Origin of the sequence: Rhodococcus sp. NPDC057297 (genome assembly GCF_042667435.1) — a bacterium.
In the GTDB taxonomy this organism is placed as follows: domain Bacteria; phylum Actinomycetota; class Actinomycetes; order Mycobacteriales; family Mycobacteriaceae; genus Rhodococcoides.
In genome coordinates this window covers 1-57,671 of sequence record NZ_JBHUZE010000007.1, presented here as the reverse complement: position 1 = coordinate 57,671, position 57,671 = coordinate 1, and the positions used below count along the sequence as shown (strand labels likewise).

Here is a 57,671-nt window from a genome sequence, read left to right as displayed (position 1 = left end):
GACCCCAACGCACAGTCGTTCAACGCCGAGGTCGACGACGTGAACAACTTCGCGCCCGACGCCGTCGCAATCGTGGGCTTCGAGGAGTCCGCGAAGATCATCACGCGTATGCACGAGGTCGGCATCGGACCGTCGGACGGCACCCTCGTCTACGGCGTCGACGGCAACATGGGTAACGCCCTCGGCGAATCCGTCGCACCGGGCCTGCTCGACACGATGCGCGGAACCACCCCGCTCACCGACGTGGGCACCGCCTTCCAGGATCGACTCAAGACCGTCGACCCCGCGTTGGTGGACTTCAACTACGCCGGAGAGTCCTACGACGCAGTCATCATCTCGGCCCTCGCGGCAGAGCAGGCCAAGTCGACGGCGGGCACGGACATCGCTGCCAACATCAACAGCGTCACCAAGGACGGCGAGAAGTGCACCACGTACGCACAGTGCCTTCCCCTCGTCCAGGCCGGAACCGACATCGACTACGACGGTGTCACCGGTGCGCTGAACTTCAGCGACGCAGGTGAGCCCGCCACCGGTTCCTACGGCAACCTGGTCTTCGGCCCGGACAACACCCTGAAGACGGACGGATACATCGTCGTCGGGGAGTGATCGGTCCTCGGTACTGACTCAGAACACACGGAACCCCGGTCCACCTGGACCGGGGTTCCGTGCTGTCGTGGGCCATGCCGCTTGGATTCCGTGCTGTCCGCTTCCCCGTTCGGAGCGAATGAACGTTTTGGTCAGTCTGACTGACCGAACGTCACGTTCGCTCCGCTTTGGGCATCCGCCGTTCGGAGCGAATGAACGTTTTGGTCAGTCTGACTGACCGAACGCCACGTTCGCTCCGCCTTGGACATCCGCCCCGGCTCTACTCCCGAGCCCGACTGCACTGGGGGAGCACCCGGGCAGCCCCTCAAGATGCAGCAAGACCCGGGCTCGAGGGGTGAGCCCGGGTCCTGTGGGAGCGCGGAAGGTTATTTCTTTTCTTTGCTTCCCGCCAGGGTGCCGAGGTAGAGCTCGATGACCTTGGGGTCGTTCATGAGGTTGGTGCCGGTGTCGGTGTAGGCGTTGCGTCCCTGGTCGAGGACGTATCCGCGGTCGCAGATCTGGAGGCAGCGGCGTGCGTTCTGTTCCACCATGATGATGGAGACGCCTGTTGCATTGATCTTCTTGCAGCGGATGAACACTTCGTCCTGGAACATGGGGGAGAGGCCTGCGGATGGTTCGTCGAGCAGCAGGACCGATGGTTCCATCATCAGGGCGCGGCCCATGGCGACCATTTGTCGTTCGCCACCGGAGAGTGCGCCTGCTTTGACTTTCTTGCGTTCGCCGAGGAGCGGGAAGAGTTCGCTGACGAAGTCGAAGCGTTCCGCGAATTTCTTCGGACGCAAGTAGATTCCCATTTCGAGGTTTTCCTCGATGGTGAGTGACGGGAAGACGTTCTGCGTCTGTGGCACGTATCCGACGCCTTTGGTGACGAGGACGTGGGCTTCGGCGGACGTGATGTTGTCTCCGCGGAGTTTGACCGAGCCCTTGCGCACGGGAATGAGCCCGAACAGTGTTTTCAACAGGGTCGATTTTCCGGCACCGTTAGGGCCGATGATGCCGACGATCTCGCCGTCCTTCAGGAAGAAGTTGCACTCTTCCAGAATGTTGACGCCCGGTATGTATCCGGCGACGAGGTTGTCGGCGCGGACCAGTGCCCCCTCCGCGAGGCGGGCGTGTTCCTCTGGTGTGGCGGCGAATTCGGCGGGTGTCAGTTTGTCGGTGTTCGGTTCGCTCATTTGCCGTCTTCTTCCTTGGCGTGCTTGCCGGTTGCGACGTCGGCAGACGCGACGAACTCGGGCTCGGACAGGTCGCCGCCTGCTTCGAGCTCTTCTGCTTCGGCCTGTTCGAGAGCTTCGGCCAGTTCGGCTGTGGCGCCGACGGGATTGCCGTTCTCGTCGAATTCGAGGGCCTGGTCGTGATGGCTTCCGAGGTAGGCGTCGACGACGGCGCCGTTGTTGGACAGGTCTTCCGGGGTGGATTCGGCGATGACGCTGCCCTGTGCCATCACGACGACCCAGTCACTGATGTCGCGGATGACGTCCATGTCGTGTTCGACGAACACGACCGTCATCCCGTCGTCGCGCAGCGACTTGATGTGGCCCAGGAGGCTTTGTGTCAGTGCGGGATTGACGCCTGCCATGGGCTCGTCGAGCATGACCACGGCCGGATCGGTCATGAGAGCGCGCGCCATTTCCAGTAGCTTGCGCTGACCGCCGGACATGGAGCCGGCGAGGTCGTCGGCCTTCGCGTCGAGCTTGAATCGCTCGAGCAGTTGGTAGGCCCGGTCCGTGATCTCCTTCTCCTGCTTCTTCCACGTCCAGGGCATCAGCGTGTTGACGATCCGTTCGCCGCGCTGGCCGGTGGCGCCGAGTCGGACGTTGTCGAGCACGGTCAGTTTGGACAGTGCCTTCGTCAACTGGAACGTACGCACGACGCCCTTGCGCGCGACTTGGTGTGGGTGCATTCGGCCGAGCGACTGTCCGTCCATCGACCAGGTGCCCGTGTCGGGGCGGTCGAATCCGGTGAGCAAGTTGAACAACGTGGTCTTACCAGCACCGTTGGGTCCGATGAGGCCGGTGATGCAGCCTCGCTGGATCTCGAGATGTGCGACGTCGACGGCTTTCAGGCCGCCGAAGGTTCGGGACACTCCGTCGACGACGAGCGTCGGATCCGGTTTTGCCGCACCGGGAGTCTGGGGGACTCCGGCGAACAGTGCTGACCTCTCCTGAGCGCTGAGTGGCCGCCGTGCGTCCGCTGTTGTCTTGTCAGGCATTGAGCTGTACCTCTCGCTTGTTGCCGAGAATGCCTTGCGGCCTGAACACCATCATCACGGCGATCAGAATGCCGAGGAGTACGAATCGGGTTGCGCCGACCTGCTGTTCGGTCAGGTTCAGCAGGGGATCGGGGCCCGAGATGGCTTGCCGCAGGATGGCGTCGGGGATGGAGAGAAGGAACCAGAACAGCATGGCTCCGAGGACCGGGCCGAATACTGTTGCGGCACCGCCGAGGATCAACGCGCCGAAGGCGAAGAACGTCTGTGCGGTGGAGTAGAAGTCCGGGTTGATGGACTTGGTCTGCAGGGCGTTGAACACGCCGCCCATGCCTCCGATGACGCCACCGAGAACAAGAGCCTGCATCTTGTAGACGAAGACGTTCTTGCCGAGCGATCGTGCTGCATCCTCGTCCTCGCGGACGGCCTTGAGGACGCGACCCCATGGGCTGTGCGTGAGCAGGTAGATGAATCCGCAGAGGATCAGTACGAGTGACCACCCGACCACCATGGCCCATAGGTCGTCACCGTAGAACTTCACACCGAGGAAGGCGTACTGCTTGCCGGAGTCGAACGGGCTGAGGGAGGTGAACGGGTCGGCGAAGCCGAAGATGCCGTTGGTGGACTTGGTGATCGGATCGGACGCCGTCGATCTGAAGACGAGTCTGAGTATCTCCGATGCTGCGATCGTGACGATCGCGAGATAGTCCGCGCGGAGCCGTAGCGTCGGGATGCCGAGGACCAGGGCCAGCAAGCCTGCGGCGCCGAGGCCGACGAGTATGCCCAGCCACAGGGGCTGCTGGTAGGTGATCGTCATGATGCCGACGCCGTAGCCACCGAGCAGCGCGAAACCGATCTGACCGAAGTTGAGCAGTCCGGCGTAGCCGAAGTGCAGATTCAAGCCGATTGCGAGTAGTGCGTAGAAAATTGCCGACGGCCCGACAAGTTGGGCGAGCGAGACCTGGAGTGCTCCGAGAATATCCACGTTGTCACCCGATCCTTTGTCGCGAGCCGAGTATGCCCTGGGGTCTGACGACGAGGATGAGAATCAAGACGAGCAGTCCTCCGATGTATTTGAGATCGGGATTGATGATCATCGTCGACCACTGGACCAGCAGTCCGACGATGACGCAGCCGAGGAGGGCTCCGTACGCAGTTCCCAAACCGCCCAGCGTGATTCCCGCGAACATCAGGAGTAGCAGCTTGAAGCCCATTTCCCACTGAACGCGGCCACCGAGCTCGGAGAGCCCGAACAGGACGCCGCCCAGGGCGGCGAGGCCACCGCCCATGCACCAGACGAAGGTGACGACGCGCTCCACGTTGATTCCCGACGAGGCGGCGAGGTCCCGGTTGTCGGCAACGGCGCGCATGGCCTTGCCGATTCGGGTGCGCTGAAGCATCACCGCGACGCCGACGAGGACGACGATGCTGATGACGATGCAGGCGAGGTTGACATTGGTGATCGCCAGCGGTCCCCATTCGTTCTGGGTCTGAGCCTGGTAGTCGGCGAACGGTTCGGCGCGATCGGAGAAGAAGATCAGGATGAGGTAGCGCAGTGCGATGGCCAGGCCGATCGACACCACGAGTTGAGCGATCAAGCCGGTCTTCCGTTTTCGCAGCGGGCGCCAGATCACTGTGTTGTTCAGCCAGCCGATCGCGATGCCGACGATGATCGCCAGTATCGTCGCCCAGATCAGCTGGATGCCCATGCTGACGTTGAAGACCCACGCGGCCACGGCACCGAGCGTCACCAGCTCTCCGTGCGCGAAGTTGGTCAGGCCCGTGGTGCCGAAGATCAGGCTGAGGCCTACGGCTGCCAATGCGATGACCAGACCGAAGCGAAGGCCGTCGACGGTGGTCCTGATGAACTTCTCGTAGAACGGCACCTCCGTGGCGGTTCTGGCTTCACCGAAGGAGAAGATGACGGTGTTGGCGCGTCCGGCCTGCACGTCGCGTTCCACCGAGCCCTGGACGCTGACTCCGTCCGGAAGGGTTTCGGAGTCCACTTCGAATGTGTATGTGCCAGGCGACAACTGGAGTGTCCAACGGCCTCCGTCCTGAGAGGTGGTGCGAACCACCTCGTCACCGGAGGAGTCGAGTGCCTTCACATCGACGTCGGCGAGGCGTTCACCGCCGTTGTTGAGGCTTCCGCTCACGGCGACCGCGTCGGCGGGCGGTGCGTCCGAGATCGCGGTGGGCGGGGGAGTAGGGGTCGGTTCTTGAGCTGCGGCAGTGCCACCGAACGTCACTGCTGCTATGGATCCGAGTATCGCCAACATGAGGATCTGTCTCAGAAGGCGGAACGAACTTCGGTCTGTGTACCGAATTCGGATCTTCCTTCGGGTCCATCGAACATTTGGAGCCACGCACGTCCTCCGGACGGTTGTCGGGGTGAGCCCAGGATCGGGCTCGGCTGCTTGCAATTGTCGGACTCTAACCGTTGGAACCGCACGAAATCGGCGTCTCGAATTTCCGATAAGTATCATTTGTGTTTCGAACTACGTGAACAGGCGAAATCGCAGCAGATTCCCATCCGCGCCCGCCGCTGTCGGACCCTCTACCTAGACTGGGCAACCGTGAGCCCCGTAACCGACGCCAGTGCCGCATCCGCACCTTCGACCGGCAAATCAGCCGACGGTCAGCAACCGACGCTGTTGCTCATCGACGGTCACTCGATCGCGTTTCGCGCGTTCTTCGCCCTGCCCGTGGAGAACTTCAAGACCACGAGCGGCCAGTCGACCAATGCGGTGTACGGGTTCACCTCCATGCTGATCAACCTCCTCCGGGACGAGAAGCCGACGCATATCGCCGCAGCTTTCGACGTCTCTCGGCAGACGTTTCGCGCCGAGCGATTCCCGGACTACAAGGCCAACCGCAGCAAGACACCCGACGAGTTCGCCGGCCAGGTGGACATCACGAAAGACGTCCTGGGCGCAATGGGTATCCCTGTCATGGCCGAGCCGGGTTTCGAGGCCGACGACATCATCGCCACGTTGGTCACTCAGGCCGAAGCGCTCGGCTACCGCGTCCTCGTCGTGACCGGTGACCGCGACTCGCTGCAACTCGTCACCGACAACGTGACCGTGCTCTACCCCAAGAAGGGGGTTTCGGAGCTCACCCGGTTCACCCCGGAAGAAGTGACCACCAAGTACGGGTTGTCGCCGTCTCAGTATCCCGACTTCGCGGCGCTACGAGGCGACCCGAGCGACAACCTGCCCGGAATCCCCGGCGTCGGCGAGAAGACGGCGACCAAGTGGATCGTGCAGTACGGCTCCCTGGAGGAACTGGTCAACAACGTCGACAAGGTGAAGGGCAAGGTCGGTGACGCACTGCGTGCCAATCTGTCCTCGGTCGTCCTCAACCGCGAGCTCACCGAAATGGTGCGTGACGTGCCGTTGCCGTACACCCCGGACCAGCTCGAACTCGCACCGTGGGACCGGGAGAAGATCCACGGGTTGTTCGACGACCTCGAGTTCAGGGTCCTCCGTGACCGCCTGTTCGACACGTTGTCCTCGGCCGAACCGGAGGCGGAGGAGGGCTTCGACGTCAAGGGTGGCGCCGTCCCCGTCGGAGAGCTCGCAGCATGGCTGGCCGCTCACGCGTCGACAGGTGAGCGTCATGGACTGTCGGTCGTCGGTCCTCGTCGCCCGTTCGACAGTGATGCCGTGTCCATCGCGATCGCTGCGTCCGACGGTGAGGGCGGATTCGTCACGACGAGCTCACTCGATCCGTCCGACGAGTCAGCACTCGCGGCATGGCTGGCCGACGAAACGCAGCCCAAAGCCCTACACGAGGCCAAGTGGGCCATCCACGCGCTTCGCGGTCGGGGATGGACCCTGGGCGGATCGACGAGCGACACCGCACTCGCTGCGTACCTCGTCCGTCCGGGCCAGCGGAGCTTCAATCTCGACGACCTGTGCCTGCGCTATCTCAAGCGTGAGCTTCGGGCGGAGGACTCCGTCGAAGGTCAGATGTCGCTACTGGACACCGAGGACGTCGCCGAAGCCGCGGTGGCCGAGGGCGAAATCTTGCGAGCGCAGGCCATTCTCGATCTGGCGGCCGCACTGGACTCGGAACTGACCGACATCGAATCGACGTCGTTGCTGTCCGAGATGGAGCTACCCCTCCTCGGAGTGCTCGCGGACATCGAGGCGACAGGCATCGCCGTAGATCGCACCCACCTCGAAGCACTTCAGAGCCGCTTCGCCGGGCAGGTGTCCGACGCCGCCAACGCCGCCTACGAGGTGATCGGCAAGCAGATCAACCTGGGTTCGCCGAAGCAGCTGCAGGTCGTGCTGTTCGAAGAACTCGACATGCCGAAGACGAAGAAGACCAAGACCGGTTACACCACCGATGCAGACGCACTGCAGGGCTTGTTCGAGAAGACCGAGCATCCGTTCCTGAAGTTCCTGCTGGACCACCGCGACGCGACCCGCATGAAGGTCACCGTCGACGGGTTGCTCAAGTCCATTTCCGACGACGGGCGTATCCACACGACGTTCAATCAGACGGTCGCAGCGACGGGCCGGCTGTCCTCGACGGAGCCGAACCTGCAGAATATTCCGGTTCGTAACGAGGCCGGTCGCCACATTCGCGACGGGTTCGTGGTCGGAGAAGGCTACGACATGCTGCTGACGGCAGACTACAGCCAGATCGAAATGCGCATCATGGCCCACTTGTCCGGCGACGAAGGGCTGATCGAGGCGTTCAACACAGGCGAGGATCTGCACAGTTTCGTCGGAGCGCGAGCCTTCGGTGTTCCCATCGAAGAGGTCACGCCGGAACTGCGTCGTCGGGTCAAGGCCATGTCGTACGGGCTCGCGTACGGGCTCAGCGCCTTCGGGTTGGCTGCGCAACTCAAGATCTCCACGGACGAAGCCAAGCAGCAGATGGAGGCGTACTTCGCGCGCTTCGGCGGCGTGCGTGATTACCTGCGGAACGCGGTGGAGGAGTCCAGGAAGGTCGGGTACACGTCCACGTTGTACGGCCGTCGCCGCTACCTACCGGACCTCAACAGCGACAATCGTCAGCGGCGCGAGGTCGCCGAGCGTGCCGCGCTGAACGCTCCCATCCAGGGCACGGCTGCGGACATCATCAAGGTTGCGATGATCGATGTGCACAAGTCCTTGAGCGCGTCGAATTTGAAGTCGCGCATGTTGCTTCAGGTTCACGACGAGTTGGTGCTCGAGGTGGTCGAATCCGAGCGCGACGAGGTCGAGGCTCTGGTTCGCGACAAGATGGCGTCGGCGATTTCGCTGTCGGTGCCGCTCGAGGTGTCGGTCGGTACGGGGCGCAGTTGGGACAAAGCCGCGCACTAGGCGTTCGTCGTGTGCACCACCCGGCTACATAAATCAGGGCCGGCCGCAAAGTGCGACCGGCCCTGAATGTTGTGTTGCCGTCTCAATTATTCGCTGTCAGCGGCGGCAGGCTGCTCTGCGATCTGCTTACGTACCTCGTCCATATCGAGTGCCTTGACCTGTCCCACCAGATCCTCGAGTGCTGCTGCGGGGAGTGCGCCCGGCTGCGCGAAGACGAGGACGCCCTCACGGAACGCCATGATGGTGGGGATCGACTGGATGTTGGCGGCCGCCGCGAGTCCCTGCTCTGCCTCGGTGTCCACCTTGGCGTGCACCACGTCGGGGTGCGATTCCGAGGACTTCTCGAACGTGGGCGCGAACTGGCGGCACGGTCCACACCACGACGCCCAGAAGTCCACGAGCACCACGTCGTTGCCGCCGACGATCTCGTCGAAGTTCTGCTGAGTCAAAGTCTGTGTTGCCACGCCTGCCCTTTCGTCGATGTTTGTTTCTCTGGATGCCTCAACGCACCTCGAGCTCGAAATCATCCCGGGTCATGCAGGTTGCGGCGCCGCCCGGAACGTACGTCGGTACGAGTTCGGCGTCGTGCAGCGCAGCCGAACGAAGTGTTGCCGCAGTACAGCGGCGTTTCCGAAGCCCACGCGTTCGGCGATCACATCCATCGACAGGTCGGAGTTCTCCAGTAGCTGTTGTGCCGCCAGTACTCGCTGGTCGTTCAACCAGCGGGCGGGTGTGGTCCCGGTTTCGGCCTGGAACCGGCGCGCGAACGTGCGTGCGGACATGTTGACCCTCGCGGACAGTGTCTGGACCGACAGTTCGGTGTGCAGGTTCTCTGTCATCCAATCCAGCAGAGGTGCAAGGGTATCGACCTCGACGGAGGGAAGGGGCGTGGTCACGAACTGGGCCTGGCCGCCGTCTCGATGCGGCGGCACGACCATCCGTCGCGCGATACCGTTCGCCACGACGCTTCCCTGCTCCTTGCGGACGATGTGAAGGCACAGATCGATGCCGGCGGCAGTTCCCGCGCTGGTCAGGACGTTTCCGTCGTCGACGTAGAGCACGTTGCGGTCGACCTCGGCGAGAGGGTATTCCGCGGCCAGTCGGTCCGAGTGTCGCCAGTGCGTCGTACATCGCCGTCCGTCGAGCAATCCCGCTTTGCCGAGAAGGAAAGCGCCATTGCACAGGCTCGCGACCTTGGCGCCGCGAGCGACGGCGGCGCGCAACTTGTCGAGCAGGGGTTCCAGTGTGTCGTCGAGTTCTGCGTTGCACAGAGCGGAGCCGTCGGGGGCCAGGTGGGTACCTCCCGCCGGAATCACGATGAGATCGGCGTGGTCCAGCTGGGACAGGTCGTACGGGACGTCGATGGTGTAGCCGAACCGGGATCTGATGGGCTCCGCCACGCCTGCGATCAGCGAGAAGTCGTAGGTGGGCAGCCCCTCGTCGGACCTGTCGAAGCCGAACACCTCGCAGGCGACACCCATCTCGAATTGCTCGGTCAGTGGCAGCAATGGAACGACGACGCGTTTCAACATGTCGACGAGTATGGCAGAAAAACGTGGAACTGTGTCATATCTGCCACTGTTGTTGTGGAACGCCTGCTAGCACGCTTGCATTCATGACCATCACAGTGATCTTCCTGGCCACCATCAGCCTGGTGTACCTCGCGACGATGCTCGGTTACGCCCCCGACACCCATGCCGAGGTGACCCAGTTCGGTGACTACAAGTTCTGATGACCGGGCCGCGTCGCGAGCCACTCACGCTTGCCTTCACCGTCCCAGCGCCGCAGTGCCACCGTGTGTCCGACGAGGTCCGGTTGTACCGAGTCCAGGCGCACGAGCGCTTCGGCCAACTCGACCCGCGTCATCCGTCGTGCAAGCGTGACATGTGGTGACCATTTCCCTGGCTGGGTGTGGGATCTGTTGCCGTCGGCGTCGCCCAGAAGCGTTGCCGCACGAGAGTGCAAATCGAGCAGCTTCCTCGAAGGGACGACTGCACGCGCGAGGGTGATGTGCTTGCCCCGGAACAGCACGAATGCCCCGAGCCGAACAGGGAACTCCACAGCGAGATATTCGTCGGCGATCCGCGCGTCCAACTCCTCCATTTCGTCCGCCACCGCCAGGGTCACATGCGGCCTGTTGGACTCGCCGGTGTGCCGCGCCTGGCTGGGCAGGTCGGCGTCGAGCAGGATCTGCCACTCACGCCGGACCGCAGCATCGAGGGATTCGTCGAGAAGCAATTCGAGAGACTGAACCATAGTCAGTCATGATTGCCGATATGGCACACGACGGAGTCACTAAGGTGAGAATCGGCTCGATGCTCGGCGACGGCATCGGGCACGAGATCGTTCCGGCGACCCAGCGCGTCGTCGACGCCGCCGTGGGGGCGGAGCACGCCCTGGCAGTGGAGTGGGTCGAGCTGCCGCTGGGGCACTCGGCGATCGAGTCGCACGGAACGCCGGTTCCAGAATCCACGCTCGCGGGTCTCGATGCGCTCGATGCCTGGATACTCGGCCCGCACGACAGCGCGTCGTATCCGGAGCCTTTCAGATCCCAGTTGACGCCGGGCGGGATGATTCGCAAGCGATTCGATCTGTACGCGAACATCCGCCCTGCCAAGGCTCATCCGGGTGTCCGGGCAGTGTCGAACGGGATGGACCTCGTCGTGGTCCGCGAGAACACGGAAGGGTTCTACGCAGACCGCAACATGTTCGTCGGAAGCGGCGAATTCATGCCGACGCCGGACGTCGCTCTCGCAGTCGGCGTGTTCACCCGGGCCGCGTGCGAACGGATCGGCCGAGAAGCATTCGTGCTGGCACGAATGCGGTCGCGGCACGTCACCATCGTCCACAAGACCAATGTCCTGTCGTTGACCACGGGGTTGTTCCGCGACGTCTGTCGCGGCGTGGCCGAGGACTTCCCCGATGTGAGGGTCGACGAGCACCACATCGACGCACTGACTGCGCACCTCGTTCGGCGGGGTGAGGATTTCGACGTCATCGTCGCGGAGAACATGTTCGGCGACATTCTGTCCGACCTCGCGGGTGAACTGTCCGGATCGCTGGGAATGGCACCGTCGGTGAACACGTCCGAGAACAAGGTGATGGCACAGGCAGCACACGGATCCGCACCGGACATCGCCGGAACGAACAGGGCCAACCCGACGGCGTTGTTCCTTTCTGCCGCAATGCTTCTCGAATGCCTGGCGACCCGACACGGTGATGCTCGGCTGACGCACGCTGCCGGGCGGATCCGGCACGCAGTCGACGGTGCCCTCGAATCCGGAGTGGCCACAGCCGACCTCGGCGGGACCGCGTCGACCGGTGAGTTCACCGAGACCGTTCTCGCGAGAGCGCTGCGGATCTGACTGTGCCCCGCTTGCCGAGGCCGCCGAAGGGGCGAAAATGCCCTGAGGTTCGACGCGCCCGCGTTACTGTTCGATTACCCGGACAGCACGGGCGACGAACGTCGCCTAGGGTTCGTAGGTCCGGCCCCACCGCTCGACGTGGTGCGGCCGCGTAGGACTGTCGCGTTGGATCGTGTTTGGATTTCGGAGGATTTCTCGTGTTTGATCGCTCGTACTCGAAGACCGCTCGGATGCTGTTGGCAGTGGGCGGTGCCGGGGCGCTGTTGCTCGCAGGCTGCGCCCAGAACACCGAGGAAGGTGCTTCGCCCGCAACCGATGAGACGACAGCTGTCGAGGTGACCAAGGTCGACGAGATCGCGGCGACCCTGCCGGAGAAGAACGTGTCGTCCGGAACACTCGTCGTCGGCGTCAACGTGCCTTACTCGCCCAACGAGTTCAAGGATTCCTCGGGCAAGATCGTCGGTTTCGACGTGGATCTGATGAATGCCGTGGCAGGCGTGCTGGGTGTGACGGCACAGTACGAGGAAGCCGATTTCGATCGGATCATCCCGTCGATCCAGGGCGGTACGTACGACGTCGGGATGTCGTCGTTCACCGACACCAAGGAGCGCGAGCAGACCGTCGACTTCGCAACGTACTTCAACGCGGGTACCCAGTGGGCGCAGCAGGCGGGCGGAAGCGTCGACCCGACGGATGCGTGCGGGCTGAAGGTCGCCGTGCAGACCACCACGATCCAGGATCAGGAGGAAGTGCCCGCGAAGAGCGAAGCATGTGTCGCCGCAGGCAAGCCCGCCATCCAGATCGAGAAGTACGACAGCCAGGACGACGCCGTCAACGCGCTGGTTCTCGGACGTGTCGACGCGATGTCCGCCGATTCACCGGTGACCGCGTACGCCATCAAGCAGACCGGCGACAAGTTGGAGGCGGCCGGTGACGTGTTCGACTCCGCTCCGTACGGTTACCCCGTCGCCAAGGGATCGCCGTTGGCGGCAACCCTGCAGCAGGCAGTGCAGCACCTGATCGACAACGGTCAATACCAGACCATTGCAGAGAACTGGGGCGTCGAGGCGGGCGTCATCGAGGAGTCGCAGATCAACGGTGCGGTCAACTGATCCGCGGCCCGCTGCGCTCACTCGTCGAAAGGACTTAGTGTGACCTCCTCGGCTTCGCCCGGATCCGGCCGTTCCGGATCCTCGGACGGTGCAAGCCCGGAACCGGCGCCGATCAAGGCGATACCGCTCCGCCACCCCGGACGCTGGATCGCCGCGGTCATCGTCATCGTGTTGTTCGGGCTCTTCGTGTACGGGGCTGCAACCAATGCCGCCTACGGGTGGGGCACGTACGGGCGTTACCTGTTCGACAGCCGGATCGGCAACGGTGTGTGGATCACCGTGCAGCTGTTGGTCTACTCGATGGTCATCGCGATCGTGTTGGGCGTCGTCGTCGCGGTCATGCGATTGTCTCCCAACCCGGTGCTGCGCAGTGCCGCGTGGATCTACCTCTGGATCTTTCGCGGGACCCCGATCTACGTCCAGCTCACGTTCTGGGGACTGGTTCCGGTCATCTACCGCGAGGTGGCGCTCGGAATCCCGTTCACCGTTCAGTTGGCAACGTTCAATCTGCAGTCGTTGTACTCGGCGTTCTGGTTCGCGGTGATCGGGCTGGCCCTCAACGAGGCCGCCTACATGGCCGAGATCGTCCGCGCCGGCATCAACTCGGTCGGTGAAGGTCAGGTGGAGGCGTCGACGGCGCTCGGCATGTCCTGGTCGCAGACCATGCGTCGGACGGTGTTGCCTCAGGCGATGAGGGTGATCATTCCTCCCACCGGCAACGAAGTGATCAGCATGCTGAAGACCACCTCGCTGGTCATCGCAATACCGTTCACGGGTGAGCTGTACGGGCGCGCCCGTGACATCTCGGGAGTGAACTTCGAGCCCGTGCCGCTACTGCTGGTGGCGTCCACGTGGTATCTGGTGATGACGAGCATCCTGATGGTCGGGCAGTTCTACCTCGAACGCTATTACTCGAAAGGTGTGTCTCGTAAGTTGACCGGTCGCCAGTTGCAGGCCCTCGCCGACGCGCAGGGCGGCAAGCCGTTGCCAGTGCAGCGCTCCAGCGAAGGCGGCCCGTCGTGAGTCCGATGGTGAAAGCGCAGCAGGTGTGCAAGAACTTCGGCGCACTGCAGGTTCTCAAGGGGATCACCCTCGAAGTCGACAAGGGCCAGGTCCTGTGCATGGTCGGACCGTCGGGATCGGGCAAGTCGACGTTCCTGCGGTGCATCAATCACCTCGAGCAGGTCAATGCCGGCCGGTTGTACGTCGACGACGAGCTCGTCGGGTACGAGGAAAAGAACGGCAAGCTCTACGAACTACACCCAAAGAAGGCTGCCAAGCAGCGCCGCGACATCGGAATGGTCTTCCAGCACTTCAACCTGTTCCCGCATCGAACTGCCTTGGACAACATCGTCGAGGCGCCGACCCAGGTCAAGGGCGTCAAGAAAAAGGATGCGACTGTCCGCGCGAAGGAGCTGCTGGACCGGGTGGGTCTCGCGGACAAGGCCGACGCCTACCCGGCCCAGCTGTCCGGTGGTCAACAACAGCGGGTGGCAATAGCGCGAGCGCTGGCGATGGATCCCAAGCTCATGTTGTTCGACGAGCCGACGTCCGCACTCGATCCCGAGCTGGTCGGCGAAGTCCTGGGAGTCATGAAGGAACTCGCGCGGGACGGAATGACCATGGTGGTGGTGACACACGAGATGGGCTTCGCTCGTGAAGTTGCGGACCAATTGGTGTTCATGGACGGTGGCGTCGTCGTCGAATCGGGCGAACCGAGATCCGTTCTGTCGAACCCGCAGCACGAGCGGACGCAAGCGTTCCTCTCGAAGCTGCTCTAGCTCGGTTTCCGAGCGCTGAAGATCGCTGTTCCGGGGAAGAGCTGACCGCGGAGTGGGCTCCACTGACCCCACTCGCGGTCCAGCCATTCCGGCCAGTCCGGTTCGACGATATCGACGACCTCGAGTCCGGCGCCGACGATCTCGCGGACCCGGTCGCCGATCGTGCGGTGGTGCTCGACGTACGTCGGCACGCCGTCGGTATCGAACTCGACGTACGGAGTTCGGTCGAAGTAGGGGATCGTCGCAGTCAGGCCGATGGGTCCCGGATCGTCGGGGAAGATCCACCTCATCGGGTGGTTCACCGCGAACACCCAGATTCCGCCGGGACGAAGTACACGCGCGACTTCCTTCATCACCCCGGCAGAGTTCGCCACGAACGGCACGGCACCGAAGGCCGAGCACGCGATGTCGAAACTCGAATCGAGGAACGGAAGCGCCTCGGCGCTCGCCTGCACCAGCGGAACGTGATCGTCCGCAGCGGTCATGGCGTCGATGCCGGTGCGCAGCATCCCCGCCGAAATATCCAGGCCGACGGCGCGGGCCCCCTGAGCGCCGAGCCACCGAGAGCACGGCGCGGACCCGCAGCCCACTTCGAGGACATCTCGTCCGGACACGTCGCCGAGCAAGTGCACGTCGCCCTCGTGAAGACCTTCGGGGCACCAGACGAACTCACCACGTTCGGAGCCGACACCCAGAAAGTCCCCGTGAGTGCGGTGGTACTCGTCGGCGTCGGAATCCCACCACGAGCGACTCGCTCGGTCGCTTGCCTCGGAGTCGATACGCGCACGGCCCGGGACGACGGGAGACTGCGGGGTGTCGGTCACCGGGAACACGTTAGCTGGGGCGCTCGATCGCGGTGCTGTCGCGTTTGCCCACCTGTGACCTGGTCGAGTACCCTTACGGACGCGAGTGCGTTCACGCTGCCCTTGATCCGACGAGGTTCGAGGGTCGGCGGGAACATTTTCGTTCTAGATCTGTTCTTGCATCACGAGCACGAGGTGTCTTTCGACGCCTACGGTTCTCGTTCTGTTCAGAACTACGTTCTACAGTCCGACCGAACATCCATCAACCGATACCCAACCCGTCCGGAGCAACTCAACACATGCCCTCAACCACAACCTCACCGCAGGTAGCCGTCAACGACATCGGCTCCGCAGAGGATTTTCTCGCCGCTATCGACGCCACGATCAAGTACTTCAACGATGGTGACATCGTCGAAGGCACCATCGTCAAAGTCGACCGCGACGAGGTTCTGCTCGACATCGGTTACAAGACCGAAGGCGTCATCCCTTCCCGCGAGCTCTCCATCAAGCACGACGTCGACCCCAACGAGGTCGTCTCCGTGGGCGATGAGGTCGAAGCTCTCGTCCTCACCAAGGAGGACAAGGAAGGCCGCCTGATCCTGTCCAAGAAGCGTGCGCAGTACGAGCGCGCCTGGGGCACGATCGAAGAGCTCAAGGAGAAGGACGAGGCCGTCAAGGGCACCGTCATCGAGGTCGTCAAGGGTGGACTCATCCTCGACATCGGTCTCCGTGGCTTCCTTCCCGCCTCGCTCGTCGAGATGCGTCGCGTCCGCGACCTCCAGCCGTACGTCGGCAAGGAGATCGAGGCCAAGATCATCGAGCTCGACAAGAACCGCAACAACGTGGTCCTGTCGCGCCGCGCATGGCTCGAGCAGACCCAGTCCGAGGTTCGCAGCGAGTTCCTGCACCAGCTCCAGAAGGGCCAGGTCCGCAAGGGCGTCGTGTCCTCCATCGTCAACTTCGGTGCCTTCGTGGACCTGGGTGGCGTCGACGGACTCGTGCACGTCTCCGAGCTGTCCTGGAAGCACATCGATCACCCCTCCGAGGTTGTCGAGGTCGGCACCGAGGTCACCGTCGAGGTTCTCGACGTCGACCTGGACCGCGAGCGCGTGTCGTTGTCGCTCAAGGCAACGCAGGAAGATCCGTGGCGCCAGTTCGCACGCACCCACGCGATCGGCCAGATCGTGCCCGGCAAGGTCACCAAGCTCGTTCCGTTCGGCGCGTTCGTTCGCGTCGAAGAGGGCATCGAAGGCCTCGTGCACATCTCCGAGCTGGCCGAGCGCCACGTGGAGGTTCCGGACCAGGTCGTCGGCGTCGGCGACGATGCACTCGTCAAGGTCATCGACATCGACCTCGAGCGTCGTCGTATCTCGCTGAGCCTCAAGCAGGCCAACGAGGACTACGCAGAAGAGTTCGACCCGTCCAAGTACGGCATGGCCGACTCGTACGACGAGCAGGGCAACTACATCTTCCCCGAGGGCTTCGACTCCGAGACCAACGAATGGCTCGAAGGCTACGAGAAGCAGCGTGAAGAGTGGGAAGGCCGCTACGCCGAGGCGGAGCGTCGCCACAAGATGCACACCGCTCAGATGGAGAAGACGGCGAAGGACGAAGCTGCCGAAGCCGCCAACACCAACTACTCGTCCGAGTCGGGTCAGGTTGCCGACGCCGAAGGTGATGCTCCCGCAGCATCCGCTCCGGCATCGACCGGCGGATCACTCGCCAGCGACGCACAGCTCGCTGCACTGCGTGAGAAGCTGTCGGGCAACGCCTGATAGACACTGTCCACCCCTAGGGGTGTGACCGTAGCCCCGGCCCTCCCCGCGAGGGCCGGGGCTTTGTCGTTCGTGTACCTCCCTCGGGACCGAATGTGCCGTTCAGTCACTCGAAGTGACCGAATGTGCCGTTCAGTCACTCGAAGTGACCGAATGGGCCGTTCAGTCACCCGAAGTGACCGAACGTGCCGTTCGGTCACCGAAGGGGCGTGCGGCAGTGCACCCGGAAGACAAGAATGGACCCGATTCCGCGTGGGAATACGGGTCCATCGTCGTTTCGACGGGGTGGCTCAGCCTGCGACGGCGGGACTCCACTGAGCGACGGCACCTGTCCGCTTACGCATGGACGCGAAGCTGTGACGAGCCGGGCTGAGCAGGTTGGTGAACCAATTGCGCCGATGGTCGGCCAACGCCAGGGCAACCTCGGGGATCAGAATGACGTGAACTCCCGATTCCATGCCGAGACGGTGCCGACCCGGTTGGATCTGATTGCTTCGCATCGAAAGTCCTTTTCGCTAGCAGTGGGTCGGCAAATACTTATCTCGCACGACGAAGATAACGGACGTGGAGCCGAACCTGGTGCATTTGAGGCTGGTGTGCTTCGGCGTGTTTCGGTGAGAGACTGGGGGCATGTTGAGACTCGGCCTCACCGGAGGCATCGGAGCAGGGAAGTCGACCGTGTCGAAGAGGCTGGCGGAGTTGGGCGGGGTGCTCGTCGACGCGGACGTGATCGCTCGGGAAGTCGTCGAGCCCGGGACGGTCGGTCTGCAGAAGTTGGTGGAGGCGTTCGGCGACGACATTCTCACGGCTGACGGCTCGCTCGATCGGCCGGCGTTGGCGGCCAAGGCATTCGGTGACGACGCCTCTCGCGCGACGTTGAACTCGATTGTCCATCCGCTCGTCGGGAAGCGTACCGCCGAACTCATCGAGGGCGCCGCGGACGATGCCGTCGTGATTCAGGACATCCCACTTCTGGTGGAAGGCAAGATGGGTGCGCTGTTCCAACTCGTCGCCGTCGTCTTCGCCGATGCGGAGGAGCGGGTGGAACGACTTGTCGGCCAGCGGAACATGCCGGAGACGGATGCGCGGGCCAGGATTGCTGCGCAGGCAACGGACGAACAACGCCGTGCGGCGGCGGACATCTGGATCGACAACAGTGGCGCGCCGGATGATCTCGACGACATGGTGCGTGACCTGTGGACCGAGCGCCTGGTGCCGTTCGAGAGGAACATCAGAGACGGCGTGATCGTCAGAACGCATCCTGAACTCGTTCCGGCAGACCCTCGGTGGGCCGCTCAGGCCGAGCGTATCAAGGCTCGCATCGCGGTCGCGGCTGGAAGTTCAGCTGTGAGAATCGATCACATCGGATCGACTGCGGTGCCCGGTTTCGACGCCAAGGACGTCATCGACATCCAGGTCACCGTCGCGAGTCTCGACGACGCCGACGCACTCGCGGAACCGTTGCGTCGGATAGGTTTTCCCCGCAACGCCAACATCACCGCGGACAACCCCAAGCCTGCCTACGGAATCGGCGGTGAGGCAGATCCTGCGTTGTGGACCAAGCGTTTCCACGGTTCGGCGGACCCGGGCCGGACGGCCAATATCCACATTCGCGTCGACGGGTGGCCGGGGCAGCAGTTCGCGCTCGTGTTCCGTGACTGGCTGATCGCCGACGCCGACGCGACCGCCGAGTACCTGGAAATCAAGCGCGCCGCAGATCTCGCTGCCAAGGGTCGGTCCGATTACCAGTCCGCGATCGAGACCTACGTCGGTGTGAAGGAGCCATGGTTCGATCGCGCGTACGTGCGCGCCTGGGAATGGGCGGAGCGCACGGGCTGGAAGGCCTGAGCGCGAGCTCGTTCCCCGTCGTCGCTCGAATGAACACCGAAGCTGACCATTCGTATGGATGGATCGTTCGAGCGGAAGGGGACCGCACCTCGGACACCGCGTGCCCCTAAGCAGTGCGAGGCCGCCAGGTGGTGGGCATGCCGAGGGATTCGAGCCAGGCGTCGAGGTCGTAGCCGTGGGAGGCGAGGCCGGCGACGGCGAGGACGGAGCGGTTGACTGCGAGGTCGGCGGTTGCGGTGTCGAGGTGGCCCTCGACTCTGGCTTCGAGGAGTTCGTCGGCGTCGAGGTAGTCGAATCCTCGTCCGGTGCGGACGCTGAGGTCGAGGTAGTGGTCGACGGAGGTCCAGGCATCGACACCGGGGGTGAACTCGCCGATGTCGATGTAGTAGTCCTGGTCGCGTTCGCTTCCTGGTGTGTAGTGGAAGATCGATGCGCGCAGGCCGAGGCTGGGCAGGAGCCATGACTGCAGGTAGTCGAATTGCGGGTGATCGGACGGCCGCGCCATGTAGAGACCCCATGGTTCGACGCGGTACTCGTCGACTGGGCGCACGAATCCCTTCGGGTCGGTGTTGGTGAGACCGACAACGTCGAAGTATTCGACCTTCGGTGGGTGGACGTGTACGTGTGGTGCCGCGGCGGGTGCGTCCATGGGTCAACAAATTACCTGGACGTGGCTCGAAAGGAACCTGTCGGTGGTCGCGTCTACCCTGGATTCATGGCGTTTGCATCCGAACATCCCGTGGTGGCTCATTCCGAACACCGTCCGGTCGGAGAGATCGAGCGGACGGGTCCGGCGTTCCAAGTTGTCAGCGAGCACAAGCCTGCCGGTGACCAGCCGACGGCCATTGCCGAGCTGGAACGCAGGATCAAGGCCGACGAGAAGGATGTGGTCCTTCTCGGTGCTACCGGAACGGGTAAGTCGGCGACCACGGCGTGGTTGATCGAGAAGCTGCAGCGGCCGACGCTGGTGATGGCGCCCAACAAGACGTTGGCGGCGCAGCTGGCCAACGAGCTTCGCGACATGCTGCCGAACAATGCGGTCGAGTACTTCGTGTCCTACTACGACTACTACCAACCCGAGGCGTACATCGCCCAGACGGACACCTACATCGAGAAGGATTCGTCGATCAACGACGATGTCGAGCGGCTGCGGCATTCCGCGACGGCAAACCTGTTGTCCAGGCGGGACGTCGTCGTGGTCGCGTCCGTGTCGTGCATCTACGGCCTCGGTACCCCGCAGTCGTACGTCGATCGGTCCATCGAATTGCAGGTTGGCGTCGAGGTGCCCCGAGACGCACTGCTGAGACTCCTCGTGGATGTCCAGTACACACGCAACGACATGTCGTTCACGCGAGGATCGTTCCGCGTGCGTGGCGACACCGTCGAGATCATCCCGTCCTACGAGGAACTGGCGGTTCGTATCGAGTTCTTCGGTGACGAGATCGAGGCGCTGTATTACTTGCATCCGTTGACCGGTGACACCGTCCGGCAAGTCGATTCCGTCCGTATTTTCCCGGCGACGCACTACGTCGCCGGTCCGGAGCGGATGGAGAAGGCGGTCGCGAACATCGAACTGGAGTTGGAGGAGCGCCTCGCAGAGCTGGAGAACAAGGGCAAGCTGCTGGAAGCTCAGCGTCTTCGCATGCGCACGCAGTACGACCTCGAGATGATCAAGCAGGTCGGGTTCTGTTCGGGCATCGAAAACTACTCGCGGCACATCGACGGCCGCGGACCGGGTACCGCACCGGCGACGTTGATCGACTACTTCCCGGAGGATTTCCTTCTCGTCATCGACGAGTCCCATGTGACGGTGCCGCAGATCGGCGCTATGTACGAGGGCGACATGTCCAGGAAGCGCAACCTGGTGGAGTTCGGATTCCGGCTCCCGTCGGCAACGGACAATCGACCGCTGACGTGGGAGGAGTTCACGCAGCGCATCGGTCAGACGGTGTACTTGTCCGCAACGCCCGGCAAGTACGAGTTGGGCCAGACCGGCGGAGAATTCGTCGAGCAGGTCATCAGGCCCACCGGCCTCGTCGATCCCAAGGTCGTGGTCAAGCCCACCAAAGGACAGATCGACGACCTGGTTCACGAGATCCGCGAGCGCGCGGAGAAGGACGAGCGCATCCTCGTCACCACGTTGACCAAGAAGATGGCCGAGGACCTGACGGATTATCTGCTCGAGCTCGGTATCCGCGTTCGGTACCTCCACTCGGACATCGACACTCTCAGGCGCGTCGAACTCCTGCGTCAGCTTCGCCTCGGTGAGTACGACGTTCTGATCGGCATCAACTTGCTCCGTGAGGGCCTGGACCTCCCCGAGGTGTCCCTGGTTGCGATTCTCGACGCGGACAAGGAGGGGTTCCTCCGTAGCGGCACCAGCTTGGTCCAGACCATCGGACGTGCAGCACGTAACGTCTCGGGTGAGGTCCACATGTACGCGGACAAGATGACGGACTCGATGACGTATGCCATCGAAGAGACCGAGCGGCGACGTGAGAAGCAGATCGCGTACAACCTCGAGAAGGGCGTCGATCCTCAGCCGCTACGCAAGAAGATTGCCGACATCCTGGATCAGGTGTACGAGGAAGCCGAGGACACCGAGGAGTCGGTCGAAATCGGCGGCTCCGGGCGCAACGCGAGCCGTGGGCGCCGCGCGCAAGGGGAGAAGGGTCGCGCTGTCAGTTCGGGTGTGTACGAAGGGCAGGACGTCAAGTCGATGCCGCGTGCGGAACTTGCAGCCTTGGTTCAGAACCTCACCGATCAGATGATGAACGCCGCCCGTGAGTTGCAGTTCGAACTTGCAGGCCGTCTGCGCGACGAGATCCAGGATCTGAAGAAGGAGCTGCGCGGAATGGATGCGGCTGGGTTGAAGTAGCCGCCTTTCGCTACGGTTCAACCCATGGATGCTTCCACTGCCGGCAGGAGTGCGCGTGCACTCGAACTTCTGCACTCGTTGAGCTACTTCGTTCCGGAGACCCAGGACGCACTGTCGGGGGCAGGTCTGGAGGGGCGGGCGCCGTACTTCGCCGGTCGTGCCGCTCCGCTGGGGGCTGTCGGTGCGGGCGTAGTGGCCGCGACGTTCTACAACTTCAATCGTGAGTTGATCGAGCCCCTCGTACCCGCGGCATGGAAGGCGGTGTCACCGGAACGGGTCGTCGAGATCCGGTACCGCGCGGTCGGCGACGCGTATACCCGGCTGCTGGGGCAGGACGTCGTGGAATCCCCTGCCATGTCCGAAGCCGCCGAACTGGCATCGATTGCGGCAAGCCAGATTCCCGGCGACGACGGACGTCCTCTGTATGCCGCGTACGCCGAGCTCGACTGGCCCGAGGTGCCACACCTCCGGTTCTGGCACGCGTTGACGCTGCTCCGCGAGCATCGAGGCGACGGGCACATCGCGGCGTTGCAGACAGCGGAGTTGAGCGGCATTCAGGCGCTCATCACGCACACCGCAACGGGCAAGGGGTTCGAGAAGGAATTTGCGCAGAAGCGTCGGGGATGGTCGACCGAACAGTGGAACGATGGCCTGGACACGCTTCGCGACCGTGAGATCGTCGACGCGGACGGTGCCCTCACCGAGCACGGCAACGATCTACGCGGGTTGGTGGAGGACATCACCAACGACTTGGCCCTCGCGCCGTGGGCTGCCTTGGGTGAGGAGGGCGCGGCACGCCTGGTGGAACTCGCGACACCGTGGCGGGACACGGTCATCGATCAGGGCGTGTTCCCGAACGGTGTGTTCAACAAGAAGTAGGCCGAGCGTCCGTCAGCTGGTGATGTCCTTCGTCGAGAATCGTTGCCAGGCTGCAATTCCGAAGACTGCGGCGTAGGCGAGGGCGGAGAAGGATCCGACGACCATGTCGTTCCATTCGATCGTGGGCGACAACGCGTCGATCCACGTGTTCGCGTAATGACCCGGCAGGTAGTTGCGTAGCGAGCCGAGGGCGGTGATCTGATCGAGTATCTGCATCAGGATGGAGGTCATCACCGCGCCGCCGACGGCGCCCAGCGGTGCATCGGTCAGCACCGAGAGCAACATCGCCAGGCCAGCGACCCACAACAGGTTGATGCAGATGTAGAGCACTGCGATCAACAAGCGACCGAGCGCCTCGGCGTAGGACAGGCCATCTCCGAACGGTGTCACCAGCGGCTCGGCGCCGTACAGCACAGTTCCGAGCCCCAGAGACACCACAACCAACGTGGCGATCGCTGCGATGGACAGTGTCGCGGACACCAGTGCTTTCTGCATCAACAGACGGGTACGCGGTACCGGGATCGCCAACAGATAGCGGAGCGAGGACCAGGACGCTTCGCTGGCCACCGAGTCGCCGAAGAACAAGGCGACGACCACGATGAGCAGAAATCCGACGGACATGAACAGAGCGAACACGGTGAAGTTGACGCCTCCGCGAGTACCGAGTTCGATGAGCCCGCCTGCATCGGAGTCCGCCGAGTCGCTGCCCACCGCGAATGCAATCGCCAGGATGACCGGGAGCAGGGCAAGGAATCCGATCGAGAGTTGCGTTCGACGACGCCCGAACTGGCGTCGCAGTTCGGTCCGAAAAGGCAGCGTCTTTCCCGACGAGTAACCGTCGACTCGCCCGTCCAGGTGCGCGCTCATGTGGTCTCCTTCGTCGACGCCGCAGGCAGGGCGTCGTTGTGGACGAGGTCGAGGAACACGTCTTCGAGGCGAGTCGACTGCGAGAGGCCGCGAAGCTGCAGACCGTCGTCGAACAGCGCTCGGGTGACCCGCGCAGGGTCGAGTGCTCCGAGGTCGACTCGTAGTGTCGTGTCGTCGACGATCGTCGGTGCCAGGTCGAGCCCTTCGAGGACGCGCGCGCCCCGCTCTGCGTCGTCGACGCGCACTTCGGTCTGGCCTCCGGCCTCGGTCAGTTCCCGAACGGTGCCGGAGCTGATGACCGAGCCTCGGTTCATGACCACGACGTGCGTGCACGTCTGCTCGACCTCGGCCAACAGGTGGCTCGAGACCAACACGGTACGTCCCGTCTTCGCGTAGTTGATCAGGACGTCGCGCATCGTGCGGATCTGCGGTGGGTCGAGACCGTTGGTGGGTTCGTCGAGGACCATCAAGTCCGGAAGTCCCAGCATTGCCTGTGCGATGGCGAGGCGTTGCCGCATGCCTTGGCTGTAGGACTTCACCTTCCGTTCGATGGCGGCGCCGAGATCGGCGATCTCCAGCGCCTCCTCCAGGTGGGCGTCTTCGGGGGGTCTTCCAGTCGCCTGCCAATAGAGGCTCAGATTTTCCCTACCGCTGAGGTGTGGCAGGAAACCGGATCCTTCGACGAAGGATCCGAGGCGGGACAACACAGGCGACCCCGGCGACACCTTGTGACCGAACACGCGGATTTCACCCGCGGTCGGAGTGATGAGGCCCATCAGCATGCGAAGCGTCGTGGTCTTGCCCGCACCGTTCGGTCCGAGCAGACCCAGCACCTGACCCTTCTTCACCTCGAAGCTCACACCGTTCACGGCCTTGAACCCGTTGGCGTAGGTCTTTTCGAGGCCGTCGATGACGAGAGGTGTCTCGAGGAGTGATTCGTCGACCTCCGCGACGATTCTGCGACGTCCCCGCACGATGTTGACACCGATCAACGCAGCCACGGCGAGTGCGATCGCACCGATCCCGACGAGGGGAGCGGTCGGGACGGAACTGGTGCCCGTCGACGCACCTTCCACAGACGGCACCGACAGAGTCGGATCGTCGAGGGATACGACGAATTGCGCGGGCTCCAGCGGAACCGCGTAGGCCTGATCGGTCGTCGACACCGATATCTCGACGTGGTGGCCCTGTGGAACTGCGTAACTGATGCCCGGCAGCGTCACGGTGACGGGGATCGACCCCTCCGTGGCGGTGCTCGGCAGTCTCACGGCTGCGACGCCGCCACCAGGAAGCGTGCGGCGGCCGTCGGGCGCAACGTCGTAGAGCTTGACGAAGACAACTGCTTCCTGGGGCTGAGCGAATGCTCCGATACGAAGATTCACGCGCGACGAGCCCGTGATGTTGAGCGGCTCGGCGAGTGGCTCGCCCTCGAAGGTAGCCGACTGGCCGGGAATGTCGGCCGACAGCGCAGCGCCCGCCGGAGTGGCGGTCAGAGCGGACAGAGCCGAACCCAGACCGGGGACGGACGAGATTGCCGACGGGGATGCACCGGGTGGCCTCACGATGGTCTGCTCGGCGGGAGGAGCGGTTCCTTCTGCTGGATTGTCTGCTGCAGCATCCGTGACAGGCGTGGATTTCGGCGACAGCTCGACATCGACGAACTGTGCCGACGACGGCTCCGGGTCACCGGCGAGACCCGGGTAGTCCGGGGCGGTCAATCGTCGGTTCCGCGCGCGTTCCTGTTCGACGGCGGATCCTTGCACTGCGTAGTTGAACGGTTGTTCGCCGCTGTCGGTGGCGTCCGTGCCGCGGAGCTTCGCATCCAGGAAGTCCTCCATCGCAGCATCGGAGCCTCCGTTGGTTCCGCCCCCGTCGTGCCCACCGCCGAACCACCGGACCTCCACATCACCGCCGGCCTCCGAAATCTGGCGGGCGGTCGTGTCGGCCTGGTCGAGTCCGAACAGTGTGTCCTGCAGACCCTGCACGAGGAGCGTCGGTGCCGTGATGTTCGACGCGACGGCGGCGGGTGAGTGGGCGCTGAGAAGAGCGAGGAGTTCGGGTGTCGGTTGTCCGGTGACTGCAGACTGTGCGTATGCGGCGCAGAACTCGGGCGCGAAACGGCCGCATCCCGTCGAGGACGCGTCGGCACCGTCGCTCGTGTCCGGCGCCGGGGTGCTTCCAGCGCCGAAGAACACTCCCGCCCATCCTCGTTTGAGGACGCCGGGTCCCCCGTAGACGGATCCGGCAGGTGAGTCGATTGCGGCCAGCGAGGCGCGTGCCTCGTCGCCGGTCACGCCGTAGTTGGGGAACAGGGCTTGGCCGAGGTCGTTCCACGTGATCGCTGCGGCGACCGCATCGACGCGCGGATCGGTTCCGGCGACACTGAGGGCAAGTGCCCCACCGTACGACCCTCCCGCGACACCGACGCGTGGATCGCCGGGGGCGTCGAGGAGTGTCTCCGGCCGCTCCGCGAGCCAGTCGATCAGTGCGCGGCCGTCTGCGACCTCACCGTTCGGGTCGTTCAGTGAGATCGTTCCTCCGCTCTCACCGAAGCCGCGTGCACTGTAGGTGAGCACGAGAAAACCGTCCGCGGCCAGCGAGCGAGCTTGACCGTCGACCGACAGTTTGTCGCCCCCGAATCCGTGAGCGAGTAGAACGGCGGGTGCGGGGGTCGTCTCGGGCACATACAGGCGGGAATCGAGGTCGATCGTCTCGGAACTGCCCGGGGCCTCCGGTACGGTGATCCTGGCGTCGAGAGTGGACGCCGCGTCTTCGGACGCAGGGGAGCGGAACGCGTAGAAGATCGAGACCGCTAGAACGAGCGCGACGAGGAGTGCGGCGAACACGGCGGTTCCTGGCGACCGAAGCGGCCGGGGGATGTGCATGTGACCAATGTATGTGAGGCACGAGAGTCGTGTTGTCGCCGAACTCCGCCTCACATCCGGCGGATGCAGATAGGGTCATCGAAATGGGCACGGGGACCGGCGGATCGGCTTGTGATCGACCACGAACGTGCCTGCAGAAGCATCGTCGAATGTGTGACAGAACACCTACAACTGGAGGAATGAATGAGTGCCTATCGCACCGTCGTCGTCGGAACCGATGGGTCCGAATCGTCATTGCGCGCAGTGGAGAAGGCTGCGTCGATCGCCGGTGACGCGGACGCGACGCTGGTGATCGCCTGCGCGTACTACCCGGCGGATCCCAAGGACACCGGTAAGGCAGCCGACGCGTTGCGTGAGGATGCGTACCAGATCACCGGTTCTGCTCCGACACACGACATCCTTCGGACCGCGCGCGAGCACGCTGTCAAAGCGGGCGCGAAGAACATCGACGAACGTGCGATCGTCGGCGCCCCCGTCGAGTCGCTGCTGCAGTTGGTCGACGACGTCAAGGCGGATCTGCTCGTCGTCGGAAACCGCGGACTCAATTCGTTGACCGGCCGGCTGCTGGGCTCCGTGCCGTCCGACGCAGCGAGGAAGTCCACCAGCGACGTCCTCATCGTTCACACCGTCAGGTAGACGAGACCACTGTGGCCCGGCGGAGTGTCCGCCGGGCCACAGTCTTCTGTCACCTACTGCGCGGGTCACCTACTGCGCGGGTCACCTACTGCGCGGTCAGTGAACCAGGGCGTCGAACGGTGCGAGCGAACGCAGTTCGTCGGGCAGTGGGCGGGTGTGCACGACGCCCAGCCGCTGCGTCGCGCGTGTGAGAGCGACGTAGAGATCACTCATTCCCATGGGGGACTCGTCGACGATGTCGGAGGGCTCGACGATGAGAACCGAGTCGAATTCCAGTCCTTTCGCCTCCTTGACCGTCGACACCGTTACGGTTTCCGACCTCAGGTGCGCGAACTCGTCGACCCTGTCGTGGGGTGCCAGCACGACGCTGATGCCTGGGCGCGGGTGCTCGGTCAGACGCTGTTCGACGGTACCCGGTAACGATGTCTCGGTGACTTCCTGTGCCCACGGGACATTGCCCGAATCTCGCACCGATCGTGGTACCGACTGGACTGGATCGATTGCCGTGAGAACGTCACGGGCAACGGTCATTATCTCCGACGGCGTTCGATAGTTGACCGTCAGCTCGGTCTTCTTCCACCGCTGCGCTACATACGGTTCCAGTACCTGAGCCCACGATGTCGTGCCGGCGGGGTCCCCGGTCTGCGCGACGTCCCCGACGAGTGTCATCCACCGATTCGGTATGCGGCGCATGATCATTCGCCACGCCATGTCGGACAGTTCCTGGGCCTCGTCGACGATGACGTGCCCGTACGTCCAGGTGCGGTCCCCGGCGGCGCGTTCGGCCGTGGTGAGACGTGCGCCGGAGTCCTGCCGGCTGGCGAGCTGGCTCGCGTCGATCAGGTCGTACGCCATCAGGATTTCGGGGTCGAGTTCGTCTTCGAGGTCCTGTGGTGCGGACCCGGTGAGGATGTCCAGTGCGCCCTGTGCGTCGGCGATTTGGTTGCGCCACTGGCGATTTGCTTGTTCGCGTTCGGCGTTGTCGTCGATGCCGAGTAGCTCGGCGAGTTCGTCCAACAAAGGTGCGTCGGCCGAGGAGAAACCGCGTCCGCGTCGGACCAGTGCGTCACGCTCCGCGGGGGTGAGGTCCGGTGCAGCCGACGCGATGCGTTCGGGAGAGGCGAACAGATCTCGAAGTACTTGCTGTGGAGTGAGATCCGGCCACAGCTCGTCGATCGCCGCCATCACGTCGGCGTCTTCCTTCATCTCGTCCCGCATGTCGGCGATATCGTCCCGGCTGAGCAGGCTGCCGCCGTCGACCAGGTTCTCGCCCAACTTCGCCGCCAATTGCTGTGCGAGCCCGTCGACGACGGACGCCACGAACAGCGGCCGCGCCAGGTTGTGGGGCCGTCGAGACGACCTGGCTCGCCCCCGAGCGCGGGTGACGATCTTGCGGTCGAGGGTGATGTCGTAAGTGTCGAAACGCAGTCGCTTCGGTTCCGACGGCACCTCTTGGCGATCGCGTACCGCCTTGGTGAGCACCGCGACCATCGACGTGGATCCCTTGACCTGTACGGCGAGGGTGGAGTCGTCGAGCGTCGCCCGCACTCCCGGGTAGAGGTTTCCGATGGTGGACAAAAGCACTCCGGTCTCACCGAGTGAAGGGAGTACCTGGCCGATGTAGTCGAGGAACGTGGCGTTCGGTCCGATGATGAGCACGCCGCTCTTGGCGAGCTGTTGACGATAGGTGTAGAGCAGGTAGGCGGCACGGTGGAGTGCCACGGCAGTCTTTCCGGTACCAGGCCCTCCCTGCACCACGAGCACACTGCGATGCTCGGAGCGAATGATGGCGTCCTGTTCGCTCTGGATCGTCTCGACGATGTCGTTCATCTGACCCGTTCGGGCAGCGTCGAGAGCCGACAGCAGAGCGCTTTCGCCCGCGACACCGGTGGAATCGGAGCTCAAGCCGACTTTCTGCGCGGCAGCGAGATCGAGGTACTCGTCGGCCAGCGACGTGACCCGACGACTCCTCGTGCGGATGTGACGCCGACGAAGCACGTTCTCCGGCGCAGCAGGCGTGGCGAGGTAGAACGGGCGGGCCATGGGCGCGCGCCAGTCGAGCAGCAGCGTTTCGTAATCGTTGGCCTCGTCGAGAATCCCGACGCGGCCGACGTAGCGGACCGGCGAGTCGTCACCGTCGGTGGACAGGTCGATCCGTCCGAAGCACAGGCCGTTCTCGGCGGCGTCGTACTTCGCGATGTCGTCGGTGTAGAGATGCGTGAACGATTCGCGTTCACTTCGCGCCTGCGGTGTGCCCCCGGTCTCGAGCAAGACGGTGCTGAGCCGGTTCTGCGCGTACTTCCGTAGGGCGTCGAGTTGGTCGTAGAGCATTGTGACGTAAGACTGCTCGCGATCCTGGTCGGTCAAGTGCTGATCGCTGGTGACCGAAAGGCCGTCGTCCGGCAAAGGTTCTCCTCGGGAGTTCGGCGAATAGATGCGCGAAAATCGCCCAAGTAGTCTACGACGAACGAGAGCCCCACCGCAGAACTGCTGCTCGCGGGTGGGGCTCTCGGTTCGGTTCGACCTACTTGGAGTACTTCTGCACGCGCTTGTCGAGCTCTTTGCGTGCCTTTTCGACCTTCTTGTCCAGCTTCGCGCGAGCCTTTTCGGTGGCCTTGTCGAACTCACGGCTTTGCTTCTCTGCACGCTTGCGTGCGCGGTTGCTCAGGGTCTCCGTGCGATCCGCGGCCAGCTCCGCCAATTTGCTTCCGCGTTCCTGAGCGACGTCGGCGAACTCGGCCGCACGCGCCGACGCCACGTCGGCCCACTTTCCGCTCCGGTCCTGGGCGGCGTCGACGAGGTCCGCGCCGCGATCGGCGGCGGTTTCGGCCCACTTGGAGCCGCGCTTCTGGGCCAGCTCGGCCAGTTCTGCGCCGCGGTCGGCTGCGTCCTCGGCCAGCTGCGAACCACGCTTCTGCGCCTTCTTTGCGAGTTTCGAGCCACGCTTCTGAGCGAGTTCGGTCAGTTCCTCGCTGCGATCGGCGGCGGTTTCGGCCCACTTGGAACCACGCTTCTGCGCCACCTTCGCCAGATCCTGTCCACGATCGGCTGCTTCCTCGGCGAGCTTCGAGCCGCGCTTCTGCGCGACCTCGGCGAGGTCGTGACCTCGATCTGCGGCCTTGTGTGCCCATCGTGAGATGACCGGCTGGGCGGCGTCGGCGAAGTCGGATCCCTTGTCTGCTGCAACGTCGGCCCAGTGCGAGACAACGGGCTGGGCGGCGTCGGCGAGATCGGAACTCTTCTCGGCAGCGACATCGGCCCACTTAGAGACGACAGGCTGTGCTGCCTCGGCGAGGTCCGCGCTGCGGGTAGCAGCTACCGACGCGATCTCGCGGATGCGTCCAGTGGCGGCACCGAGGTGGTCGGCGGTGTCGTGGGTCCCCGGCAACGCCGAGACGACGGATTCCTGCGCCTTGCGTGCAGCCCGACGTCCACGCCACGCCAGAGACGGCTTGCCCTCGGTGTCGACGGCGGCGATCAGAAGACCGCCGAGCAGGCTGACGTTCTTGAAGAACTGAGTGCGCTGTGCAGCCTTCGCGGCGGGATCGGTCTCGTTCCAGAATGCGTGGCCGGCGACCGTGGTGGGCACGAGGCTGCCTGCCAGAGCGAGCGACGCGATCCGCGGGGCCTTGCCCGTCGCCAGGAGGATTCCACCGCCGACCTGAATTGCGCCGTTGATGCGGACGAGGGTCTCGGGATCGCTCGGCACGTTCGATGTGACGCTGTCAGGAAGTGTGTCCTGCCCCTGCTCGATCAGGGGTGCCGCAACCTTCGCCTTCCCGGCGGGGTTACGCAGTGCGTCGATCCCTCCGGCGATGAAGATGGTCGACATCAGCGGACGAGCGATACGGCGGACCAGCATTGACAGCCTCCTGGATGGGTCGATGAACGTCGATGTTCGGCGCGGACACCCGTCCGAGGACAGGTACCTGCGCCGCTCCACCGTATCCATACCCGGGGTTCGGGCATCTCAAGCGCGCCGAGAAGATCACCAGCCGCGCGAGCGCCACTCGTCCAGGGATCCGCGCTCCGCGCCGATCGTGGTGTCCTTGCCGTGCCCGGGATAGACGACAGTGTCGTCGCCGTACTCGTCGAACAGTTTGGACGAGACGTCGTCGAGCAGCTGCGTGAAATCCTCGGGTGTGGAGGTCTTTCCGACACCTCCGGGGAACAGGGAGTCGCCGGTGAAGAGATGAGTGACACCCGACTTGGCGTCCGTGAGAGCGAGCGCGATGGACCCAGGCGTGTGACCACGCAGGTGAATTGCTTTCAGTGTGAGGCTGCCCACCTCGATGGTGTCTCCGTCGGCCAGCAGACGGTCCGGGGTGACCGGGAGCGGTTCCGCGTCCAAGGTGTGTGCAGCCGTGGGCGACGCCGTTCCGCCCGCGATGTCTTCCAGCGCCTGCCAATGATCCGCATGCTGGTGCGTCGTGACGATCAAGCTGAGGGTCGGCGCGTTCTCGTCGATGAGCTGTGACAGGCGCTCGGCCTCGTTGGCGGCGTCGATGAGAAGCGACTCACCGCTGGTGGAACAAACGACGAGGTAGGAGTTGTTGTCCATCGGGCCGACCGACATCTTGGTGATCGTGCCGCCGGAGATCTGCCGCCGCTGAGGCGTCGATCCTGGGGAAACCGCGCCGGTGTACTGGTCGTCGATGACCATGAGGTGCTCGTCCATTGCGAGGAGGCTACCGTCGGCTCGAGCACGTTGCCTGTTCGACCCTGGGTAAGCCCCGAGTGTTGCGTGGCAACTGACCGCTGCGGCGCCGGGCAAACGTGTCGGTGGGTCGGCCTAGCATTGCTCGTGCGTGAACTGGATCTTCACGTGTGCATCACAACAGCATCGGTTGGATCGGTTCGTTCGGTGGTACGCGAGAGTCGTCGGTACCGGCGTTCGGTGTTCGAACACTTCCGAAAAGAAGGGAAAATTGTGGCGGATCGCCTGGTCGTACGAGGTGCGCGGGAACACAACCTGCGGGGGGTCGATATCGACCTGCCGCGCAACAGCCTCGTGGTCTTCACCGGGCTCTCGGGTTCGGGTAAGTCGTCGCTGGCGTTCGACACCATCTTCGCGGAAGGTCAGCGACGCTACGTCGAATCGCTGTCTGCCTATGCTCGTCAGTTCCTCGGTCAGATGGACAAGCCGGACGTCGATTTCATCGAAGGTCTGTCGCCTGCGGTGTCCATCGATCAGAAGTCGACCAACCGCAATCCGCGCTCGACCGTCGGCACCATCACCGAGGTGTACGACTACCTGCGTCTGCTTTTCGCGCGCGCAGGCACGGCTCACTGCCCGGTGTGTGGGGAGAAGATCGCCAAGCAGACACCCCAGCAGATCGTGGACCAGGTGCTCGCGATGGAAGAGGGCATCAAGTTCCAGGTGCTCGCTCCCGTGGTCCGTACCCGCAAGGGCGAGTTCGTCGACTTGTTCGAGTCGTTGAACACTCAGGGTTACTCGCGAGTCCGCGTCGACGGCGTGGTGCACCAATTGACCGATCCCCCCAAGCTCAAGAAGCAGGAAAAGCACGACATCGAGGTGGTCGTCGACCGCCTCACGGTGAAAGCCAGTTCGAAGCAGCGGTTGACGGACTCGGTCGAAACGGCGCTACGCCTCGCCGACGGGATCGTCGTCCTGGATTTCGTCGACATCGACGAGAACTCGCCCGATCGCGAGCGTCGCTTTTCCGAGAAGCTGGCCTGCCCCAACGCGCATCCGCTGTCCATCGACGATCTCGAGCCCCGGTCGTTCTCGTTCAACTCGCCCTACGGTGCGTGTTCGGAGTGCCTCGGGCTGGGTGTGCGCAAAGAGGTCGATCCGGATCTGGTGGTACCGGACCCGGATCTGTCCCTGGCCGACGGCGCCATCGCGCCGTGGTCGATGGGGCAGACATCGGAGTACTTCGGCCGGCTGCTGTCCGGGTTGTCGGACGCGATGGGGTTCGACCTCGACGCGCCCTGGAGCAAGCTGCCCGCAAAAGTGAAGCGCGCTGTCCTGGAGGGCAGTGAGCATCAGGTTCACGTCAAGTACAAGAATCGGTACGGGCGTACCCGGTCGTACTACGCGGAGTTCGAAGGCGTCATGCCCTTCCTGCATCGCAGGCTGGAGCAGACCGAATCCGAGCAGATGAAGGAACGCTACGACGGGTACATGCGTGACGTCCCATGCCCGGCGTGCGGTGGAGATCGTCTTCGGCCGGAGATCCTCTCCGTCACCATCGAGGCGGGTGGATTCGGCGCGAAGTCCATCGCCGACGTCTGCCGTCTGTCGATCTCGGACACCGCCGACTTCCTGAACAGCCTCACCCTCGGAGCCAAGGAAGAGGCCATTGCAGGTCAGGTTCTCAGGGAGGTCCAGGCCAGGCTCGGGTTCCTGCTCGACGTAGGCCTCGAATACCTGTCGCTGTCCCGCGCAGCAGGTTCCCTCTCCGGCGGAGAGGCTCAGCGCATCAGGCTCGCCACGCAGATCGGATCCGGTCTCGTCGGCGTTCTGTACGTCCTCGACGAACCGTCGATCGGCCTGCATCAACGGGACAACCGTCGACTCATCGACACCCTCACTCGACTGCGAGATCTCGGGAACACCCTGATCGTCGTCGAGCACGACGAGGACACCATCCGTACGTCCGACTGGGTCGTCGACATCGGACCGCAGGCAGGCGAGCACGGCGGACGAGTTGTGCACAGCGGGTCCTACCAGGACCTGCTGAAGAACGAGGAGTCCCTGACGGGTGCCTACCTCGCAGGTCGCCTCGAGATCCCGCTGCCCGACCTCCGACGTGTGGTGGACAAGAAGCGTCAGGTCACCGTCGTCGGTGCTCGCGAGCACAACCTCAAGGGAATCGACGTCAGTTTCCCTCTCGGCGTGCTCACCTCGGTCACCGGTGTGTCGGGATCGGGAAAGTCGACGCTCGTGAACGACATCCTCGCGACGGTCATGGCGAACAAGCTCAACGGTGCTCGCCAGGTCCCGGGACGCCACACGCGAATCAACGGACTCGACCAACTGGACAAGTTGGTTCGCGTCGACCAGTCACCCATCGGACGTACGCCCCGCTCCAACGCAGCCACGTACACCGGTGTGTTCGACAAGATCCGAACGTTGTTCGCAGCCACCACCGAGGCGAAGGTGCGCGGTTACCAACCGGGCCGTTTCTCGTTCAACGTCAAGGGCGGTCGGTGCGAGGCATGCTCGGGAGACGGCACGCTGAAGATCGAGATGAACTTCCTTCCCGACGTGTACGTGCCGTGCGAGGTGTGCAACGGAGCTCGCTACAACCGCGAGACACTCGAAGTGCACTACAAGGGAAAGACCATCTCCGAGGTACTGGACATGCCGATCGAAGAGGCAGCCGAGTTCTTCGAGCCCATCACGTCCATCCACCGCTACCTCAAGACCTTGGTCGAGGTCGGCCTCGGATACGTCCGGCTCGGTCAGCCCGCGACCACCCTGTCCGGTGGTGAAGCGCAGCGAGTGAAGCTGGCGTCGGAACTGCAGAAACGCTCCACCGGTCGGACCGTCTACATTCTCGACGAACCGACAACAGGCCTGCACTTCGAAGACATCCGCAAATTGCTCGGCGTGGTCAACGGACTGGTGGACAAAGGCAACACCGTCATCGTCATCGAGCACAATCTCGACGTCATCAAGGTGTCGGACTGGATCATCGACATGGGTCCGGAAGGCGGTTCCGGCGGAGGCACCGTCGTGGCCCAGGGCAACCCCGAAGAGGTCGCTGCAGTGCCGGAGAGCTACACCGGCAAGTTCCTGCAGGAGGCACTCACCCGCGAGCCCGTGAAGGACACCCAGAAGGCACCGGTCAAGAAGCGGCGTCCCCGCAAAGCCGCAGCCGTCTGACCTCTCCGACCGCCTCTGCACCGAACGTCACATTCGCTCCGGTTCCTCCCGCTCTTTCCGGAGCGAATGTGACGTTCAGTCACTTCAAGTGACCGAATGCCACGTTCGGTCCGACGGGGGAACGGGTGATCAGTACACCGGCCCCGTGTATTTCTCGCCGGGGCCCTTGCCGGGCTCGTCGGGGTAGGCGGAGTTTTCGCGGAAGGCTTTCTGCAGTGCCTGGAGTCCTTCGCGGATGGGGCCTGCGTGGGGTCCGAGGTATTCGACCGAGGAGGTGACGAGGCCTGCGAGGGCGGTGATGACTCGTCGGGCTTCGTCGAGGTCGAGGTGGGGGCTCGAGGAGGGATCGGCTTCGGACAGTCCGAGCTTTTCGGCTGCGGAGCTCATCAGCATCACGGCGGCGCGGCTGATCACCTCGACGGCGGGGACGTCGGCGAGTTCGCGGACGTCCGGCTCGTCGGCATGTTCGGGGTTGCTCATGTCTACGAGGATGTCACGGCGACGGTGAGCAGCGTTCGCCAGCGCCGATTCGGCGAACAGCCTGGTCGGCTGGTACAGTTCTTCAACGACCGTCTTCGACGCGTTCTCCAGCTGGGGATTGTTACTCGAAGGCAGCAAGTGGAGCCCGACTCCCACCGGTTTTCAGCTCAGGTTGATTCCGGTCCGGTCACTCGGACAGGCGCCGTCGCGGCGCAGTTCCGAGCTTCCTCGCAAGAGGGGATGTGCATCGCGTGCGGTGTTCGTCCGACCGGTCGACTTCGGGCCCTGCTTCAGCGGAAATGCTGAGCAGGGTTTTTGCGTTGTACGGGTCAGTGCCGCAAGGCATGGACGTCCCGGCGGCGCCGTCGTCGTAGGACAAGCGGGCAGGCGGGCTGTGCCAGGCGGTCGGCTCGACCCCACATCGCACTACCTAGGAGGCCCCATCAGCACTGAGACTCGCATTAACGACAACATCCGTGTTCGCGAGGTTCGTCTAGTCGGACCGGGCGGTGAACAGGTTGGCATCGTGCGTGTTGAAGATGCACTCCGCTTGGCTCTCGAAGCCGATCTCGATCTCGTAGAAGTGGCTCCCGACGCTCGTCCGCCGGTCTGCAAGATCATGGACTACGGGAAGTTCAAGTACGAGGCAGCACAGAAGGCGCGTGAATCGCGCAAGAACCAGACTCTGACGGTGATCAAGGAGCAGAAGCTCCGCCCGAAGATCGACGCACACGACTACGAGACCAAGAAGCGCAACGTTGTTCGCTTCCTCGAAGCCGGGTCGAAGGTCAAGGTCACCATCATGTTCCGTGGACGTGAGCAGTCGCGTCCCGAGCTCGGCTTCCGACTGCTGCAGCGTCTAGGTGCAGATGTCGCCGATCTCGGTTTCGTGGAAACGTCCGCGAAGCAGGACGGACGCAACATGACGATGGTGCTTGCTCCCCACAAGGGTGCCAAGACTCGCGTCAAGGCGCAGGAGAGCGCGGCAGCTCCGCCGGCTCAGCGTGCAGCAGCTCCGGCTCCGGCCGCCGAGCCCGCACCTGCCGAGCCTGCAGCGGGAGATGCTCCGGCTGCGGCGACGCCGCCGAGCTCCTGAACCAAGCACGACCAGTTAGACGATCCGTGCCGGTTGAAACCGGCACGGATCGTGCCGAGCAAGACCGATAGAGCAACACAGAACTGAGGACTCCATGCCCAAGCAGAAGACCCACAGTGGCGCCAAGAAGCGATTCAAGGTGTCCGGCAGCGGCAAGATCCTGCGTCAGAAGGCCGGCCGTCGCCACCTGCTGGAGCACAAGCCGACCAAGGTGACCCGTCGTCTCGACGGCGTTGCAGTCGTCACGAAGGCCGACGAGCCGCGGATCAAGCGCCTGCTCGGCATCTGATCTGGACTTCGTAGTCGGCGAAGTCGGCCGGCGTCATCCCATACCATTCGGGGTTTTTGTGACAAGCCCCCAGATCGACAGGATTTACCAGTGGCACGCGTAAAAAGGGCGGTCAACGCCCAGAAGAAGCGCCGTTCGATTCTCGAAGCGTCCAAGGGCTACCGCGGACAGCGCTCACGTCTGTACACCAAGGCCAAGGAGCAGCAGCTCCACTCGCTCACCTACGCATACCGCGACCGCAAGGCTCGCAAGGGTGACTTCCGCAAGCTGTGGATCACGCGTATCAACGCTGCAGCTCGCGCCAACGACATCACCTACAACCGCTTCGTCCAGGGCCTGAAGGCTGCAGGCGTCGAGGTCGATCGCAAGATCCTCGCCGAGCTCGCTGTCTCGGATGCTGCTGCATTCGCTTCCTTGGTGGAGATCGCCAAGGCTGCACTGCCTGCCGACGTCAACGCCCCTGCCGGAGAAGCAGCCTGAGCAGGTTGACGCACGACGATCTCGATCCGAAACGACCCGTGGACACGCTCACCGAGCGAACGCCACGGGTCGTTTCGGCTGTGAAGCTCCTCCGCGCCGCCGAAAGAAAGAAGACGGGTCTCTTTCTCGCCGAGGGCACCAACTCCGTTGCGGAGGCGTTACACGCCGGCGTCGCGCGAGAGGTGTTCTTTCGAGAGGACTCGGCAGACCGCAACGGTGTCGTGCTCGATCTCGCGCGTACGACGGGCGTTCCGGTCCACGCGATCACCGAACGCGCCGCCAAGGGCTTGTCGGACACGGTGACTCCGCCTGGGGTGGTCGCTGTGTGCCGCACCGTCGATGTGGATGTCCGAGTGGCTCTCGACGGAAACCCGCAGCTGGTGGCTGTTCCCGTGGAGGTGTCCGAACCGGGCAACGCCGGAACGGTCATACGGGTCGCCGACGCAGTAGGTGCGGACTCGGTGATTCTGCTCGGAGATGCGGTCGATCCGCACAACGGCAAGTGCGTTCGTGCGTCGGCAGGCAGTTTGTTCCATCTCCCGATCGCGCGCGAGCGATCGGTGGACGCCGGGCTCGACGCGTTGCGTGCGGCCGGCGTCACGATTCTCGCGACGGCAGCCGACGGTGATGTGGACCTCGACGATGCGGACGAGATCCTGAGCCGGCCGACGGCCTGGTTGTTCGGCAACGAGGCGCACGGGTTGGCGCCCGCAGTCACGGCTGCCGCTGATCATCGCGTCAGGATTCCGATTCACGGCCGAGCCGAAAGCCTGAACCTGGCGACGGCGGCGGCGATCTGCCTCTACGCCAGCGCGCGAGCTCACCGCAGGTCTGGGCATAAATGACTTTGTCGCTCGCCTAGAATCGTCCTCCAGGGACATCAATCCACACCACCAAGGAGTTGCAGCACTCGTGGCGAAGAAAGAAGCCGACAACGCCCAGCCGGTAGATCCGAGCGTGCTCGAGCCGGCTGCTCTCGATGCCGCCGCCGACGGGGCCGAGAAGGCTTTCACCGCTACTCGTGATCTGGACGAGTTGACGCAGGTGAAGATCGAGCACATCGGCAACCGGGCGCCGCTTGCGTTGGCGCAGCGTGCGCTCGGATCGATTCCGGGTGATCAGAAGGCTGATGCCGGTAAGCGGGTGAAGGTCGCTCGCGATCGCGTGCAGAAGGCGTTCGATGCCCGCCGCCAGGTGCTGCTTGCCGAGCGCGACGCCGCGATTCTCGTCGCCGAGACCATCGACGTGACGCTTCCGTCGACACGGCGCCCGGTGGGCGCTCGTCATCCGATCACGATCATCGCCGACCAGGTTGCCGATGTGTTCGTCGCGATGGGGTGGGAGGTCGAGGAGGGCCCGGAGGTCGAGACCGAGCATTTCAACTTCGACGCGTTGAACTTCTTGCCGGACCATCCGGCTCGGACCATGCAGGACACGTTCCACATCGCACCCGAGGGGTCGCGTCAGGTTCTTCGTACTCACACGTCGCCGGTTCAGGTGCGGTCGATGCTGTCGCGTGAGGTGCCGATCTACATCGTCTGCCCCGGGCGGACGTTCCGGACCGACGAACTGGACACAACGCATACCCCGGTGTTCCACCAGGTCGAGGGTCTTGCAATCGACAAGGGTCTGACGATGGCGAACCTACGCGGCACGCTCGACGCATTCGCTCGGGCGCTGTTCGGTGAGGAAACGCGTACTCGTATGCGGCCCAACTACTTTCCGTTCACCGAGCCGTCCGCCGAGGTCGATGTCTGGTTCCCGAAGAAGAAGGGTGGCCCGGGCTGGGTCGAATGGGGCGGCTGCGGAATGGTCAACCCGAAGGTGCTGCGGGCGAGTGGTATCGATCCAGAGGTGTACTCGGGTTTCGCCTTCGGTATGGGTCTGGAGCGAACGTTGCAGTTCCGCAACGACATTCCCGACATGCGAGACATCGTCGAGGGTGACATCCGTTTCACGATCCCCTTCGGCGTCGACGCCTGATCTCGAGAACTGCCCTTACCGAGTTTCGATCCGTAGAAAGAGCTGAGCAGACGTGCGAGTTCCACAATCCTGGCTGACCGAGGTTCTGCAGCGCACTGCGCCGCAGTGGAAGGTGACCCCCGAAGAACTCGACGAAGGCTTCGTTCGCGTCGGCTTCGAGGTCGAGGAGCTGGAGTCGCTGGACAATGTCACCGGACCGCTCGTGATCGGGCGTGTCTCGTCGATCGAGGAGTTGACGGAGTTCAAGAAGCCGATTCGGTTCTGCCATGTCGACGTCGGCGCCGAGGAATTGCAGGAAATCGTCTGCGGTGCAAGGAACTTCGCCGAAGGCGATCTCATCGTCGCAGCCCTGCCGGGAAGTGTGCTGCCCGGCGGATTCGCGATCGCGGCGCGCAAGACGTACGGCAAGACGTCCAACGGCATGATCTGCTCGACAGCTGAGCTGGGGTTGGGGCGGGACTCGTCGGGAATTCTGGTGTTGCCGGAAGGTACCGCGGTTCCCGGTGACGACGCCAAAGCTGTGCTGGGGCTCGACGACGCAGTGATCGAGTTGAACGTGACACCCGACCGCGGATACGCCTTCTCCGTCCGAGGGCTGGCTCGGGAGCTCGCGAGCAGCTTCGATCTGGAGTTCGCGGACCCCGCGGCAGGGCCGGTGCAGAACAACGAGGCCGACACGTGGCCCACGACGGTCGATGCCGATTCCGGGGCGACCCGATTCGCGCTACGCAAGGTCAGTGGCATCGACCCGAACGCCGCCACCCCGTGGTGGTTGCAGCGCAGGCTGTTACTGGCGGGGATCAGGCCCATCTCGGCGGCGGTGGACGTCACGAACTACGTGCTGCACGAGTTGGGCCAGCCGCTGCATGCGTTCGATGCGAACAAGCTCAGTGGCGACATCGTTGTCCGGCGCGCGAAGGCGGGGGAGAAGCTCACCACACTCGACGGTGTGGAGCGCACTCTCGACGTCGAGGATGTCGTGATCGCAGATGATTCGGGTGCGGTTTCTCTCGCAGGTGTCATGGGCGGCGCGTCGACGGAAGTCGACGACAACACTGTCGACGTGATCCTCGAGGCAGCGACGTTCGATCCTCTCGCGGTGTTTCGCACGGGTCGCAGGCACAAGTTGTCGAGTGAGGCGAGCAAGCGTTTCGAGCGCACCGTCGATTCGGCGTTGCCCGTGGCCGCGTTGGATCGTGCGGCACAGTTGCTCGTCGAGATCGCCGGAGGTCGTGTCGAGTCGGTGCTGACCGATATCGGCAAGCCGCACGTGTTCGATGCCGTCCGGATGGATCTCGATCTGCCGGATCGGGTCGCCGGGGTCGCGTACCCGAACGGGACGGCCGCTCGGCGTCTGACGCAGATCGGGTGTGACGTCGAGGTCGGTGTCAGCGACTCGGGCCACGGAGAACTCGTGGTGACCCCGCCGACGTGGCGGCCGGATCTGCAGCAACCCGCCGACCTCGTCGAGGAGGTCCTCCGTTTGGAGGGCCTGGAACAGATTCCGTCCGTTCTTCCGACAGCGCCGGCTGGGCGCGGGTTGACGGCCACCCAGAAGCGAAGGCGCGCCGTCGGCAAGTCGCTCGCGTTCGCCGGATACGTCGAGGTGCTGCCGACGGTGTTCCTACCGACCGGGGTGTTCGATAGGTGGGGTCTTCCCGCTGACGATGTTCGACGCCGGACCACCTCGGTGCTGAATCCGCTGGAAGCCGACCGTCCCGAGCTCGCGACCACGGTGTTGCCGGGCTTGCTGGAGATTCTGGCGCGCAACGTCAGCCGGGGTCAACGTGATCTGTCGTTGTTCGGGATCGCTCAGGTCGTCCGCCCCGGTGATCACACGGCCCCCGTCGACGCGCTCGCGGTTCACGAGCGTCCGACCGAGGAGGAGATCGCGCGCCTGCGTGGGTCGCTTCCGGACCAGCCGGTGTTCGTCGGTGCTGTGCTGACCGGCCAGCGCGATCCGTCGGGTCCGTGGGGACCGGGGCGCGCAGCCGATGCGTCCGACGCTTTCGCCGCAGCTCGGACAATCGCTGCTGCTGCGGGTGTGGAGTTGGAGTTCCGTGCGGCGCAGTACCTTCCGTGGCATCCCGGTCGATGCGCCGAACTGCTTGTCGACGGCAGCGTCGTCGGGTACGCGGGCGAGCTGCATCCGGCGGTTCTCGAGCGGGCGGAACTGCCGGCGCGCACGTGCGCTGTCGAGTTGAATCTCGATGCGCTCCCGATCGTCGAGTCTCTTCCGGCCCCGATCGTGTCGCCGTTTCCTGCGGTACTTCAGGACGTTGCTGTGGTCGTCGAGCGATCGGTTCCAGCGGCCGATGTCGAAGCTGCGCTGTACACAGGCGCGGGTGAACTTCTCGAGAGCATCAGATTGTTCGACGTGTTCGAAGGTGAGCAGGTCGGTGCGAACAAGAAGTCTCTGGCATTCGCGTTGGTGTTCCGCGGCAGCGACGGAACACTGACCGAGGCGCAGGCCACCGAGGCACGCGATGCGGCGGTGGCGGCTGCGAAGGACGCCGTCGGGGCCGAACTGCGAGGCTGATGGCCGCCGAGTCCGTAGCCTGGTGTCGTACGACTTTCCTACTGCTCAGGAGGAAGTATGACCACGGACGATCGAACCGACGTCGCAGTACTGCGCGAGGTGCTCGCCGCGGTGGGCGGGCGCAGCGCGCTCGCACCCGTCCGCGCGGCGGCGTCGGCACTGCTGGCGGAACTGGATACGGCGAACGTAGATCCGTCGACGGTTCCGCCCGGTGACATTCCCGATGTGGACGTCCCGCACACGACCACGCCTCACATCGATCAGCCGCTGGGAGATCCGCAGGAGTCGCGTCCGCGGAACGACCCGACAAGTCCCGGTCATTCCCCGCTGGGCGGGACGCCGACGGAAATTCCTCGACAGGGCATCCTCGACGCCGAGTTGGTGGACGACAGCGCAATCGACGGCGCAATCGGCGGGGGAGTGAGTTCTGGTTTCTCCAACCATGATTCGCCGACGGGTTTCACCGACCAGGGTGTGCCGACGTGGGACAGCGTTCGGGACAAGGTCGAGGGCCGTGCGACGACGGCGTTGGGTCGTGAGGAGTTGGATCACGGGACGCCTGCGGGTCGCACGCTCGACGAGCAGTGGAACGAGCGTGAGGCCGCGGGTCGGAAGAAGCTCGACGAAATCCGACGGTCGATGAAGGACGGATGATCGACCCGATCGTGAATGAGCTTGCATGGTGATGCATAATCATCGTATGAACGATCGGAATGGTGCGCCCCTGCGGATTGCCGTCGCGGGCGCCAGTGGATACGCAGGCGGCGAGATTCTGCGACTGTTGCTCGGTCATCCGGGCGTGCAGTCGGGACGAATCGTCATCGGATCTCTCACCGCGGGTGGCAATGCGGGCGCCTCGCTGGGCGAGTTCCACCCGCACCTGCTGCCCCTCGCGGACCGCGTTCTCGGTGAGACCACGCTGTCCGAACTGGAAGGACACGAGGTCGTCTTCCTGGGATTGCCGCACGGCAAGTCCGCGGAGATCGCGCAACAACTCCCAGAGTCCGTCGTGATCATCGACTGTGGCGCCGATTTCCGGTTGTCCGACGCCTCCGCGTGGGAGAAGTACTACAAGTCGCCTCACGCGGGTACGTGGCCCTACGGGTTGCCCGAGCTCCCCGGCCATCGAGAGAAGCTGATCGGAGCTACCCGGATCGCAGTTCCCGGGTGCTATCCGACGGTGTCGAGTCTTGCGCTCGCCCCTGCGGTTGCAGCGGGGATCGTGGAGCCGCGGGTGAACGTGGTGGCCGTCAGCGGTTCGTCGGGTGCCGGCCGTGCGCCCAAGGCGGATCTGCTCGGTTCCGAGGTGATGGGGTCGGTGCGGGCGTACGGCATTGCAGGGGCGCATCGGCACAACCCGGAGATCGTGCAGAACCTGTCGGCGCTGTCGCCGGAGCCGGTGTCCGTGTCGTTCACGCCCGTCCTGGCACCGATGCCGCGTGGCATTCTGGCCACGTGCACCGCGCGGACCACAGCGACCGAGGCGCAGGCCGTCGAGGTGTACGAGAAGGCTTATGCAGCAGAACCGTTCGTCCATGTGCTGTCATCGGGACGATTGCCGCAGACGGGTGCGGTGATCGGGTCCAACGCGGTGCAGCTGAGTGTGTCGGTCGACGCCGACGCCGGATTGCTCGTTGTCATCGCTGCCATCGACAACTTGACCAAGGGGACGGCAGGCGCTGCGGTCCAATCCATGAACCTCGCTCTCGGACTGCCCGAGACCGACGGACTTTCGACCGTAGGAGTCGCACCGTGAGCAGTTCGACCGAAGCGACGGCGCTTCAGGGCAAGCTCGTCCGGAACCAGGGTGTCACTGCACCTGCTGGATTCAAGGGTGCAGGTATCGCGGCGGGCATCAAAGCCAGCGGGAAGTCCGACCTGGCGCTGGTGTTCAACGAAGGGCCCGATACGGCTGCGGCGGGTGTCTTCACGCGAAACAAGGTGAAGGCCGCACCGGTGCTGTGGTCTCAGCAGGTGCTGACCGCGGGCAAGCTCCGTGCGGTGATTCTCAACTCCGGTGGGGCCAATGCTTGCACCGGTGCGGGCGGGTTCCAGGACACGCATCGAACGGCGGAAGAGGTCGCCTCGGCGTTGAGCAATTGGGGCACCGAGACGGGTGCCGGCGAAGTTGCTGTGTGTTCGACGGGTCTGATCGGCGATCGGTTGCCGATGGACAAGTTGATTCCCGGTGTCACCGAAGTGGTGCACGAGTTGGCGGGCGGCATTTCGGGCGGAACGGATGCCGCGTACGCGATCATGACCACCGACACGGTTCCGAAGCAGGCTGCCTTCCATCATGTCGACAAGTGGAACGTCGGCGGAATGGCCAAGGGCGCGGGCATGCTTGCTCCTTCGTTGGCGACGATGCTCAGCGTGGTCACCACCGACGCCGTCGCATCGGCCGAGCAGTTGGACACCGCGCTGCGGAACGCGACACGATTGTCCTACGATCGCCTCGATGTCGACGGGGCCACGTCCACCAACGACACGGTTCTGCTGCTTGCGTCGGGAGCCAGCGGTGTCTCTCCGAGCCAGGACGAGCTGAACGCCGCGGTACTGGCGGTGTGTGACGATCTGGCCGATCAGTTGATGGCGGATGCCGAAGGTGTCACGAAGCGGGTGAAGGTCACGGTCTCCGGGGCTGCGTCGGAGGACGATGCTTTGGTCGGTGCGCGCACGGTGGCACGGGACAGCCTGGTCAAGACGGCTCTCTTCGGATCCGATCCCAACTGGGGCCGGGTGCTCGCAGCAGTCGGTATCGCCCCGATCGAGCTGGACCCGAACCGTATTGCAGTGTCGTTCAACGGGAGTCCGGTCTGCGTCGACGGTGTCGGAGCTCCGGGTGCCCGTGAGGTCGACCTGTCCGGAGAGGACATCGAAGTTCGGATCGACCTCGGTGTCGGCGAGTCCGTCGTCACGATTCGCACGACCGATCTTTCCCACGGGTACGTCGAAGAGAACTCGGCGTACTCGTCATGACCGAACTCGATCTGACGGCGTCGCAGAAGGCGCACACGCTGGCCGGTGCCTTGCCGTGGCTGCAGAAGTTCAACGACAAGATCGTCGTCGTCAAATACGGCGGGAACGCGATGATCGACGAGGGACTCAAGCGCGCCTTCGCCGAGGACATGGTCTTTCTCCGAACCGTCGGATTGCATCCTGTGGTGGTGCACGGCGGTGGGCCTCAGATCAACGCGATGCTGGCCAGGCTGGGTATGACCGGAGAATTCCGTGGTGGATTCCGCGTCACGACGCCCGAGGTGATGGACATCGTCCGGATGGTTCTGTTCGGCCAGGTCGGACGCGAGCTCGTCGGGCTGATCAACAGTCACGGGCCGTACGCCGTGGGGATCTCCGGTGAGGATGCCCACCTGTTCACGGCATCCAAGCGTTCGGTGATGGTCGACGGTTCGCCGACCGACATCGGCCTCGTCGGCGACGTCACTTCGGTGAATCCCGACGCGGTCCTCGATCTCATTGCGGCAGGCAGGATTCCGGTGGTGTCGACCATCGCTCCCGACGCCGAGGGCGTGGTGCACAACATCAACGCCGACACCGCTGCCGCTGCGCTTGCCGAGGCGATCGGTGCGGAGAAGCTCGTAGTACTCACCGATGTCGAAGGGCTGTACACGAATTGGCCGGATCGGTCGTCGTTGACGTCGGAGATCGACGTGGATTCTCTGACTGCTCTGCTGCCCTCGCTCGACGCGGGGATGGTGCCGAAGATGGAGGCGTGCCTACGAGCGGTCCAGGGTGGTGTGCCGTCTGCACACGTCATCGACGGTAGGGTTCCGCATTCGGTTCTGGTGGAACTGTTCACAGGCGAAGGGATCGGCACGATGGTGTCGGCGCCGGAACTATCAGGAGAGCATTCATGACCGAGCACACCACGACCGTCGACCTCCAAGCGCGGTGGTCGAATTCGTTGATGGACAATTACGGTGTGCCACGCGTTGCTCTGGTGCGCGGTGAGGGCGCCGTTGTGACCGACGCCGACGGTAAGCAGTACCTCGACCTGCTCGCCGGTATCGCCGTCAACATTCTCGGCCATGCACATCCCGCTGTGATCGACGCGGTCACGACCCAGCTGTCGACGCTCGGGCACACCTCGAACCTGTATGCGACCGAGCCGGGTATCGCGCTCGCCGAGCAGCTGCTGTCCCATCTGGGTGCGAGCGTGCACGGACGCGTGTTCCTGTGCAATTCCGGTACCGAGGCCAACGAAGCAGCGTTCAAGATTGCGCGGTTGACCGGTCGGCCCAAGATCATTGCCGCCGAGAAGGCGTTCCACGGGCGAACGATGGGTGCGCTCGCCTTGACGGGTCAGCCGGACAAGCGCGTGCCGTTCGAGCCGATGCCCGCGGGCGTGGAGCACGTGCCGTACGGAGATGTCGCCGCACTGGAGGCTGCCGTTGATTCGGACACTGCGGCAGTCTTCCTGGAACCGATCATGGGCGAGGGCGGTGTCGTGGTGCCGCCGGAGGGCTATCTGCTCGCCGCACGGGAGATCACGGCGCGGCACGGAGCTCTGCTGATCCTCGACGAGGTGCAGACGGGCATCGGGCGGACCGGATGGTTCTACGCGCATCAGGCCGTCGGTATCGTCCCCGATGTCATCACGTTGGCGAAGGGGCTCGGCGGGGGACTGCCGATCGGTGCGTGCATCGGAATCGGCGAGGCAGCCGCCCTGCTTCATCCGGGCAAGCACGGCACCACGTTCGGTGGAAATCCGGTGTGCGCGTCGGCCGCGCTGGCGGTGCTTCGGACTCTCGCCGAGGACGACCTGGTGTCTCACGCCGACAGGCTGGGCAAGGTCATCACACACTCCATCGAGGAGCTGCACCATCCGCTGATCGACCACGTTCGCGGATCCGGTCTCCTCCTGGGCGTCGTACTGTCGAAGGCCGTCGCAGCCAAAGCCGAATCCGCTGCCCGCGATGCAGGCTTCCTGATCAATGCCGCCCAGCCCGACGTTCTGCGCTTGGCCCCGCCCTTGGTTCTCACAGAGGAACAGGCGGCGTCGTTCGTCGCGGCATTGCCCACAATTCTCGACACTGCCGACGAAACGGATTGACATGGCACTGAAGAACTTCCTCAAGGACGACGATCTCACGCCGCAGGAGCAGGCCGAGGTGTTGGCGCTCGCAGCAGAACTCAAGCGCGCACCGTTCTCCACGCGGCCGTTGGAGGGACCGCAGGGCGTCGGCGTCATCTTCGAGAAGAACTCCACCCGCACCCGCTTCTCCTTCGAGATCGGAATCGCGCAACTCGGCGGGCATGCCGTGGTGGTCGACGGGCAGAGCACTCAGCTCGGACGTGAGGAGACGCTGCAGGACACCGGCCGGGTGCTGTCGCGGTACGTGGAGGCAATCGTGTGGCGCACGTTCGGGCAGAAACGACTCGAACAGATGGCCACCGGAGCGACGGTGCCGATCGTGAATGCTCTGTCCAACGAGTTCCATCCGTGCCAGGTCCTCGCCGATCTGCAGACTCTGGCGGAGCGGAAGGGCGAGCTGAAGGGACTGAAACTCGCGTACTTCGGTGACGGTGCCAACAACATGGCTCATTCGCTGTTGCTCGGTGGTGTCACCGCGGGTATCGACGTGACCATCGCTGCGCCTCGTGAATTCGCGCCGCTGCCCGCTGTGGTCGAGGCGTCTCGTGCGCGCGCCGAGATCACCGGTGCACGTATCACTCTCACCGAGGACCCGTACGAAGCCGCGGAGGGCGCCGACGCCCTCGTCACCGACACGTGGACGTCGATGGGTCAGGAGAACGACGGTCTCGACCGCGTCGCACCGTTCAGGCCGTACCGGATCGACGCCGAGCTGCTGTCCAAAGCCAAGTCCGATGCCGTTGTGTTGCACTGTCTTCCCGCGCATCGCGGCGAGGAGATCACCGACGAGGTGCTCGACGGCCCGCAGAGCGTGGTGTGGGACGAGGCCGAGAACCGTTTGCACGCACAGAAGGCGCTGCTGGTCTGGCTGCTCGAGCAGGCACGACGACCGTGAGCGAGGAAGCGTCGTCGGTTCCGTTGACTGCCTCGACGCGGGCGGGGAGGCAGGCGCGCATCGTTGCGCTGCTGTCGAACCATCAGGTCCGCAGTCAGCCGGAACTCGCGACGCTGTTGGCGTCGGAAGGCATCGACGTCACTCAGGCGACGTTGTCGCGGGACCTCGACGAGTTGGGCGCGGTGAAGCTGCGTGCCGCGGACGGTGGCGTCGGCGTGTACGTGGTGCCCGAGGACGGTAACCCGGTCCGAGGCGTGTCCGGGGGTACCGACAGGCTGACCAGGTTGCTCGGTGAACTGCTCGTGTCGACCGATTCGAGCGGCAACCAAGCGGTATTGCGCACACCTCCCGGCGCAGCGGGGTATCTGGCCAGTGCGCTCGACCGGGCGTCGCTTCGCGAAATCGTCGGCACGGTCGCCGGAGACGACACCATCTTCGTGATTGCCCGAGAACCCGTTACCGGCAGCGAGCTTGCCGACAAGATCGAGAAACTGGCGCGACGTGCCGAATGATCCGAACGATGTGGAAAGCAGAACTGTGAGCGAACAGCACGGAACCAACGAAGGATCGCTGTGGGGCGGACGGTTCGCGTCCGGTCCGGCCGAGGCGATGGCGGCACTGAGCAAGTCGACGCACTTCGACTGGGTGTTGGCCCCGTACGACATTCGGGCGTCGATGGCACACGCACGTGTGTTGAACGGTGCGGGATTGTTGACGGCGGCGGACCTCGAGACGATGCTCGACGGTTTGTCTCGGTTGGCCGAGGACGTCGCCTCCGGTGAGTTCGCTGCCGCAGAGTCCGACGAAGATGTCCACGGAGCGCTCGAACGGGGCCTGATCGACAGGGTCGGTCCCGAGGTCGGAGGGAGGCTTCGGGCCGGACGCTCGCGCAACGACCAGGTGGCGACTCTGTTCAGGATGTGGCTGCGCGACGCTGTCCGTCGGGTCTCGGCAGGCGTCCTCGACGTCGTCGACGCGTTGGCCACGCAGGCTGCTGCGCACCCGGCTGCGGTCATGCCGGGCAAGACGCATTCGCAGGCCGCGCAACCGGTGCTGCTGGCCCATCATCTCCTGGCGCACACCCATCCTCTGTTGCGTGACGTCCAGAGGTTCCAGGATTTCGATCGCCGAGCCGCGGTGTCGCCGTACGGTTCGGGGGCCTTGGCGGGCTCGTCGCTGGGCCTGAGCCCGGAGAAGATCGCAGCCGAGCTGGGCTTCGATTCGTCGGCCGAGAATTCGATAGACGCGACCTCCTCACGTGACTTCGCGGCGGAAGCGTCGTTCGTGCTTGCGATGACCGCGGTCGATCTGTCGCGTCTCGCGGAGGAGATCGTGTCGTGGAGTACCCCGGAGTACGGCTACGTAACGCTCGCCGACGCGTGGTCGACGGGCAGCTCGATCATGCCGCAGAAGAAGAACCCCGACGTCGCGGAATTGACGCGCGGCAAGACGGGTCGTCTCATCGGTAACCTCACCGGACTGCTGGCGACTCTGAAGGCACAGCCGTTGGCCTACAACCGGGATCTGCAGGAGGACAAGGAGCCGGTCTTCGATTCGGTGGCGCAGCTGGAACTGTTGCTGCCCGCTCTCGCCGGATTGGTCGGGACACTGGAGTTCCATGTGGATCGGTTGGCCGAGCTCGCGCCCGCAGGCTTCACGTTGGCGACGGACATCGCCGAGTGGATGGTGAGACAGGGTGTTCCGTTCCGGGTGGCGCACGAGGCGGCCGGAGCGTGCGTTCGTGTTGCGGAGGGGCGCGGCGTCGGGTTGGAGGAGTTGACCGACGAGGAGTTGTCGTCGATCGATCCGTCGTTGACGCCGGCGGTTCGCGAGGTCCTGACCGTCGAGGGTTCCATTTCGTCGCGAGATTCTCGGGGCGGCACGGCTGCTGTGCAGGTGGCGAGCCAGCTCGGTGGTGTGCGGTCGACTGCGGAGAAGGCTCGCGCGTGGCTCGCCGACGGAATTCCTGCTCGCTGACAGAGAAATAAATCAGGCGCGCCGGATTCGAAGGGGTTCGGTGTGAGAAGCTTCTGACGGGTCGGTGAGTGGCCGGTTCGAGCGGGGACAAGCGTCGAACGCAGGAGTGTGTTGTGGTGGGACTGAACGCAGACGCGATCCGCGGGCCGTTGCGGCGTGCGGTGGCGACTGCACAGAACGGCCTCGAAGTGATCCGTCTCGGCGGTCTGGAGACCGAGGTCGATCCGTCGCCGTTCAAGGTCGTCGATCGTGAGCCGATGTACCGGCTCCGTCGGTATTTCGCCGACGATGCCGACGAGGGTTCGAAGCCTCCGGTCGTGCTGGTACCGCCGATGATGGTGTCGGCCGATGTGTACGACGTGACGACCGAGAACGGCGCTGCCGGCATTCTTCACGACATGGGCCTCGATCCGTGGGTGGTGGACTTCGGTTCGCCCGATACGGAGGAAGGCGGGTGGAGCCGGACTCTGGCGGATCATGTCGTCGCCATCAGCGAGGTGGTGGACAAGGTCCACACGATCACCGGCCGCGATGTTCACCTCGGCGGGTACTCGCAGGGCGGGATGTTCTGTTACCAGGCTGCGGCGTACCGGAGTGGCCGAAATCTGGCGAGTCTCATCACGTTCGGGGCGCCGGTGGACACGTTGGCGGCGTTGCCGTTGGGGATTCCAGCCGGTGTGGCGACCAAGGGTGCCGAGTTTCTCGCGGACCACGTGTTCACTCGAATGGACGTCTCCGGGTGGATGGCTCGGACCGGATTTCAACTGTTGGATCCGGCGAAGACGGTGCGGTCTCGACTCGACTTCCTGCGACAGCTGCACGACCGCGATGCATTGTTGCCTCGCGAGCCGCAGAGGCGTTTTCTGGCGATGGACGGCTGGGTTGCGTGGTCCGGCCCGGCTGTGGCCGAGCTGTTGAAGCAGTTCGTGGTGCACAACCGCATGATGACGGGCGGATTCGTCATCAAGGATCGGTTGCTGACGCTGTCCGAGTTGTCGGTTCCGGTTCTCGCGTTCGTCGGCGAGGTCGACGACATCGGCCAGCCGTTGGCGGTGCGCGGCATCAAGCGTGCGGCGCCACGTGCGGAGATCTTCGAAAGCACTTTGCGTGCCGGTCACTTCGGGTTGGTGGTCGGCACCACCGCCGCGGCGCAGACGTGGCCTACGACGGGCGAGTGGATACGGTGGCGGGAAGGGCTGGGGGAGCAGCCATCCGACGTGCACGAGATGGTGTACGACGAACATCCCGATTCCGAAAGCGGTGTGTCGGTCAGCAATCGAATCATTCATACGGCCGCGTCCATCGCGGAGGTGGGTGTCGGAGTGGGCCGCGGGCTCGCGGCAGCGGCGACGGGAGCTGTGAGAGGTACCCGCGAGATATCGTCGGAGGCTGTGCGCACGTTGCCACGATTGGCACGTCTCGGTCAGATGCAGGCGCATTCGACAGTGTCGTTGGGCAGGCTCATCGCTGATCAGGGACGTCGGTCTCCGGCGGGTGAGTGCTTCCTGTTCGACGATCGCGTCCATACGTACGAGGCCGTCAACGTCCGCATCGACAACGTCGTGAAGGGCCTTGTCGTCTCCGGCATCCGGCCGTCGGCGCGCATCGGTGTGCTGATGGAGACCCGTCCGAGCGCGCTGGCGGCCGTGGCCGCGTTGTCCAGAATCGGCGCTGTAGCTGTTCTGCTTCCTCCGGGCGGCAACCTCGAGAGTGCCCTGCGAGCGGTGGACGTCGATACCGTCGTCACCGACCCGGAGAACCTGAAGTCTGCGACGACTGTCGCCGCCAACGTTCTCGTTCTGGGCGGCGGCGATGCTCGTCAGCTGGACGTACCGAGCGGGGCAGATGTCACCGACCTCGAAGCTGTCGATCCGGATTCGGTGAGGTTGCCCGCGTGGTTCGAGCCCAATCCGGGCCGTGCGAGGGAACTGGCGATGGTGTTGTTCACGGCGACCGATCGGGGTCTCGAGCCTCGCTACATCACCAACCACAGGTGGGCGCTGTCGGCGTACGGCACCGCTACCGCGGCCGGGTTGAGTTCCGGAGACACGGTGTATTGCCTTGCCCCTCTTCACCATTCGGCGGGATTGTTGGTGAGTGTCGGTGGTGCGCTCGCCGGGGGGTCGCGTATTGCCCTGTCTCGGGGTCTCGACCCGGTTCGGTTCTCCGGTGAGGTTTCCCGCTATGGAGTGACCGTCATCAGCTACACCTGGGCGATGATGCAGAGCATCCTCGACGACGATCATCTCGATCTCGACCTCCGGCATGCGGTCCGCTTGTTCATCGGATCGGGAATGCCTGTCGGGCTGTGGAAACGAACGATGGAGCGTTTCTCGCCCGCTCGTGTTCTCGAGTTCTATGCCTCCACCGAGAACGACATCATCCTGGCCAACGTGGGTGGTTCGAAGATCGGATCGAAGGGGCGCCCGTTGCCGGGAAGCGCACGGGTGGCTCTGGCTGCCTACGACCCCATCACCGGGAGATTGGAGGAGGACGACAACGGTTTCGTTCGACTGTGCAAGGACGGCGAGGTCGGTTTGCTCCTCGGGCGTCCGAGCAACGAGGGCGAGGTCACCAGTCCTTTGATGCGGGGCGTGTTCGAGCCCGGTGATTCGTGGATTCCCACCGAGAACCTGTTTCGACGGGATTCCGACGGGGATTTCTGGCTGGTGGACCGCAAGGACACCGTCGTGAAGACACCTCGCGGTCCGGTGTTCACGCAGCCCATCATCGATGCGTTCGGGGAGATTCCGCAGGTTCGATCCGTCGTCGTCTACGGGGTGGACATCGGTGGCAGTGCCGATTCGTCCCGGCGACTCGACCATGCCGACGAGGTCGCGATCTGCGGCATTTCGGTGCGGAAGGACAGCACGGTGCCGGGTAAGGCGATCACCGACGCCATGGGCGTGCTGCTGCCGAGTCAGCGCCCGGACATCGTTCATCTCGTCGATGCGATTCCGCTGGGACGGGCGTATCGGCCACGCGAAACCGAGCTACGAAAGTCTCGTATCCCGACGCCGAGTGCTCGGACCTGGTATTACGACGAGGAATCCAGTACCTACAAGCGGTTGACCAAAGCGATTGCGGCGCAACGTTTCGGCACCGACAGTGTGGCCGACGTCGGAACGGACTGAGCTCTGCTACGTGCGGTGGGTAAGGTTTGCGGACGATCCCCGTGCAAATCGGTGACAGACGAAAGTGAGAAATCGGTGGCAATCGATCAGACACTGCTGAGCATCCTCGCGTGCCCTGTCGACAAGGGCCCGCTGTTGCTGGTGGAGGACGAGCTGCTCTACAACCCGCGGTTGCGTCGGGCATATCCGATCGAGAACGGTATTCCGGTCCTGCTCGTCGACGACGCGAGGGATGTGGACGACGCCGAGCACGAGTCGATTCTGGCTCGCGCTCAATCCTGATCGTCAGGGGACGAAGTCTGGCAGTTCACCGGTGAGATAGTGCTGCAACGTCTGTGCTGTCAGCGCCACGACGCGGTGCGCGGGCATCGAGGCGAGCGGTTCGATGCTCAGGATGTGGCGGGTGAGCAGCAGACCGGACATCTGGGAGGCAACGAGCGCGACTCGCAGAGGGCCCGACCCGACGGGTTCGTCGACTCTGTGTGCGATGTCCTCGAGCACGATGTGCATCAGAAAGGTCTTGATCAGGCCTACGTCGGCGCCTGCGATCAGCGAACGAAACGTGGCGACGACGGCCTGGCCGTTCTCGGAGTCCCAGACGGCAAGAATCGCAGTGAGCAGCGCCTCACCGAGCCGATCGGTGTCGGCGGCCAGGACTGGACGAAGTACTACCGTCGGATCGGTCGGCAGGGCGATCGACGCTACGAAGAGGTCTCGCTTGGTCCCGAAGTAGTGATGCACGAGGGCGGAGTCGACGCCGGCGTCCGCGGCGATCGATCGGATCGATGTCTTGTCGAAACCTGTAGCGGCGAAACGTGTTCGAGCGACTCTCAGTATCTCCTCGCGCGTGTCCGGTCGGCCCGGTCGTCGTCCCGTCCGTGCTCGGCCGGTCATGGTGTCCGCCGCCGTAGAGTTGCTGCTGCAGCACACAACGCGGCGACCGTGAAGGCGAGAACGACGGCGACATCGGTGAAGAATTGCCCGGTGACGCTGGGGGCGGCGGAGATCTGGCTCAGCGCGTCGACTGCGTAACTGAGCGGCATGACGTTGCTGACGGCGTGCAGCCAGTCCGGCATCTGATTTCGGGGGACGAGTAGTCCGCACAGGAAAAGTTGCGGCACGACCACGACCGGCATGAACTGCACGGCCTGGAATTCGGTGCGAGCGAACGCGCTGCACAGCAGTCCGATCGCGACACCGAGAACGGCGCCGAGCACCGCGATCAGCAGCACCCAGGCGGGTGACCCTTCGGTGGAGAGTCCGAGCGCTCCGAACACGACCGCACAGGCCAGAAGCGACTGGAGTATCGCAGCTAACGAGAATGCCGTGGCGTATCCGGCCAGCAGATCCAGCTTGGACATCGGTGTCGTGAGGAGTCGTTCCAGCGTCCCGGAGCTGCGTTCGCGCTGCATGGCGATCGAGGTGATCAGAAACATCACCACGAACGGCAAGATCCCGAGCATGCTGACGGCGACGCGATCGAACAGCGGGGGAGCGCCCGGTGCGGTGGGAAAATCCTGGTAGAGGAAGTACAGCAGAACCATGAGCAGAGAGGGGACGAGCAGGATCATCGCGACGGTTCGGTGATCGGCCCGGAGCTGACGCAGAATCCGGGTGGTTCCGGCTGCGTAGATGTGCAGGTTCATCGGACACCGCCCTCGGTGGTGCGAATGAGGGTCAAGAACGCGTGTTCGAGGCTCGATTCTCCCGTGCGTTGCAACAGTGCGTGAGGTGCGACTTGTGCAAGTACCGAACCGTCGCGCATCAGGACCAGTTCGGAGCAGTGCTCAGCCTCCTCCATGACGTGGCTCGACACCAGCAGCGTCGCCCCCGAGCCGACGATGTCCTCGAATCGTGACCACAGTTCGGCTCGCAGTACGGGATCGAGTCCGACGGTGGGTTCGTCCAACACGAGCAGTTCGGGCTCGGCGACAAGCGCGCTGGCCAGGGACACGCGGCCGAGTTGCCCACCGGACAGATTTCCCGCCGGCGACGACGCATGCTCACCCAGACCCACGGAATCGATTGCAGACGAGACCGATCGGGAATCGCGTCCGTACAGCGCGGCGAAGTAGGCCACGTTGTCGCGGACCGAGAGGTCGCGGTAGACACTCGGGGCCTGGGTCACGTAGCCGACTTTGCTGCGCAGTGCTTTCGAGCCTGCCGGTTTGCCCAGCACGGTGACCGTTCCCGACTCGACCACCTGAGTACCGACGATCGCTCTCATCAAAGTTGTCTTGCCGCATCCGGACGGGCCGAGCAGGCCGGTGATGTGGCCGGCGGGGATGGACATGGTCACCGCGTCGAGAACTGTGCGTTTCCCCCGTCGGACGACGAGGTTTTCGACGACGACTGCTGGATCGGATCCGATCGTCATGGTGTCCTCCATAATTCATCGATTGATGAAATCATCGTGTGATGAATTCAAGACCTGGAGGCGGTCGACGTCAAGACCGAGAACCGTCAGGGAAAGATCAGCCGGTGTGAACGCTGAGGATCTGAACTGCCATCCCGTCGAGGCCGCCCGGAAGCTGCTCGGCGTCGAACTTCGGGTGGAGGACGTATGCGTGCGAGTCGTCGAAGTAGAGGCATACGGAGGCCCCGAAGGGGGACCGTGGCCGGATTCCGCTGCTCACTCCTATCGCGGTCCGACTCCGCGTAACCGCGTGATGTTCGGCCCGGCGGGCAGGTTGTACGTCTACTCGAGTTACGGCATGCATTTGTGCATGAACGTCACCTGCGGTCCCGACGGTGAAGCCGCCGCAGTGTTGCTGCGAGCCGCCGAGCTGGTGGACGGTGAAGCGTCGGTGCGGCGCCGGAGAGGCGACCGAGTTGCGGCCAGGAAGCTGGTCAGTGGGCCCGGCAACCTGGGGCAGGCCATAGGCGCCCAGCTCTCGGACAACGGAATGGACCTGTTGGATAGGTCGTCGAGGATCGTTCTCGACGCAGGCCGGGCCCCGTGTCCGACCGACATCGCCGAAGGTCCGCGGGTGGGGATCAGCAAGGCTGCCGACAGACCGTGGAGGTTCTGGATCCCGCGCTCCGACGCGGTGTCGGCGTATCGCCGGAGCCCGCGGGCGCCGGCGTCCTGACCGAGCCCGACGAGGGCGAGGTTCCTGTTCGACGTCGGATGCGGAAAGATCGGAGGCGTGAGCGAGAACATCATCGACGAATTGACCTGGCGCGGATTGATCGCGCAGTCCACCGACGTGGACGAACTGAAGAAGGCGACGTCCGACGGGCCGATCACTCTTTATGCGGGCTTCGACCCGACCGGTCCCAGCCTTCACGCAGGCCACCTCGTTCCGCTGTTGGCGCTCAAGCGTTTTCAACGTGCAGGCCACCGGCCGATTGTCCTGGCAGGCGGTGCCACCGGACTGATCGGCGATCCTCGTGATGTGGGGGAGCGGGTCATGAACTCGTCCGACACCGTCCGGGATTGGGCCGACCGTATTCGCGGCCAGCTCGAGCGATTCGTCGAGTTCGACGACGGCACTACGGGTGCGATCGTCGAGAACAACCTGAACTGGACCGGTCCGCTGTCGGCGATCGATTTCCTGCGTGACGTCGGCAAGCATTTCTCGGTGAACGTGATGCTTGCGCGGGACACGGTGAAAACGCGTCTGGAGGCCGACGGGATGTCGTATACCGAGTTCAGCTACATGCTTCTTCAGGCGAACGACTACGTCCAACTGCGTCGCACGCACGGGTGCACGCTGCAGATCGGCGGTTCGGATCAGTGGGGCAACATCATCGCAGGCGTCGAACTCAACCGACGCAAGGACGGTGAGTCGGTCCACGCGCTGACGGTGCCCCTGGTCACGTCGGCGGACGGAAAGAAGTTCGGAAAGTCCACCGGTGGCGGGAGCCTGTGGCTCGACCCGGAAATGACCAGCCCGTACGCCTGGTACCAGTACTTCGTGAACACCGGTGATGCCGATGTCGTCAAGTACCTCCGTTGGTTCACCTTCCTCGATCAGGCCGAACTCGACCAGCTCGACGAAGCGACGCGTGAACGTCCGCATGCGCGGGAGGCTCAGAAGCGTCTGGCAGCCGAGATGACGACATTGGTGCACGGTGAGGCGAACACACGAGCAGTGGAGCTGGCCAGCCAGGCTCTGTTCGGCCGCGCCGAACTTGCCGATCTCGACGAGTCGACGTTGGCAGCCGCACTCGGTGAGACACCGGTAGCCGACCTCGCGCCGGGTGAGCCGTCGACGATCGTCGACTTGCTCGTCGCAACCGGTCTCTCCGAGAGCAAGGGCGCAGCACGTCGCGCAGTGAAGGAGGGCGGTGCTTCGGTCAACAACCAGAAAATCACCGACGAGGAGTGGACGCCGTCGCCCGAGGATCTGCTGCACGGCCGTTGGTTGGTCGTACGTCGGGGAAAGCGGAACTTCGCAGGTGTGCGCGTAGCCTCCTAGCGATACGGCGCCGAGGTGGTGCGAGTCACATAGGTGTGATTCGGGAACGTGGTGGGTAGACAAGATCCCTGCACGCGTCACCACCTCGGCGTTTGTCGTTCGGATTCTCGGCGACCTGGGGATTTGACGCGCAGTTTCTCGTGCCGTAACTTTTGTCGAGTCAGAGCGACACGGACACCGACCAGGGCCTACGCGGTCCCGGACACGAGGTTGGACGTCGGAGCCTGACGGAACATGAAATTCCAGTTCTACCCACCAAGAGTCGGAGCTTGCTTCCGAGACCAAGCTGGGATAGGCTGGAGAAGTTGCCCCAAACACCCTGAAGTTACGGTTTCTTGGTTGTTCGGTGTGTGCGTGTTCTTTGAGAACTCAACAGTGTGTCGATGAATGTCAGTGCCGAATGTTTTTGGTGCTCATGCCTTTTGGGGTGTGGGTGTGGCA

49 protein-coding genes (1 of these 49 running past the window's edge) are annotated in these 57,671 nt (G+C 64.0%); 30 read left to right on the top strand and 19 right to left on the bottom strand.

What is annotated here, in order from left to right; all coding sequences use genetic code 11:
* Positions 1 to 606, top strand: the 3' end of a protein-coding gene (locus tag ACFULT_RS19550; RefSeq protein ID WP_037107719.1) for an ABC transporter substrate-binding protein. Its footprint begins 735 nt before the window's first position; only the last 606 of its 1,341 coding nucleotides appear in the window; its start codon lies off the left edge, out of view; its stop codon occupies positions 604 to 606.
* Between the two features lie 365 nt (positions 607 to 971).
* On the opposite strand, the gene ACFULT_RS19545 is transcribed toward ACFULT_RS19550, so the two are convergent.
* From ACFULT_RS19545 to ACFULT_RS19530, 4 genes are read right to left on the bottom strand one after another with little or no spacing between them, the layout of a single operon-like run.
* Entirely contained in the window at positions 972 to 1,781 is an 810-nt protein-coding gene (locus ACFULT_RS19545) for an ABC transporter ATP-binding protein (protein WP_037107722.1), read from the bottom strand.
* Entirely contained in the window at positions 1,778 to 2,818 is a 1,041-nt protein-coding gene (locus ACFULT_RS19540) for an ABC transporter ATP-binding protein (RefSeq protein ID WP_094721511.1), read from the bottom strand. The genes ACFULT_RS19545 and ACFULT_RS19540 overlap by 4 nt, the downstream gene beginning before the upstream one ends.
* Positions 2,811 to 3,800: a branched-chain amino acid ABC transporter permease gene (locus tag ACFULT_RS19535; RefSeq protein WP_019665836.1), complete on the bottom strand. Its 990-nt coding sequence runs from the start codon at positions 3,798 to 3,800 to the stop codon at positions 2,811 to 2,813. Before ACFULT_RS19535 ends, ACFULT_RS19540 begins: the two co-directional genes overlap by 8 nt.
* 4 nt (positions 3,801 to 3,804) lie before the next feature.
* The gene (locus ACFULT_RS19530; protein ID WP_019665835.1) at positions 3,805 to 5,094 is read right to left on the bottom strand and encodes a branched-chain amino acid ABC transporter permease; all 1,290 of its coding nucleotides are present in this window, start codon (positions 5,092 to 5,094) and stop codon (positions 3,805 to 3,807) included.
* 297 nt (positions 5,095 to 5,391) lie between these two features.
* Here ACFULT_RS19530 and polA point away from each other — a divergent pair, with 297 nt between their 5' ends.
* Complete coding sequence (gene polA, locus ACFULT_RS19525; protein WP_037107727.1) at positions 5,392 to 8,133, top strand: DNA polymerase I; 2,742 nt, start codon at positions 5,392 to 5,394, stop codon at positions 8,131 to 8,133.
* A gap of 86 nt (positions 8,134 to 8,219) precedes the next feature.
* Here polA and trxA read toward each other — a convergent pair whose 3' ends face one another.
* From trxA to ACFULT_RS19510, 3 genes are all read right to left on the bottom strand, one after another.
* A complete protein-coding gene (trxA, locus tag ACFULT_RS19520; RefSeq protein ID WP_019665833.1) occupies positions 8,220 to 8,597 on the bottom strand; it encodes a thioredoxin in 378 nt (125 codons plus the stop codon).
* A 69-nt stretch (positions 8,598 to 8,666) separates the two neighbouring features.
* Positions 8,667 to 9,665, bottom strand: coding sequence for a helix-turn-helix domain-containing protein (locus ACFULT_RS19515; RefSeq protein ID WP_378482188.1), 999 nt, complete (start codon positions 9,663 to 9,665; stop codon positions 8,667 to 8,669).
* A gap of 187 nt (positions 9,666 to 9,852) precedes the next feature.
* Positions 9,853 to 10,389 carry a 2'-5' RNA ligase family protein gene (locus tag ACFULT_RS19510; protein ID WP_037107733.1) on the bottom strand — a complete coding sequence of 179 codons (537 nt, stop codon included), beginning with the start codon at positions 10,387 to 10,389 and terminating at the stop codon, positions 9,853 to 9,855.
* Positions 10,390 to 10,409: 20 nt separating this feature from the next.
* Here ACFULT_RS19510 and ACFULT_RS19505 point away from each other — a divergent pair, with 20 nt between their 5' ends.
* The 4 genes from ACFULT_RS19505 (at position 10,410) to ACFULT_RS19490 (ending at position 14,391) form a co-directional block, all read left to right on the top strand.
* A complete protein-coding gene (locus tag ACFULT_RS19505; RefSeq protein WP_378482187.1) occupies positions 10,410 to 11,498 on the top strand; it encodes an isocitrate/isopropylmalate dehydrogenase family protein in 1,089 nt (362 codons plus the stop codon).
* Positions 11,499 to 11,728: 230 nt separating this feature from the next.
* Positions 11,729 to 12,610, top strand: a complete 882-nt coding sequence (locus ACFULT_RS19500; protein WP_037107835.1) for an ABC transporter substrate-binding protein — start codon at positions 11,729 to 11,731, stop codon at positions 12,608 to 12,610.
* Positions 12,611 to 12,649: 39 nt separating this feature from the next.
* Positions 12,650 to 13,633, top strand: a complete 984-nt coding sequence (locus ACFULT_RS19495; RefSeq protein WP_037107738.1) for an amino acid ABC transporter permease — start codon at positions 12,650 to 12,652, stop codon at positions 13,631 to 13,633.
* Positions 13,634 to 13,638: 5 nt separating this feature from the next.
* Complete coding sequence (locus tag ACFULT_RS19490; RefSeq protein ID WP_037107741.1) at positions 13,639 to 14,391, top strand: amino acid ABC transporter ATP-binding protein; 753 nt, start codon at positions 13,639 to 13,641, stop codon at positions 14,389 to 14,391.
* Here ACFULT_RS19490 and ACFULT_RS19485 read toward each other — a convergent pair.
* Positions 14,388 to 15,224 carry a class I SAM-dependent methyltransferase gene (locus tag ACFULT_RS19485; protein WP_378482186.1) on the bottom strand — a complete coding sequence of 279 codons (837 nt, stop codon included), beginning with the start codon at positions 15,222 to 15,224 and terminating at the stop codon, positions 14,388 to 14,390. The two genes, ACFULT_RS19490 and ACFULT_RS19485, sit on opposite strands and share 4 nt — an antisense overlap.
* Before the next feature lie 269 nt (positions 15,225 to 15,493).
* Between ACFULT_RS19485 and rpsA the strand changes: the two genes are divergently transcribed.
* Positions 15,494 to 16,969, top strand: coding sequence for a 30S ribosomal protein S1 (gene rpsA / locus ACFULT_RS19480; RefSeq protein ID WP_019665824.1), 1,476 nt, complete (start codon positions 15,494 to 15,496; stop codon positions 16,967 to 16,969).
* A 290-nt stretch (positions 16,970 to 17,259) separates the two neighbouring features.
* On the opposite strand, the gene ACFULT_RS19475 is transcribed toward rpsA, so the two are convergent.
* On the bottom strand, positions 17,260 to 17,469 hold the full coding sequence (locus ACFULT_RS19475; RefSeq protein ID WP_019665823.1) for a hypothetical protein: 210 nt from the start codon (positions 17,467 to 17,469) through the stop codon (positions 17,260 to 17,262).
* Between the two features lie 130 nt (positions 17,470 to 17,599).
* Between ACFULT_RS19475 and coaE the strand changes: the two genes are divergently transcribed.
* Positions 17,600 to 18,817 carry a dephospho-CoA kinase gene (gene coaE / locus ACFULT_RS19470; RefSeq protein WP_378482185.1) on the top strand — a complete coding sequence of 406 codons (1,218 nt, stop codon included), beginning with the start codon at positions 17,600 to 17,602 and terminating at the stop codon, positions 18,815 to 18,817.
* A gap of 106 nt (positions 18,818 to 18,923) precedes the next feature.
* Here the strand turns inward: coaE and ACFULT_RS19465 are convergent, their stop codons facing one another.
* Positions 18,924 to 19,466: a DUF402 domain-containing protein gene (locus tag ACFULT_RS19465; protein ID WP_094721516.1), complete on the bottom strand. Its 543-nt coding sequence runs from the start codon at positions 19,464 to 19,466 to the stop codon at positions 18,924 to 18,926.
* A gap of 66 nt (positions 19,467 to 19,532) precedes the next feature.
* On the opposite strand from ACFULT_RS19465, the gene uvrB reads away from it, so the two are divergent.
* Entirely contained in the window at positions 19,533 to 21,695 is a 2,163-nt protein-coding gene (uvrB, locus tag ACFULT_RS19460) for an excinuclease ABC subunit UvrB (protein ID WP_037107751.1), read from the top strand.
* Between the two features lie 24 nt (positions 21,696 to 21,719).
* Positions 21,720 to 22,574 (top strand): hypothetical protein, encoded by an 855-nt coding sequence (locus ACFULT_RS19455; RefSeq protein ID WP_037107754.1) that lies wholly within the window; start codon positions 21,720 to 21,722, stop codon positions 22,572 to 22,574.
* A gap of 12 nt (positions 22,575 to 22,586) precedes the next feature.
* Here ACFULT_RS19455 and ACFULT_RS19450 read toward each other — a convergent pair whose 3' ends face one another.
* Complete coding sequence (locus tag ACFULT_RS19450) at positions 22,587 to 23,441, bottom strand: ABC transporter permease (RefSeq protein ID WP_037107757.1); 855 nt, start codon at positions 23,439 to 23,441, stop codon at positions 22,587 to 22,589.
* Positions 23,438 to 26,326 (bottom strand): alpha/beta fold hydrolase, encoded by a 2,889-nt coding sequence (locus ACFULT_RS19445; RefSeq protein WP_037107759.1) that lies wholly within the window; start codon positions 26,324 to 26,326, stop codon positions 23,438 to 23,440. The genes ACFULT_RS19450 and ACFULT_RS19445 overlap by 4 nt, the downstream gene beginning before the upstream one ends.
* 183 nt (positions 26,327 to 26,509) lie before the next feature.
* Between ACFULT_RS19445 and ACFULT_RS19440 the strand changes: the two genes are divergently transcribed.
* Entirely contained in the window at positions 26,510 to 26,962 is a 453-nt protein-coding gene (locus ACFULT_RS19440) for a universal stress protein (RefSeq protein ID WP_019665816.1), read from the top strand.
* A gap of 96 nt (positions 26,963 to 27,058) precedes the next feature.
* On the opposite strand, the gene ACFULT_RS19435 is transcribed toward ACFULT_RS19440, so the two are convergent.
* The 3 genes from ACFULT_RS19435 to ACFULT_RS19425 form a co-directional block, all read right to left on the bottom strand.
* Positions 27,059 to 29,368: a HelD family protein gene (locus ACFULT_RS19435; protein ID WP_378482184.1), complete on the bottom strand. Its 2,310-nt coding sequence runs from the start codon at positions 29,366 to 29,368 to the stop codon at positions 27,059 to 27,061.
* A 118-nt stretch (positions 29,369 to 29,486) separates the two neighbouring features.
* Complete coding sequence (locus tag ACFULT_RS19430; RefSeq protein WP_094721521.1) at positions 29,487 to 30,824, bottom strand: DoxX family protein; 1,338 nt, start codon at positions 30,822 to 30,824, stop codon at positions 29,487 to 29,489.
* A 126-nt stretch (positions 30,825 to 30,950) separates the two neighbouring features.
* The gene (locus ACFULT_RS19425) at positions 30,951 to 31,640 is read right to left on the bottom strand and encodes an MBL fold metallo-hydrolase (protein WP_094721522.1); all 690 of its coding nucleotides are present in this window, start codon (positions 31,638 to 31,640) and stop codon (positions 30,951 to 30,953) included.
* 252 nt (positions 31,641 to 31,892) lie between these two features.
* Here ACFULT_RS19425 and uvrA point away from each other — a divergent pair, with 252 nt between their 5' ends.
* Positions 31,893 to 34,817 (top strand): excinuclease ABC subunit UvrA, encoded by a 2,925-nt coding sequence (gene uvrA / locus ACFULT_RS19420; RefSeq protein WP_378482183.1) that lies wholly within the window; start codon positions 31,893 to 31,895, stop codon positions 34,815 to 34,817.
* A gap of 129 nt (positions 34,818 to 34,946) precedes the next feature.
* On the opposite strand, the gene ACFULT_RS19415 is transcribed toward uvrA, so the two are convergent.
* Positions 34,947 to 35,297 (bottom strand): DUF1844 domain-containing protein, encoded by a 351-nt coding sequence (locus ACFULT_RS19415; protein WP_026347894.1) that lies wholly within the window; start codon positions 35,295 to 35,297, stop codon positions 34,947 to 34,949.
* A gap of 394 nt (positions 35,298 to 35,691) precedes the next feature.
* On the opposite strand from ACFULT_RS19415, the gene infC reads away from it, so the two are divergent.
* The 16 genes from infC (at position 35,692) to ACFULT_RS19335 (ending at position 53,088) form a co-directional block, all read left to right on the top strand.
* Entirely contained in the window at positions 35,692 to 36,393 is a 702-nt protein-coding gene (gene infC, locus ACFULT_RS19410; RefSeq protein WP_020112045.1) for a translation initiation factor IF-3, read from the top strand.
* 94 nt (positions 36,394 to 36,487) lie between these two features.
* Positions 36,488 to 36,682, top strand: a complete 195-nt coding sequence (gene rpmI / locus ACFULT_RS19405) for a 50S ribosomal protein L35 (RefSeq protein WP_037107772.1) — start codon at positions 36,488 to 36,490, stop codon at positions 36,680 to 36,682.
* Positions 36,683 to 36,772: 90 nt separating this feature from the next.
* Complete coding sequence (gene rplT, locus ACFULT_RS19400; protein ID WP_019665808.1) at positions 36,773 to 37,162, top strand: 50S ribosomal protein L20; 390 nt, start codon at positions 36,773 to 36,775, stop codon at positions 37,160 to 37,162.
* 38 nt (positions 37,163 to 37,200) lie between these two features.
* Positions 37,201 to 38,007, top strand: a complete 807-nt coding sequence (locus ACFULT_RS19395; RefSeq protein WP_037107775.1) for an RNA methyltransferase — start codon at positions 37,201 to 37,203, stop codon at positions 38,005 to 38,007.
* A 67-nt stretch (positions 38,008 to 38,074) separates the two neighbouring features.
* On the top strand, positions 38,075 to 39,145 hold the full coding sequence (gene pheS, locus ACFULT_RS19390) for a phenylalanine--tRNA ligase subunit alpha (protein ID WP_037107778.1): 1,071 nt from the start codon (positions 38,075 to 38,077) through the stop codon (positions 39,143 to 39,145).
* A 52-nt stretch (positions 39,146 to 39,197) separates the two neighbouring features.
* The gene (gene pheT / locus ACFULT_RS19385; RefSeq protein WP_037107781.1) at positions 39,198 to 41,684 is read left to right on the top strand and encodes a phenylalanine--tRNA ligase subunit beta; all 2,487 of its coding nucleotides are present in this window, start codon (positions 39,198 to 39,200) and stop codon (positions 41,682 to 41,684) included.
* Positions 41,685 to 41,741: 57 nt separating this feature from the next.
* Positions 41,742 to 42,338, top strand: coding sequence for a hypothetical protein (locus tag ACFULT_RS19380; RefSeq protein WP_037107784.1), 597 nt, complete (start codon positions 41,742 to 41,744; stop codon positions 42,336 to 42,338).
* A 46-nt stretch (positions 42,339 to 42,384) separates the two neighbouring features.
* Positions 42,385 to 43,440, top strand: a complete 1,056-nt coding sequence (gene argC / locus ACFULT_RS19375) for an N-acetyl-gamma-glutamyl-phosphate reductase (protein WP_037107843.1) — start codon at positions 42,385 to 42,387, stop codon at positions 43,438 to 43,440.
* Positions 43,437 to 44,663, top strand: a complete 1,227-nt coding sequence (gene argJ / locus ACFULT_RS19370) for a bifunctional glutamate N-acetyltransferase/amino-acid acetyltransferase ArgJ (RefSeq protein ID WP_037107787.1) — start codon at positions 43,437 to 43,439, stop codon at positions 44,661 to 44,663. Before argC ends, argJ begins: the two co-directional genes overlap by 4 nt.
* Positions 44,660 to 45,562, top strand: a complete 903-nt coding sequence (argB, locus tag ACFULT_RS19365; protein WP_037107791.1) for an acetylglutamate kinase — start codon at positions 44,660 to 44,662, stop codon at positions 45,560 to 45,562. Before argJ ends, argB begins: the two co-directional genes overlap by 4 nt.
* Entirely contained in the window at positions 45,559 to 46,758 is a 1,200-nt protein-coding gene (locus ACFULT_RS19360; protein ID WP_037107794.1) for an acetylornithine transaminase, read from the top strand. Before argB ends, ACFULT_RS19360 begins: the two co-directional genes overlap by 4 nt.
* Before the next feature lies 1 nt (position 46,759).
* Positions 46,760 to 47,695, top strand: a complete 936-nt coding sequence (gene argF, locus ACFULT_RS19355) for an ornithine carbamoyltransferase (RefSeq protein ID WP_037107797.1) — start codon at positions 46,760 to 46,762, stop codon at positions 47,693 to 47,695.
* Positions 47,692 to 48,207 (top strand): arginine repressor, encoded by a 516-nt coding sequence (locus ACFULT_RS19350; RefSeq protein WP_037107800.1) that lies wholly within the window; start codon positions 47,692 to 47,694, stop codon positions 48,205 to 48,207. The genes argF and ACFULT_RS19350 overlap by 4 nt, the downstream gene beginning before the upstream one ends.
* 25 nt (positions 48,208 to 48,232) lie before the next feature.
* Positions 48,233 to 49,672, top strand: coding sequence for an argininosuccinate lyase (argH, locus tag ACFULT_RS19345; protein WP_027498866.1), 1,440 nt, complete (start codon positions 48,233 to 48,235; stop codon positions 49,670 to 49,672).
* Between the two features lie 113 nt (positions 49,673 to 49,785).
* Positions 49,786 to 52,806 (top strand): AMP-binding protein, encoded by a 3,021-nt coding sequence (locus tag ACFULT_RS19340; RefSeq protein WP_037107802.1) that lies wholly within the window; start codon positions 49,786 to 49,788, stop codon positions 52,804 to 52,806.
* Positions 52,807 to 52,881: 75 nt separating this feature from the next.
* Positions 52,882 to 53,088, top strand: coding sequence for a Trm112 family protein (locus ACFULT_RS19335; RefSeq protein ID WP_037107852.1), 207 nt, complete (start codon positions 52,882 to 52,884; stop codon positions 53,086 to 53,088).
* A 3-nt stretch (positions 53,089 to 53,091) separates the two neighbouring features.
* Here ACFULT_RS19335 and ACFULT_RS19330 read toward each other — a convergent pair whose 3' ends face one another.
* From ACFULT_RS19330 to ACFULT_RS19320, 3 genes are read right to left on the bottom strand one after another with little or no spacing between them, the layout of a single operon-like run.
* The gene (locus tag ACFULT_RS19330) at positions 53,092 to 53,700 is read right to left on the bottom strand and encodes a TetR family transcriptional regulator (protein ID WP_170945321.1); all 609 of its coding nucleotides are present in this window, start codon (positions 53,698 to 53,700) and stop codon (positions 53,092 to 53,094) included.
* Entirely contained in the window at positions 53,697 to 54,452 is a 756-nt protein-coding gene (locus tag ACFULT_RS19325) for an ABC transporter permease (protein WP_378482182.1), read from the bottom strand. Before ACFULT_RS19325 ends, ACFULT_RS19330 begins: the two co-directional genes overlap by 4 nt.
* Entirely contained in the window at positions 54,449 to 55,195 is a 747-nt protein-coding gene (locus ACFULT_RS19320; protein WP_378482181.1) for an ABC transporter ATP-binding protein, read from the bottom strand. Before ACFULT_RS19320 ends, ACFULT_RS19325 begins: the two co-directional genes overlap by 4 nt.
* Positions 55,196 to 55,289: 94 nt before the next feature.
* On the opposite strand from ACFULT_RS19320, the gene ACFULT_RS19315 reads away from it, so the two are divergent.
* Both ACFULT_RS19315 and tyrS read left to right on the top strand, forming a co-directional pair.
* A complete protein-coding gene (locus tag ACFULT_RS19315) occupies positions 55,290 to 55,898 on the top strand; it encodes a DNA-3-methyladenine glycosylase (RefSeq protein ID WP_378482180.1) in 609 nt (202 codons plus the stop codon).
* Between the two features lie 57 nt (positions 55,899 to 55,955).
* On the top strand, positions 55,956 to 57,230 hold the full coding sequence (gene tyrS / locus ACFULT_RS19310) for a tyrosine--tRNA ligase (protein WP_378482179.1): 1,275 nt from the start codon (positions 55,956 to 55,958) through the stop codon (positions 57,228 to 57,230).
* The last annotated feature ends 441 nt before the right edge of the window (positions 57,231 to 57,671 follow it).

Coding starts and splice junctions, on each gene's coding strand:
- ACFULT_RS19545 (WP_037107722.1), bottom strand. CDS start 1,781: ATGAGCGAACCGAACACCGACAAACTGACACCCGCCGAATTCGCCGCC.
- ACFULT_RS19540 (WP_094721511.1), bottom strand. CDS start 2,818: ATGCCTGACAAGACAACAGCGGACGCACGGCGGCCACTCAGCGCTCAG.
- ACFULT_RS19530 (WP_019665835.1), bottom strand. CDS start 5,094: ATGTTGGCGATACTCGGATCCATAGCAGCAGTGACGTTCGGTGGCACT.
- ACFULT_RS19515 (WP_378482188.1), bottom strand. CDS start 9,665: ATGTTGAAACGCGTCGTCGTTCCATTGCTGCCACTGACCGAGCAATTC.
- ACFULT_RS19510 (WP_037107733.1), bottom strand. CDS start 10,389: ATGGTTCAGTCTCTCGAATTGCTTCTCGACGAATCCCTCGATGCTGCG.
- ACFULT_RS19505 (WP_378482187.1), top strand. CDS start 10,410: ATGGCACACGACGGAGTCACTAAGGTGAGAATCGGCTCGATGCTCGGC.
- ACFULT_RS19500 (WP_037107835.1), top strand. CDS start 11,729: ATGCTGTTGGCAGTGGGCGGTGCCGGGGCGCTGTTGCTCGCAGGCTGC.
- ACFULT_RS19490 (WP_037107741.1), top strand. CDS start 13,639: ATGGTGAAAGCGCAGCAGGTGTGCAAGAACTTCGGCGCACTGCAGGTT.
- rpsA (WP_019665824.1), top strand. CDS start 15,494: ATGCCCTCAACCACAACCTCACCGCAGGTAGCCGTCAACGACATCGGC.
- ACFULT_RS19475 (WP_019665823.1), bottom strand. CDS start 17,469: ATGCGAAGCAATCAGATCCAACCGGGTCGGCACCGTCTCGGCATGGAA.
- coaE (WP_378482185.1), top strand. CDS start 17,600: ATGTTGAGACTCGGCCTCACCGGAGGCATCGGAGCAGGGAAGTCGACC.
- ACFULT_RS19465 (WP_094721516.1), bottom strand. CDS start 19,466: ATGGACGCACCCGCCGCGGCACCACACGTACACGTCCACCCACCGAAG.
- uvrB (WP_037107751.1), top strand. CDS start 19,533: ATGGCGTTTGCATCCGAACATCCCGTGGTGGCTCATTCCGAACACCGT.
- ACFULT_RS19455 (WP_037107754.1), top strand. CDS start 21,720: ATGGATGCTTCCACTGCCGGCAGGAGTGCGCGTGCACTCGAACTTCTG.
- ACFULT_RS19450 (WP_037107757.1), bottom strand. CDS start 23,441: ATGAGCGCGCACCTGGACGGGCGAGTCGACGGTTACTCGTCGGGAAAG.
- ACFULT_RS19445 (WP_037107759.1), bottom strand. CDS start 26,326: ATGCACATCCCCCGGCCGCTTCGGTCGCCAGGAACCGCCGTGTTCGCC.
- ACFULT_RS19440 (WP_019665816.1), top strand. CDS start 26,510: ATGAGTGCCTATCGCACCGTCGTCGTCGGAACCGATGGGTCCGAATCG.
- ACFULT_RS19430 (WP_094721521.1), bottom strand. CDS start 30,824: ATGCTGGTCCGCCGTATCGCTCGTCCGCTGATGTCGACCATCTTCATC.
- ACFULT_RS19425 (WP_094721522.1), bottom strand. CDS start 31,640: ATGGACGAGCACCTCATGGTCATCGACGACCAGTACACCGGCGCGGTT.
- ACFULT_RS19415 (WP_026347894.1), bottom strand. CDS start 35,297: ATGAGCAACCCCGAACATGCCGACGAGCCGGACGTCCGCGAACTCGCC.
- rpmI (WP_037107772.1), top strand. CDS start 36,488: ATGCCCAAGCAGAAGACCCACAGTGGCGCCAAGAAGCGATTCAAGGTG.
- ACFULT_RS19380 (WP_037107784.1), top strand. CDS start 41,742: ATGACCACGGACGATCGAACCGACGTCGCAGTACTGCGCGAGGTGCTC.
- argC (WP_037107843.1), top strand. CDS start 42,385: ATGAACGATCGGAATGGTGCGCCCCTGCGGATTGCCGTCGCGGGCGCC.
- argB (WP_037107791.1), top strand. CDS start 44,660: ATGACCGAACTCGATCTGACGGCGTCGCAGAAGGCGCACACGCTGGCC.
- ACFULT_RS19360 (WP_037107794.1), top strand. CDS start 45,559: ATGACCGAGCACACCACGACCGTCGACCTCCAAGCGCGGTGGTCGAAT.
- argF (WP_037107797.1), top strand. CDS start 46,760: ATGGCACTGAAGAACTTCCTCAAGGACGACGATCTCACGCCGCAGGAG.
- ACFULT_RS19330 (WP_170945321.1), bottom strand. CDS start 53,700: ATGACCGGCCGAGCACGGACGGGACGACGACCGGGCCGACCGGACACG.
- ACFULT_RS19325 (WP_378482182.1), bottom strand. CDS start 54,452: ATGAACCTGCACATCTACGCAGCCGGAACCACCCGGATTCTGCGTCAG.
- ACFULT_RS19320 (WP_378482181.1), bottom strand. CDS start 55,195: ATGGAGGACACCATGACGATCGGATCCGATCCAGCAGTCGTCGTCGAA.